At 62.3% G+C, this 57,671-nt stretch carries 48 protein-coding genes and 3 pseudogenes (2 of these 51 only partly in view); 31 read left to right on the plus strand and 20 right to left on the minus strand.

The genetic code is table 11. The features are described from left to right. Positions 1–917, minus strand: partial view of a sodium/proline symporter PutP gene (gene putP / locus AC07NR_RS14800; protein WP_495078849.1) — the 5' portion only. It extends 568 nt beyond the left edge of the window; 917 of the gene's 1,485 nt are visible here — the first part of the coding sequence; it begins with the start codon at positions 915–917; its stop codon lies beyond the left edge, outside the window. 459 nt (positions 918–1,376) lie between these two features. Here putP and putA point away from each other — a divergent pair, with 459 nt between their 5' ends. Both putA and AC07NR_RS14810 read left to right on the plus strand, forming a co-directional pair. After that, complete coding sequence (putA, locus tag AC07NR_RS14805) at positions 1,377–5,330, plus strand: trifunctional transcriptional regulator/proline dehydrogenase/L-glutamate gamma-semialdehyde dehydrogenase (RefSeq protein ID WP_495078850.1); 3,954 nt, start codon at positions 1,377–1,379, stop codon at positions 5,328–5,330. Between the two features lie 143 nt (positions 5,331–5,473). Further along, complete coding sequence (locus AC07NR_RS14810) at positions 5,474–7,276, plus strand: acyl-CoA dehydrogenase (RefSeq protein ID WP_495078851.1); 1,803 nt, start codon at positions 5,474–5,476, stop codon at positions 7,274–7,276. Between the two features lie 143 nt (positions 7,277–7,419). On the opposite strand, the gene AC07NR_RS14815 is transcribed toward AC07NR_RS14810, so the two are convergent. The 4 genes and pseudogenes from AC07NR_RS14815 to AC07NR_RS14830 form a co-directional block, all read right to left on the minus strand. Next, complete coding sequence (locus AC07NR_RS14815) at positions 7,420–8,265, minus strand: methyl-accepting chemotaxis protein (protein ID WP_427115172.1); 846 nt, start codon at positions 8,263–8,265, stop codon at positions 7,420–7,422. A 21-nt stretch (positions 8,266–8,286) separates the two neighbouring features. Beyond that, positions 8,287–9,357 (minus strand): annotated as a pseudogene (locus AC07NR_RS14820) (cache domain-containing protein); the annotation flags it as partial. A 100-nt stretch (positions 9,358–9,457) separates the two neighbouring features. Continuing rightward, complete coding sequence (locus AC07NR_RS14825; RefSeq protein ID WP_007952314.1) at positions 9,458–9,760, minus strand: cell division protein ZapA; 303 nt, start codon at positions 9,758–9,760, stop codon at positions 9,458–9,460. Then, positions 9,757–9,987: a hypothetical protein gene (locus AC07NR_RS14830; RefSeq protein WP_007952320.1), complete on the minus strand. Its 231-nt coding sequence runs from the start codon at positions 9,985–9,987 to the stop codon at positions 9,757–9,759. Before AC07NR_RS14830 ends, AC07NR_RS14825 begins: the two co-directional genes overlap by 4 nt. Positions 9,988–10,331: 344 nt before the next feature. On the opposite strand from AC07NR_RS14830, the pseudogene AC07NR_RS14835 reads away from it, so the two are divergent. The 6 genes and pseudogenes from AC07NR_RS14835 to trxC all read left to right on the plus strand — a co-directional run. After that, a pseudogene (locus AC07NR_RS14835) lies at positions 10,332–10,988 on the plus strand (MCP four helix bundle domain-containing protein); the annotation flags it as partial. Between the two features lie 303 nt (positions 10,989–11,291). Next, positions 11,292–11,891 (plus strand): annotated as a pseudogene (locus tag AC07NR_RS14840) (methyl-accepting chemotaxis protein); the annotation flags it as partial. A 157-nt stretch (positions 11,892–12,048) separates the two neighbouring features. Beyond that, on the plus strand, positions 12,049–13,791 hold the full coding sequence (locus AC07NR_RS14845; RefSeq protein WP_065259501.1) for a potassium/proton antiporter: 1,743 nt from the start codon (positions 12,049–12,051) through the stop codon (positions 13,789–13,791). Positions 13,792–13,825: 34 nt separating this feature from the next. Then, positions 13,826–17,179: a mechanosensitive channel MscK gene (mscK, locus tag AC07NR_RS14850; protein WP_495078852.1), complete on the plus strand. Its 3,354-nt coding sequence runs from the start codon at positions 13,826–13,828 to the stop codon at positions 17,177–17,179. 48 nt (positions 17,180–17,227) lie between these two features. Further along, complete coding sequence (gene selO, locus AC07NR_RS14855) at positions 17,228–18,691, plus strand: protein adenylyltransferase SelO (RefSeq protein WP_495078853.1); 1,464 nt, start codon at positions 17,228–17,230, stop codon at positions 18,689–18,691. Positions 18,692–18,772: 81 nt separating this feature from the next. Beyond that, a complete protein-coding gene (gene trxC, locus AC07NR_RS14860; protein ID WP_495078854.1) occupies positions 18,773–19,207 on the plus strand; it encodes a thioredoxin TrxC in 435 nt (144 codons plus the stop codon). A gap of 130 nt (positions 19,208–19,337) precedes the next feature. Here trxC and AC07NR_RS14865 read toward each other — a convergent pair whose 3' ends face one another. Continuing rightward, positions 19,338–20,108, minus strand: coding sequence for a ParA family protein (locus AC07NR_RS14865; protein ID WP_085711085.1), 771 nt, complete (start codon positions 20,106–20,108; stop codon positions 19,338–19,340). Positions 20,109–20,478: 370 nt separating this feature from the next. On the opposite strand from AC07NR_RS14865, the gene AC07NR_RS14870 reads away from it, so the two are divergent. The 21 genes from AC07NR_RS14870 to AC07NR_RS14970 are packed head-to-tail and all read left to right on the plus strand — an operon-like array spanning position 20,479 to position 38,914. Continuing rightward, complete coding sequence (locus AC07NR_RS14870) at positions 20,479–21,204, plus strand: beta-ketoacyl synthase chain length factor (protein ID WP_475274593.1); 726 nt, start codon at positions 20,479–20,481, stop codon at positions 21,202–21,204. After that, entirely contained in the window at positions 21,180–21,989 is an 810-nt protein-coding gene (locus tag AC07NR_RS14875) for a lysophospholipid acyltransferase family protein (RefSeq protein WP_305833254.1), read from the plus strand. The genes AC07NR_RS14870 and AC07NR_RS14875 overlap by 25 nt, the downstream gene beginning before the upstream one ends. Next, positions 21,970–22,230: a phosphopantetheine-binding protein gene (locus AC07NR_RS14880; protein ID WP_169428534.1), complete on the plus strand. Its 261-nt coding sequence runs from the start codon at positions 21,970–21,972 to the stop codon at positions 22,228–22,230. The genes AC07NR_RS14875 and AC07NR_RS14880 overlap by 20 nt, the downstream gene beginning before the upstream one ends. Before the next feature lie 9 nt (positions 22,231–22,239). Next, a complete protein-coding gene (locus AC07NR_RS14885; protein WP_007909503.1) occupies positions 22,240–22,494 on the plus strand; it encodes an acyl carrier protein in 255 nt (84 codons plus the stop codon). After that, positions 22,491–23,036: a COG4648 family protein gene (locus AC07NR_RS14890; protein WP_085711081.1), complete on the plus strand. Its 546-nt coding sequence runs from the start codon at positions 22,491–22,493 to the stop codon at positions 23,034–23,036. Before AC07NR_RS14885 ends, AC07NR_RS14890 begins: the two co-directional genes overlap by 4 nt. Beyond that, positions 23,033–24,712 carry an ApeI family dehydratase gene (locus tag AC07NR_RS14895; protein WP_495078855.1) on the plus strand — a complete coding sequence of 560 codons (1,680 nt, stop codon included), beginning with the start codon at positions 23,033–23,035 and terminating at the stop codon, positions 24,710–24,712. Before AC07NR_RS14890 ends, AC07NR_RS14895 begins: the two co-directional genes overlap by 4 nt. Then, the gene (locus AC07NR_RS14900; RefSeq protein WP_495078856.1) at positions 24,705–25,439 is read left to right on the plus strand and encodes a glycosyltransferase family 2 protein; all 735 of its coding nucleotides are present in this window, start codon (positions 24,705–24,707) and stop codon (positions 25,437–25,439) included. Before AC07NR_RS14895 ends, AC07NR_RS14900 begins: the two co-directional genes overlap by 8 nt. Then, the gene (locus AC07NR_RS14905; protein ID WP_114881147.1) at positions 25,436–26,383 is read left to right on the plus strand and encodes a lysophospholipid acyltransferase family protein; all 948 of its coding nucleotides are present in this window, start codon (positions 25,436–25,438) and stop codon (positions 26,381–26,383) included. The genes AC07NR_RS14900 and AC07NR_RS14905 overlap by 4 nt, the downstream gene beginning before the upstream one ends. After that, positions 26,364–27,908: an HAL/PAL/TAL family ammonia-lyase gene (locus AC07NR_RS14910; protein ID WP_423204748.1), complete on the plus strand. Its 1,545-nt coding sequence runs from the start codon at positions 26,364–26,366 to the stop codon at positions 27,906–27,908. The genes AC07NR_RS14905 and AC07NR_RS14910 overlap by 20 nt, the downstream gene beginning before the upstream one ends. After that, complete coding sequence (locus AC07NR_RS14915; protein WP_085685400.1) at positions 27,901–28,326, plus strand: acyl-CoA thioesterase; 426 nt, start codon at positions 27,901–27,903, stop codon at positions 28,324–28,326. The genes AC07NR_RS14910 and AC07NR_RS14915 overlap by 8 nt, the downstream gene beginning before the upstream one ends. After that, positions 28,323–28,925 carry an outer membrane lipoprotein carrier protein LolA gene (locus AC07NR_RS14920; protein WP_495078857.1) on the plus strand — a complete coding sequence of 201 codons (603 nt, stop codon included), beginning with the start codon at positions 28,323–28,325 and terminating at the stop codon, positions 28,923–28,925. The genes AC07NR_RS14915 and AC07NR_RS14920 overlap by 4 nt, the downstream gene beginning before the upstream one ends. Further along, entirely contained in the window at positions 28,909–31,248 is a 2,340-nt protein-coding gene (locus AC07NR_RS14925) for an MMPL family transporter (protein WP_495078858.1), read from the plus strand. The genes AC07NR_RS14920 and AC07NR_RS14925 overlap by 17 nt, the downstream gene beginning before the upstream one ends. Continuing rightward, entirely contained in the window at positions 31,245–32,405 is a 1,161-nt protein-coding gene (locus AC07NR_RS14930; protein WP_495078859.1) for a cation:proton antiporter, read from the plus strand. Before AC07NR_RS14925 ends, AC07NR_RS14930 begins: the two co-directional genes overlap by 4 nt. Further along, the gene (locus AC07NR_RS14935) at positions 32,392–33,639 is read left to right on the plus strand and encodes an NAD(P)/FAD-dependent oxidoreductase (RefSeq protein WP_495078860.1); all 1,248 of its coding nucleotides are present in this window, start codon (positions 32,392–32,394) and stop codon (positions 33,637–33,639) included. The genes AC07NR_RS14930 and AC07NR_RS14935 overlap by 14 nt, the downstream gene beginning before the upstream one ends. Then, positions 33,636–34,361, plus strand: a complete 726-nt coding sequence (locus AC07NR_RS14940; protein ID WP_495078861.1) for a class I SAM-dependent methyltransferase — start codon at positions 33,636–33,638, stop codon at positions 34,359–34,361. The genes AC07NR_RS14935 and AC07NR_RS14940 overlap by 4 nt, the downstream gene beginning before the upstream one ends. Further along, positions 34,361–34,843, plus strand: coding sequence for a hypothetical protein (locus AC07NR_RS14945; protein WP_495078862.1), 483 nt, complete (start codon positions 34,361–34,363; stop codon positions 34,841–34,843). Before AC07NR_RS14940 ends, AC07NR_RS14945 begins: the two co-directional genes overlap by 1 nt. After that, on the plus strand, positions 34,840–36,036 hold the full coding sequence (locus tag AC07NR_RS14950) for a beta-ketoacyl-[acyl-carrier-protein] synthase family protein (protein ID WP_495078863.1): 1,197 nt from the start codon (positions 34,840–34,842) through the stop codon (positions 36,034–36,036). The genes AC07NR_RS14945 and AC07NR_RS14950 overlap by 4 nt, the downstream gene beginning before the upstream one ends. After that, positions 36,033–36,497 (plus strand): hotdog family protein, encoded by a 465-nt coding sequence (locus tag AC07NR_RS14955; RefSeq protein WP_085732583.1) that lies wholly within the window; start codon positions 36,033–36,035, stop codon positions 36,495–36,497. The genes AC07NR_RS14950 and AC07NR_RS14955 overlap by 4 nt, the downstream gene beginning before the upstream one ends. Next, complete coding sequence (gene fabG, locus AC07NR_RS14960; protein WP_495078864.1) at positions 36,490–37,218, plus strand: 3-oxoacyl-ACP reductase FabG; 729 nt, start codon at positions 36,490–36,492, stop codon at positions 37,216–37,218. Before AC07NR_RS14955 ends, fabG begins: the two co-directional genes overlap by 8 nt. Further along, complete coding sequence (locus tag AC07NR_RS14965; RefSeq protein WP_085711068.1) at positions 37,218–38,453, plus strand: beta-ketoacyl-ACP synthase; 1,236 nt, start codon at positions 37,218–37,220, stop codon at positions 38,451–38,453. The genes fabG and AC07NR_RS14965 overlap by 1 nt, the downstream gene beginning before the upstream one ends. Positions 38,454–38,473: 20 nt before the next feature. Continuing rightward, positions 38,474–38,914 carry an excinuclease gene (locus AC07NR_RS14970; RefSeq protein WP_119429522.1) on the plus strand — a complete coding sequence of 147 codons (441 nt, stop codon included), beginning with the start codon at positions 38,474–38,476 and terminating at the stop codon, positions 38,912–38,914. Positions 38,915–38,962: 48 nt separating this feature from the next. On the opposite strand, the gene AC07NR_RS14975 is transcribed toward AC07NR_RS14970, so the two are convergent. Beyond that, positions 38,963–39,250, minus strand: coding sequence for an addiction module antidote protein (locus tag AC07NR_RS14975; RefSeq protein ID WP_011332089.1), 288 nt, complete (start codon positions 39,248–39,250; stop codon positions 38,963–38,965). Further along, a complete protein-coding gene (locus tag AC07NR_RS14980; protein ID WP_265812570.1) occupies positions 39,247–39,552 on the minus strand; it encodes a type II toxin-antitoxin system RelE/ParE family toxin in 306 nt (101 codons plus the stop codon). The genes AC07NR_RS14975 and AC07NR_RS14980 overlap by 4 nt, the downstream gene beginning before the upstream one ends. Positions 39,553–39,670: 118 nt before the next feature. On the opposite strand from AC07NR_RS14980, the gene AC07NR_RS14985 reads away from it, so the two are divergent. Then, positions 39,671–40,108 (plus strand): excinuclease, encoded by a 438-nt coding sequence (locus AC07NR_RS14985; protein ID WP_495078865.1) that lies wholly within the window; start codon positions 39,671–39,673, stop codon positions 40,106–40,108. On the opposite strand, the gene AC07NR_RS14990 is transcribed toward AC07NR_RS14985, so the two are convergent. After that, positions 40,109–41,005, minus strand: a complete 897-nt coding sequence (locus tag AC07NR_RS14990; protein ID WP_493157603.1) for a LysR family transcriptional regulator — start codon at positions 41,003–41,005, stop codon at positions 40,109–40,111. Between the two features lie 118 nt (positions 41,006–41,123). On the opposite strand from AC07NR_RS14990, the gene AC07NR_RS14995 reads away from it, so the two are divergent. Next, positions 41,124–42,398 carry an MFS transporter gene (locus tag AC07NR_RS14995; RefSeq protein WP_085711064.1) on the plus strand — a complete coding sequence of 425 codons (1,275 nt, stop codon included), beginning with the start codon at positions 41,124–41,126 and terminating at the stop codon, positions 42,396–42,398. Positions 42,399–42,454: 56 nt separating this feature from the next. Here AC07NR_RS14995 and hemE read toward each other — a convergent pair whose 3' ends face one another. From hemE to AC07NR_RS15050, 11 genes are all read right to left on the minus strand, one after another. Then, a complete protein-coding gene (gene hemE, locus AC07NR_RS15000; RefSeq protein ID WP_495078866.1) occupies positions 42,455–43,522 on the minus strand; it encodes a uroporphyrinogen decarboxylase in 1,068 nt (355 codons plus the stop codon). A gap of 190 nt (positions 43,523–43,712) precedes the next feature. After that, a complete protein-coding gene (locus AC07NR_RS15005; RefSeq protein WP_007909438.1) occupies positions 43,713–45,131 on the minus strand; it encodes an FAD-dependent oxidoreductase in 1,419 nt (472 codons plus the stop codon). Between the two features lie 33 nt (positions 45,132–45,164). Continuing rightward, positions 45,165–49,610: a glutamate synthase large subunit gene (gene gltB, locus AC07NR_RS15010; protein WP_495078867.1), complete on the minus strand. Its 4,446-nt coding sequence runs from the start codon at positions 49,608–49,610 to the stop codon at positions 45,165–45,167. Positions 49,611–49,960: 350 nt separating this feature from the next. After that, positions 49,961–51,559, minus strand: a complete 1,599-nt coding sequence (locus AC07NR_RS15015; protein ID WP_495078868.1) for an AAA family ATPase — start codon at positions 51,557–51,559, stop codon at positions 49,961–49,963. Positions 51,560–51,569: 10 nt separating this feature from the next. Further along, positions 51,570–52,670, minus strand: a complete 1,101-nt coding sequence (gene aroB / locus AC07NR_RS15020) for a 3-dehydroquinate synthase (RefSeq protein ID WP_495078869.1) — start codon at positions 52,668–52,670, stop codon at positions 51,570–51,572. 142 nt (positions 52,671–52,812) lie between these two features. Next, positions 52,813–53,331 (minus strand): shikimate kinase AroK, encoded by a 519-nt coding sequence (gene aroK, locus AC07NR_RS15025; protein WP_011332081.1) that lies wholly within the window; start codon positions 53,329–53,331, stop codon positions 52,813–52,815. Positions 53,332–53,335: 4 nt separating this feature from the next. Further along, a complete protein-coding gene (locus tag AC07NR_RS15030) occupies positions 53,336–55,414 on the minus strand; it encodes a type IV pilus secretin PilQ (protein ID WP_085711059.1) in 2,079 nt (692 codons plus the stop codon). Between the two features lie 13 nt (positions 55,415–55,427). Then, positions 55,428–55,952 (minus strand): pilus assembly protein PilP, encoded by a 525-nt coding sequence (locus tag AC07NR_RS15035; protein WP_114881131.1) that lies wholly within the window; start codon positions 55,950–55,952, stop codon positions 55,428–55,430. Continuing rightward, positions 55,949–56,572, minus strand: coding sequence for a type 4a pilus biogenesis protein PilO (gene pilO / locus AC07NR_RS15040; RefSeq protein ID WP_085711057.1), 624 nt, complete (start codon positions 56,570–56,572; stop codon positions 55,949–55,951). The genes AC07NR_RS15035 and pilO overlap by 4 nt, the downstream gene beginning before the upstream one ends. Further along, positions 56,569–57,135 (minus strand): PilN domain-containing protein, encoded by a 567-nt coding sequence (locus AC07NR_RS15045; protein WP_192552747.1) that lies wholly within the window; start codon positions 57,133–57,135, stop codon positions 56,569–56,571. The genes pilO and AC07NR_RS15045 overlap by 4 nt, the downstream gene beginning before the upstream one ends. Further along, positions 57,135–57,671 carry the 3' portion of a pilus assembly protein PilM gene (locus AC07NR_RS15050; RefSeq protein ID WP_248738596.1) on the minus strand. The gene runs 528 nt beyond the window's last position, so only the last 537 of its 1,065 coding nucleotides appear in the window; its start codon lies beyond the right edge, outside the window; its stop codon occupies positions 57,135–57,137. Before AC07NR_RS15050 ends, AC07NR_RS15045 begins: the two co-directional genes overlap by 1 nt.

A 57,671-nucleotide genomic window follows, 5' to 3' on the forward strand; every position in this document is an offset into this window, starting at 1 on the left:
ACGGGCATTGCCACGTCCGGGTTGGCCGAGAAGTAAGCGATACCGAAGAAGCCCACGGCCACGGTGCCGCCCAGGCACAGGATCATCCAGGTCATGGAGATGCGACGGGCGTTGGCGATGGATTTCACCGAGTCAGCGGCCATGAAGCGCGCCAGGATGTGCGGCTGGCCGAAGTAGCCCAGGCCCCAGCCCATCAGCGAGATAATGCCGATGAAAGTGGTGCCCTTGAGCATGTCAAAGTTGCTCGGATCATTGGCTTCGATGGCCAGGAACGTGGTGTCCACGCCACCGGTAGCCAGCAGAACGATAATCGGCGTCAGGATCAGGGCGAAAATCATCAGGGTGGCTTGTACGGTATCGGTCCAGCTCACCGCGAGGAAACCGCCGACGAAGGTGTAGGCAATCGTCGCCGCAGCACCGGCCCACAGCGCGGTCTCGTAGGACATGCCGAAAGTGCTTTCAAACAGACGGGCGCCGGCCACGATGCCGGAAGCGCAGTAGATGGTGAAGAACACCAGAATCACCACCGCCGAAATGATCCGCAGCAGGCCGCTTTTGTCTTCGAAACGGCTGGCGAAGTAGTCCGGCAGGGTCAGGGCATCGCCGTTGTGCTCGGTTTGAACACGCAGACGGCCGGCGACGAACAGCCAGTTCAGGTAGGCACCGACGATCAGGCCGATGGCGATCCAGCTTTCGGAAAGACCGGACATGTAGATGGCGCCCGGCAGGCCCATCAGCAACCAGCCGCTCATGTCGGAAGCGCCGGCGGACAATGCGGTCACCACGCTGCCCAGGCTGCGGCCGCCCAGAATGTAGTCGGAAAGGTTGTTGGTGGAGCGATAGGCCATGAAGCCGATCAGCACCATTGCTGCGATGTAGATCACGAACGTGATCAGGGTTGGATTGCTTGCGCTCATTACGTACGTGCCCTGGCTTTGTTTTTATGTAGCGGCGGCGGTTGCACCGTTTGCAGACTGACGTCTGACAGACGATTCGCACGGCCGCGCATTTATGACCAATGTTTCCCCAGGAAAGCCATTGGCCGGCACACCGGGTTATCCCGGTTGCACCTTGGGCGCGAATCCTATGCAACAAAGCAAAACAGGTGCAACCAGTTTCTTGAGAATTAGTTGCACCTACGTCGTTTTTTCGCCTGCAAACCGCCGATTTTGCACCATTGCGGCGCAGTCACACCCCGCCATCTGCCTTGAAAGCACCTATCTAGAGCGATCATCGCGAAGCAGAAATTTATTCCTGACAAGCTGCCGAATATTCCGACAAAAAAAGGGTTGCACCCGGTTGCACCTCTGCAAGCTCACGGCTAATCTTGCCGCCAGCTGTTGTCGCGCAACTGCGGCACCTATGAGGATAAAAATATGGCTACCACCACCCTTGGGGTCAAACTTGACGACCCGACCCGCGAGCGCCTGAAGGCCGCCGCAACCTCGATTGATCGCACGCCGCACTGGCTGATCAAGCAGGCAATTTTCAATTACCTGGAAAAACTCGAGGGTGGTGCAACCCTGACCGAGCTGAACGGTTTGACCGCCAAGGACGCCGACGACGCGGGCGAAGTCCACACCGATCACGCTCACCAATGTTTCCTTGAATTCGCCGAAAGCATCCTGCCGCAATCGGTGCTGCGCGCCTCAATCACCGCCGCTTACCGCCGCCCTGAGCCGGAAGTCGTGCCAATGCTGATCGAGCAGGCTCGCCTGCCGGCACCGATGGCCGAAGCCACCAACAAACTTGCCGCGTCCATCGCGGAAAAACTGCGTAACCAGAAGAGTGCCGGCGGTCGTGCAGGCATTGTTCAGGGCCTGCTGCAGGAATTTTCCCTGTCGTCCCAGGAAGGCGTGGCGCTGATGTGCCTGGCCGAAGCGCTGCTGCGCATCCCGGACAAGGGCACTCGCGATGCGCTGATCCGCGACAAGATCAGCACCGGCAACTGGCAGCCGCACTTGGGTAACAGCCCGTCGCTGTTCGTCAACGCGGCAACCTGGGGTCTGCTGCTGACCGGCAAACTGGTGTCGACCCACAACGAAGCCGGCCTGACTTCGTCCCTGAGCCGCATCATCGGCAAGAGCGGCGAGCCGATGATCCGCAAGGGCGTCGACATGGCCATGCGCCTGATGGGCGAGCAGTTCGTGACCGGCGAAACCATCGCCGAAGCCCTGGCCAACGCGAGCAAGTTCGAAGCCAAGGGCTTCCGTTATTCCTACGACATGCTCGGTGAAGCGGCACTGACCGAACACGACGCCCAGAAGTACCTGGCCTCGTACGAACAAGCCATTCACTCGATCGGCAAAGCGTCCCACGGCCGTGGGATTTATGAAGGCCCGGGCATCTCGATCAAGCTGTCGGCCCTGCACCCGCGTTACAGCCGCGCCCAGTACGAGCGCGTGATGGACGAGCTGTACCCGCGCCTGCTGTCGCTGACCCTGCTGGCCAAGCAATACGACATCGGCCTGAACATCGACGCCGAAGAAGCCGACCGCCTGGAGCTGTCGCTGGATCTGCTCGAGCGCCTGTGCTTCGAGCCGCAACTGACCGGCTGGAACGGCATCGGTTTCGTGATCCAGGCTTACCAGAAGCGTTGCCCGTACGTGATCGATTACGTGATCGACCTGGCTCGCCGCAGCCGTCATCGCCTGATGATCCGTCTGGTGAAAGGCGCGTACTGGGACAGCGAAATCAAGCGCGCCCAGGTCGAAGGCCTGGAAGGCTATCCGGTCTACACCCGCAAGGTGTACACCGACGTTTCCTACATCGCCTGCGCACGCAAACTGCTGTCGGTACCGGAAGTCATCTACCCGCAGTTCGCTACGCATAACGCCCACACCCTGTCGGCGATTTATCACATTGCCGGTCAGAACTATTACCCGGGCCAGTACGAATTCCAGTGCCTGCACGGCATGGGCGAACCGTTGTACGAGCAGGTTGTAGGCAAGGTTTCCGAAGGCAAGCTGAACCGTCCGTGCCGCGTGTACGCCCCGGTCGGCACCCACGAAACCCTGCTGGCGTACCTCGTGCGTCGTCTGCTGGAAAACGGCGCCAACACCTCGTTCGTCAACCGTATCGCCGACCAGTCGATTTCGATTCAGGAACTGGTGGCCGATCCCGTTGCGCAGATCGAGCAGATGGCAACCGTAGAAGGCGGTTTCGGCCTGCCGCACCCGCGCATTCCGCTGCCGCGTGACCTGTACGGTTCCGAGCGCGCCAACTCCAGCGGCATCGACATGGCCAACGAACATCGTCTGGCATCGCTGTCCTGCGCCCTGCTGGCGACCGCACACAACAACTGGAAAGCCGCGCCGATGCTCGGTTGCGCCTCCAGCAACGAAGCGCCGGCCCCAGTGCTGAATCCGTCGGACTTGCGAGACGTGGTCGGCCACGTGCAGGAAGCCACGGTTGAAGACGTCGACAACGCCATTCAATGCGCCCTGAACGCCGCCCCGATCTGGCAGGCCACCCCGCCAGCCGAGCGTGCCGCGATTCTGGAACGCGCCGCTGACTTGATGGAAGGCGAAATCCAGCCGCTGATGGGCCTGCTGGCCCGCGAAGCCGGCAAGACCTTCGCCAACGCCATCGCCGAAGTCCGCGAAGCCGTCGACTTCCTGCGTTATTACGCGGTGCAGGCACGCAACGATTTCAGCAACGACGCCCACCGCCCATTGGGCCCGGTGGTCTGCATCAGCCCGTGGAACTTCCCGCTGGCAATTTTCAGCGGTCAGGTTGCCGCCGCACTGGCCGCCGGTAACCCGGTGCTGGCCAAACCGGCCGAACAGACTCCACTGGTCGCCGCACAAGCCGTACGCCTGCTGCTCGAAGCCGGGATTCCGGAAGGCGTGCTGCAACTGCTGCCGGGTCGCGGTGAAACCGTTGGTGCCGGCCTGGTGGGTGATGAGCGCGTCAAAGGTGTGATGTTCACCGGTTCCACCGAAGTCGCGCGCCTGCTGCAACGTAACATCGCCGGTCGCCTCGACAACCAGGGCCGTCCGATTCCGCTGATCGCCGAAACCGGCGGCCAGAACGCGATGATCGTCGACTCTTCGGCACTGACCGAACAAGTGGTGATCGACGTGGTGTCGTCGGCGTTCGACAGCGCCGGTCAGCGTTGCTCGGCCCTGCGCGTTCTGTGCCTGCAGGAAGATTCCGCTGATCGCGTCATCGAAATGCTGAAAGGCGCGATGGCTGAAAGCCGTCTCGGCAATCCGGAGCGTCTGTCCGTGGACATCGGCCCGGTGATCGACGCCGAAGCCAAGGCTGGCATCGAGAAACACATCCAGGGCATGCGCGACAAAGGTCGCAACGTGTACCAGGTGGCCATCGCCGATGCCGAGGAAGTCAAACGCGGCACCTTCGTCATGCCGACCCTGATCGAACTGGAAAGCTTCGACGAGCTGCAACGCGAGATCTTCGGCCCGGTGCTGCACGTGGTGCGCTACAAGCGTAAAGAGATCGACCAGTTGATCGCCCAGATCAACGCCTCCGGTTACGGCCTGACCCTCGGCGTGCACACTCGCATCGACGAGACCATCGCCAAGGTGATCGACAACGTCAACGCCGGTAACGTCTACGTCAACCGCAACATTGTGGGTGCCGTGGTCGGCGTCCAGCCGTTCGGTGGCGAAGGCCTGTCGGGTACCGGTCCGAAGGCCGGTGGCCCGCTGTACCTGTACCGTCTGCTGTCGACCCGCCCTACTGACGCGATCGAACAATCCTTCGCTCGCGGTGATGCTGCCGTAGCACCGGACGTTCGTCTGCGCGATGCCCTGAGCAAACCGCTGGTCGCCCTGAAGGCCTGGGCCGACAGCAACAAGTTCGCCGACCTGAGCACCCTGTGTGTGCAGTATGCAGCCCAGTCGCAAAGCGGTATCACCCGCGTACTGGCCGGCCCGACCGGCGAGAAGAACAGCTACGCGATCCTGCCGCGTGAGCATGTGCTGTGCCTGGCGGACATCGAAGGTGATCTGCTGACCCAACTCGCAGCGGTACTGGCAGTGGGCGGTTCGGCGGTCTGGCCGGAATCCGACACCAGCAAGGCATTGTTCGCACGCCTGCCGAAGGAGATTCAGACGCGGATCAAACTGGTTTCCGACTGGAACAAGGACGATGTGGTGTTCGATGCGGTTCTGCATCACGGCCATTCCGACCAATTGCGTGCGGTCTGCCAGCAGATCGCCAAACGTGCCGGTGCCATCGTTGGGGTTCAGGGCCTGTCCCAGGGCGAGACCAACATTGCGCTGGAGCGCCTGGTGATCGAGCGCGCATTGAGCGTCAACACCGCAGCAGCGGGCGGTAACGCCAGCCTGATGACCATCGGTTAATCAGCGACTCTGCCAGCCACATAAAAATGGGCGCCCTCACCGGCGCCCATTTTTTTGGCCTCTCCATCACCGTTATCAATCTTCCTGTTCAGCCTTTATTCGTACGCCTAGACTCGGTCCATTCCAAAAAAAGGTAGGCCGCCATGTCCGAGACGCTGCTCAGTTCCCGCAATCTGGCTTTCGAGCTGTACGAAGTCCTCGATGCCGAGGGCCTGACCCGGCGCGAGCGGTTTGCCGAGCACAACCGCGAAACCTTCGATGCCGCCATCGGCACGGCGCGCAACATCGCCGAGAAGTACTTCGCACCGCACAACCGCAAGGGCGACGAGAACGAGCCGCGCTACGAGTACGGTCAGGCGATTCTGATTCCCGAGGTGAAACCGGCGGTGGATGCCTTCCTCGAAGCCGGATTCCTCAACGCCGCGCGCAGTTTCGACGCTGGCGGCATGCAACTTCCTACACTGCTGTCCCAGGCCTGCTTCGCCCACTTTCAGTCGGCCAACGCGGCGTCGACCTCGTACCCTTTCCTGACCATGGGCGCGGCCAACCTGATCGAAAGCTTCGGCACTGAAGAGCAGAAACAACGCTTCCTGCAACCGATGATCGACGGTCGCTTCTTCGGCACCATGGCCCTGACCGAACCCCATGCCGGTTCGTCGCTGTCGGATATTCGTACCCGCGCCGAGCCGGCGTCCGACGGCACTTATCGTCTCAAGGGCAACAAGATCTTCATCTCCGGCGGCGACCACCCGCTCTCGGAAAACATTGTGCACATGGTGCTGGCCAAGCTGCCGGACGCGCCGGCCGGGGTGAAGGGGATTTCGCTGTTTATCGTGCCAAAGTTTCTGGTCAACGATGACGGCAGTCTGGGCAAGCGCAACGACGTGCTGCTGGCCGGGCTGTTCCACAAGATGGGCTGGCGCGGCACGACGTCCACGGCGCTGAACTTCGGTGATAACGGTGAGTGCGTCGGCTATCTGGTAGGAAAGCCGCATCATGGCTTGAGCTACATGTTCCAGATGATGAACGAGGCACGGATCGGCGTCGGCATGGGCGCGGTGATGCTCGGTTACGCCGGTTACCTGTATTCACTGGAATACGCCCGCGAACGGCCACAGGGCCGGGTGCCGGACAGCAAGGACCCGACGACGGCGCCGGTGGCGATCATCCAGCACGCGGATGTCAGACGCATGCTGCTGACGCAGAAATCCTACGTTGAAGGGGCATTCGATCTGGGCCTGTATGCGGCGCGGCTCTTCGATGACACCACCACGCTGGAAACCGAAGCCGAGCGCAAACAGGCTCATGAACTGCTGGATTTGCTGACGCCGATCGTCAAATCCTGGCCATCGGAGTTCTGCCTCAAGGCCAACGAACTGGCGATCCAGATTCTCGGCGGCCACGGCTACACCCGCGAATACCCGGTGGAGCAGTACTACCGCGACAACCGCCTGAACCCGATCCACGAAGGCACCCACGGCATTCAATCGCTGGACTTGCTGGGACGCAAACTGGCGCAGAACGGTGGCGCCGGGCTCAAGCAGCTGATTCGCCTGATTGCCGACACCGCCGAACGCGCGGTGGCGTACGAATCGTTGACCGCACTGCGTGAGCCGCTGGAGAAACTGGTGGCGCGCCTGCAGAGCGTGACCATCGGTCTGCTGACCGATCTGGCTCAGGGCAAGGTCAACAGCAGCCTGGCGAATTCGGCGCTGTACCTGAAGGTGTTCGGGCACACGGTGATTGGCTGGCGCTGGCTGGAGCAGGCGATTCGGGCCGAGGAAGGGTTGGCCAAGGGGAATGCGGCGGATGCCGACTTCTATAAGGGCAAGTTGCAGGCGGCGCGGTATTTTCTGACGTGGGAAGTGCCGGGGTGTCAGCATGAGCTGGCGTTGCTGGAGGTGCGGGATGATACGTGTCTGGCAATGCAGGATGCGTGGTTCTGATCCGGATTATGTGTCGCTTCTGATGCCGTCTTCGCGGGCAAGCCCGCTCCCACAGGGTTCTGCGGTGTTCACACATTATGTGAATCCGCCGCAATACCTGTGGGAGCGGGCTTGCCCGCGAAAGGGCCGGAACTGACGACACATCAGCTCAACTTGAACCCCCCCATCTGCCGCGCCAGATCATCCGCCAACCGCTGTAACATCTGACAATCCTCACGACAGGCCCGAACCTCCCCCGCCGTCGCCCGGGCCAGATCGGAAATCCCCTGCACGTTGCGGTTGATCTCCTCGGTCACCGCCGACTGCTCTTCAGTCGCCGTCGCCACCTGATGGTTCATGTCGCTGATGCGCTCGACTTGCCCGGTAATCGCGGTCAAAGACGCACCCGTACGCTGGCTCGACTCTACGCCGGTGCCGGTTGCCGCCTGTCCCGTGCGCATTGAAGACACGGCATTCTCCGCCCCCTGCTTGAGGCTGCCGATCATCTGCTGGATCTCGTCGGTAGACGCCTGGGTCCGGCGCGCCAGCGTCCGCACTTCATCCGCCACTACCGCAAAACCACGCCCCATGTCGCCGGCCCGCGCTGCTTCGATGGCCGCATTCAGCGCCAACAGATTGGTCTGCTCGGACACCCCGCGAATCACCGCCAACACCTGATCGATCGACGCCACCTGATGCGCCAGCTCACCCACCGCGCCGGCCGCGACGCCGATTTCATCGGACATGCTTTCTATATGGCGAATCGAGCCGCCAACCACTTCCCGCGCCTGCATCGCTTCATCACGGGCAGTTTGCGAGGCGAGCGCAGCATTGCCGGCGTTCTGGGCGATTTCCTGCACGGTCAGGCCCATTTCGTGGACAGCGGTGGCGACCATGTCGGTCATTTCCTGCTGGCGGCCGGAGCGCTCGGCGGTGTTATCCACAACCCTGGCCACCTGGCCGACGGCGACACGCAGACGCTCGCTGGTGGTCAGCACTTCGCCGATCATCCCGCGCTGGCTGTCGAGGAAACGGTTGAAGCCCCGAGCGAGGTCGCCCAGTTCATCGGCGCGGCTGGAATCTAACCGATGGGTCAAATCTCCACCACCGCTACCGATTGCTACCAGTGCGGCTGTTACCTGACGAATCGGTCGCACCAACCCCTGGGCCAGCCAGATCACCAGCGCCAGGCAAACCAGCGCCACCGCCAGACCGATACCACTGCTCATCCACATCGCCCGCCGGGCTTCGGCGTAGATCTGCGACTGCGGCACTTCGGCCACCAGAGTCCAGCCAAGGTCGCGCAAAGGCAGACTGAAGGCGAGGAAGTCTTCGCCGTCGCGCTGGAAGCTGCTGTTGGTCGCCACTTTGTGGCCCATGACCGCTTGCGCCGCGTTGGCGCCGATCTGCTCCGCGAGGGTGCGCTTGCCGCTGAACTGTGCCTCGGGATGGACCTGGATCAGACCGTCGGAACGCACGAGATAGACCTTCCCGCGCTCACCGAAACTGAAGTTGTGGATCAGCTCCGACAGCTCTTTCATGCTCAATCCGAGCCCCGCAACGCCGACCACTTTGCCGGCCTGCTCGACCTTCAAATCGATGAACAGCGCCAGCTCTCCGGTGGCCCCGTCGTTGTCGATGTTCAGGGTTCGCGGCTGGTTGCTGTCGAGGAAAGAGTAGAACCAGGCATCGGCCGGTTTGGATCGGCTGAGGGTGCGATCCAGGCCTTTTTCGGTGATGTAGTGATTGGATTCGGTGCCGATGATCAGCGCCGTGAAAGCCTTGTGTTCGGCGCGGATGCCTTCCAGATACTGGGCAAAGCCCGCCGTTTTGCCGGAGTCTTCACCAGTGGCCAGCCAGTCGCGGACCATCGTATTGCTGGCGATGTCCTTGGCGGCAGTGAGGGGTTGAACGAGGATTCGTTCGATGTCGTTGCGCGTCGCTTCGATGCTCGACGGCAACGCCTGTTCGACCAGATAGCTCTGGGCGAGGCGGTTGACCACCAGGGTATAAATGCCAACCACAATCAGGATGCTGACCAGCAGAGCGGTGCCCATGCCGAGGATCAGCTGCCATTGAATACTGCGACGCCAGAACTGCATGGAGCACCCCCAAAGAATAAGAGGCTGAAACACTGCAACAGCCGTGCCGATTGTATACAACGCAATCGACAATCTTATTCTTTGGTTGTGCGCAACCCCATCAACCCTGATTGATGGTCTTGGCGATGGTCTCGACCGTGGCGCTGACTTGCTCTTGGTAACGCTCGAGTTCTTCCTGATGCTGCTTCTTCATTTCAATCTGCTGCGAGCACAGATTCATCGCCGCCAGCACCAGCAGGCGGTCACCGATCAGGGTCGGGTATTTGCGCTTGGTGTCGGCCAGCGCAGCCTTGAGCATCAATGCAGCGTCCAGCAGGGTCTGTTCTTCCCCGGCCGGTGCCTTGATCGAATAGTCCTCCCCCATGATGGAGATGACTTTTACCCCTGCTGTGCCGTGGTTCATGCGCTGACAGGACCTGCGTTGACGCGATCAACCAGGGCCTGGATGCGTGCGGCGGTGGCACCGTGCTTTTCTTCCTGTTCCATCAGGCTCAGTTGCAGGCTCTCGTTTTCATCCTTGGCCTGGGCCAGTTCCGTGGACAGGGTCTGGTTGGTTTCCGACAGGGTCTGGTTCTGTTGCACCAGGTCGCTGACGAGCTGTTCCAATTGGCTGAGGGATGCTTCCAACATTTTGATATTCCAGGGCTTTTTCAAAGGGCGCGTACGATAAAGAAAAGTCGTCGTGGATGCCAGGATTAAACCGGCGCAAAGCCTTGATTTTCCTGGCAGTCGACCATTCCTGCGAGTGTTAGAGACTGTGATCTGCCGATCTGGTTCCTGCACTTCGTCGCCCGACCCCTTATGCGACAAATACGCGCACCGCCTCAAGACTTTAGTCGTATGACCGATAAGTCATCCAACAGCAGTCTCAGCCCGCATGGATGCGGCCCTTCCCTGGTAATCGCACCATGTCCCTTCGCAATATGAATATCGCCCCCCGGGCGTTCACCGGTTTCGCCCTGATCGGCGGCCTGATGCTGATTCTCGGCGTGTTCGCCCTGAACCAGATGAGCAAGATCCGCGGCGCCGCCGAAAACATCACCACCACCAGCGTGCCGAGCATCAAGAACCTCGACGAGTTCACCCAGCTGACCCTGCGTCTGCGGGTGCTGTCGTACCGCTTGCTGGTGAACCGCGAGCCGGACGTCCAGCAGAAGACTGTCGAACTGCTGGAAATGCGCAACCAGCAGATCCGCAAGGCCCAGACCGATTACGAGCCATTGATCGGCAGCCCGGCCGAGCGTGCGGCCTATGACCAATACGTGCAGTTGCTGGGCCAGTACCGCCAGATCGAAGACCGGATGAAAACCCTGTCGCGCAACAATCAGGTGGATGAGCTGCGCAACCTGCTGAACACCGAATTGCTGAACAACTCCGAAGCAATGAACACCGTGCTCAACCGCCTGATGCAAATCAACGGCGAGCAGATCAGCCAGACCAACCAGCAAGCCGCCGAGCAGTTTTCTTCGGCCTTCAGTCTGGTGGTGACGCTGCTGGTGATCGCGACCGGCCTGACGTTCCTGTTCGCCTGGCTGCTGACCCTGAGCATCACCAAGCCGATTTCCAAAGCGCTGGACGCGGCGGAAACCATCGCCGAAGGCAACCTGACCCAGCCGATCCACGTCGACGGCACCGATGAAGCCGGGCGCCTGCTGGCGGCCATGGCCAAGATGCAATCGAAGCTGCGCGACACCCTGCAGCGAATTTCCGGCTCGGCTACGCAACTTGCATCTGCAGCCGAAGAGCTGAACAGCGTCACCGACGAAAGCGCCCGTGGCCTGACCCAGCAGAACAACGAAATCGAGCAGGCCGCCACCGCGGTCAACGAGATGACCAGCGCCGTGGAAGAAGTTGCACGCAACGCGGTCAGCACCTCGGAAGCCTCGAAGAACGCCACCACTTCCGCCGGCGACGGTCGTGATCTGGTGCAGGAAACCGTCAGCGCCATCGAACGCATGAGCGCCGACGTGCAGAGCACCGCGACCCTGATCGGTGATCTGGCCAACGAATCCCGTGACATCGGCAAGGTGCTGGACGTGATCCGTGGCCTGGCCGACCAGACCAACCTGCTGGCACTCAACGCCGCCATCGAAGCGGCCCGTGCCGGTGAAGCCGGTCGTGGCTTTGCCGTGGTGGCCGACGAAGTCCGTGCTTTGGCGCACCGCACCCAGCAGTCGACCAGCGAAATCGAGCGCATGATCGGCAGCATCCAGAGCGGCACCGAACACGCCGTGGATTCGATGCGCAACAGCACCGAGCGCGCCGAATCGACCCTGAACATCGCCCGTGGCGCCGGCCTGTCGCTGGACACCATCAATACCGCCATTGTCGAAATCAACGAGCGCAACCTGGTGATCGCCAGCGCTGCCGAAGAACAGGCGCAGGTTGCACGTGAAGTGGATCGCAACCTGGTGAACATCCGCGATCTGTCGGTGCAATCGGCGACCGGCGCGAATCAGACCAGTGCGGCGAGCAACGAGCTGTCGCGCCTGGCGCTGGATCTGAACAATATGGTTGGGCGGTTCAGCCTCTAACCCTGCGCAAGACTGATCGTTCCCACGCCCGTGGGGACGATCTTTCACCTCGCTGAAAAACCTTTTTGACAGCATCACATTTCAACAGGTTAGAATCGCTGGCACGCAGACTGCATGGTCAGTTTGTGCCCGTCTTTCCGCTTCTGGAGTACTGCCTTTGAATGCGACGACCATCAACAGCCTGTTCTTGATCGGCGCGTTGCTGGTAGGTGCGAGCATTCTTGTCAGCTCCCTTTCATCGCGTCTCGGCATCCCGATTCTGGTGATCATCCTCGCGGTCGGCATGACCGCCGGGGTCGATGGCGGCGGCATCATTTTCGATAACTACCCGACGGCCTATCTGGTCGGCAACCTTGCGTTGGCAGTGATCCTGCTCGACGGCGGTTTGCGCACCCGGGTGTCGAGTTTCCGCGTGGCCTTGTGGCCGGCCTTGTCGCTGGCCACGGTCGGTGTGCTGATAACAACCGGTCTCACCGGTATGGCCGCCGCGTGGCTGTTCGACCTGAATCTGATCCAGGGCCTGCTGATCGGCGCCATCGTCGGCTCCACGGACGCCGCGGCGGTGTTCTCGCTGCTGGGCGGCAAAGGCCTGAACGAGCGGGTGACCGCCAGTCTGGAAATCGAATCCGGCAGCAACGACCCGATGGCGGTGTTCCTCACCGTGACCCTGATCGACATGCTCGCCAGCGGCCAGACCGGCCTGCACTGGAGCCTGCTGACCCACCTGATCCGCGAGTTCGGCATCGGTGGCGTGATCGGCCTCGGCGGCGGCTGGCTGATGCTGCAACTGGTCAACCGGATCAACCTCGCCACCGGCCTCTATCCGATTCTGGTGATCGCCGGCGGTCTGGTGGTGTTTGCCCTGACCAACGCCCTGCACGGCAGCGGCTTCCTTGCCGTTTACCTGTGCGGCCTGGTGATCGGCAACCGCCCGGTGCGCAGCCGCCACGGCATCCTGCACATGCTCGACGGCATGGCGTGGCTGGCACAGATCGGCATGTTCCTGGTGCTGGGTTTGCTGGTCACTCCGCATGACTTGCTGCCGATTGCCCTGCCTGCTCTGGGCCTGGCGCTTTGGATGATTCTGTTCGCGCGACCGCTGTCGGTAGTGGTCGGACTGCTGCCGTTCAAGGCCTTCCATGGTCGCGAAAAGGCCTTCATTTCCTGGGTCGGCCTGCGTGGCGCGGTACCGATCATTCTGGCGGTGTTCCCGCTGATGGCCGGGCTGCCGAATGCGCAGCTGTACTTCAACCTGGCGTTCTTCATCGTGCTGGTGTCACTGCTGGTGCAGGGCACGAGCCTGCCGTGGGTGGCCAGACTGCTCAAGGTGACGGTGCCGCCGGAACCTGCGCCGATCTCACGCTCGGCCCTGGAAGTGCACATCACCAGCGAGTGGGAGCTGTTCGTGTACAAGCTCGGCGCGGAAAAATGGTGCATCGGTTCCCCCCTGCGCGAGCTGAAAATGCCCGAAGGCACCCGTATCGCTGCCCTGTTTCGCGGCCAGCAACTGCTCCATCCGTCGGGTAGTACGGTGCTGGAAGTCGATGATTTGCTGTGTGTTATCGGCCATGAACACAACTTGCCGGCCCTCGGAAAACTGTTCAGCCAGGCACCGCAACGGGGCCTCGATCTGCGCTTCTTCGGCGACTTCGTACTCGAAGGAGACGCCCAGCTCAAAGCGGTTGCGGCCCTTTACGGCCTGTCGGCCGACGGCATCGATCCGGACATGACCCTGGGCCACTTCATTGCCCAGAAAGTCGGCGGTGCACCGATCGTTGGCGACCAGGTGGAATGGAACAACACCCACTGGACGGTGGCGGTCATGGACGGGAACAAGATCGCCAAAGTGGGCGTCAGATTCCCCGAAGGAAGTCGCCCGGGCCCCGGGCTCTTCCTCTAAACTGCCTCCACTCTCACTTGCTTGACCGGTCTCTATGCCTACCCTGCGCTCCTTTTTCCTCGCGGCCCTGCTGGGCCTGAGTCTTACTGTCGGCCCGCTGCAGGCCGCAGAACCGCCGTCCAGCGAAGCCGTGCAGGCGAACCTGGACAAGCTCACCGACAGCAAACTGCCCGAGGCCGACAAAAAGGCCCTGCAAACGCTCCTGCAAAACACGCTGAACCAGCTCAACAACCGGCGTGACTACGATCAGAAACTGATCGACCTCAAGCAGCAACTGGCCACCGCGCCGAAACAGACCATCGAGAACACCCGCGAACTGGCACGCCTCAAGGCCACCGCCGTGGTACCGGTAGCGCAGCGCTTCACCAAAGAGAACATCCAGCAGCTGGAGCAGATCCTCACCGAGCGCTCGACCCAGCAGAGCGACCTGCAAAAAGCCCTGGCCGACGCCAACAGCCTGATCATCACCGCCCAGACCCGTCCGGAGCGCGCCCAGGCAGAAATCGCCAGCAGCCAGACCCGCATCCAGCAGATCAACAACATCCTCAAGACCGGCAAGGACAGCGGCAAGACCCTGAGTGCCGAACAACGCGACCTGCTCAACGCCGAGCTGGCAGCGCTCAATGCTCTGATCCCGTTGCGTCGCCAGGAACTGGCCGGCAACAACCAGTTGCAGGATCTGGGCAACAGCCAGCATGACCTGCTCACGGAAAAGTCCGACCGTCTGGACCACGAGATCCAGGAACTGCAGACCCTGATCAACCAGAAGCGTCTGACCCTGTCTCAGGAAACCGTGACGCAGCAATCGATAGAAGCCCAGAAGTCCGGCAGCAGCACCCTGCTCGCCACTGAAAGCGCGGCCAACCTCAAACTTTCCGACTACTTGCTCAAAAGCACTGACCGCCTCAACGAGCTGACCCAGCAGAACCTGCAGACCAAGCAGCAACTGGACAGCGTGACCCAGAGCGATTCGGCCCTCGACGAGCAGATCAACGTGCTCAAGGGCAGTCTGCTGCTGTCGAAGATTCTCTATAAGCAGAAGCAGGCGCTGCCACGACTCAAGGTCGACCGCGATCTGGCGGACCAGATCGCCGACATTCGCCTGTACCAGTTCGAAATCAACCAACAGCGCGAACAACTGAGCAATCCGGCGACTTACGTCGACACCCTGCTGTCCACCCAGCCGCCAGAGCAAGTCACACCGCAACTTCGCAAAAACCTGCTGGATCTGGCCAATACTCGCGTCGATCTGCTGGAACGGCTGAGTCGCGAACTGAGCGCGATGCTCAATGAATCGATCACCCTGCAACTGAACCAGAAACAACTGCTGAGCACCGCGCAAAGCCTGCGCGCGACCCTCGACGAGCAGATGTTCTGGATTCCCAGCAACAAGCCGCTGGACTCCGAGTGGCTGCGCGGTGTGCCGGAGCGCCTGAAACGCCAGATCGACACCTTGCCCCTGGCCTCCAGCCTCAGCGAACTGACCGACGGCCTGACCCAGCGCCCGCTGCTGTTCCTGCCGCTGGCGCTGCTGATCGGCGCCTTGCTGTGGCGGCGCAAGCAGCTGTATGCACGCCTGAACAAGGTTCACCAGGACATCGGCCACTTCAAGCGCGACAGCCAGTGGCACACGCCGCAGGCGATCCTGATCAACATCCTGCTGGCGATGCCGGTGGCGCTGGGCCTCGCGTTGTGTGGGCTGGCACTGCAAATCGACGCCCGTGGCCAGAACGCCAACATGGGCGCGGCCCTGCTGCAAATGGGTCAGGCGTGGCTGGTGTTCTACACCGCTTACCGGATCCTTGCGCCGGGCGGTGTGGCTGAACTGCACTTCCGCTGGGAGAAGCCGCAGGTCGAATTCCTGCAAGGCTGGGTGCGGCGTCTCGGCCTGGTGGTGATGGCGCTTGTGGCAGTGGTAGCGGTCGCCGAACTGCAGCCGGCGGCGCTGGCCGATGACGTCATCGGCATGCCGGTGGTGCTGACCTGCTACGCGCTGATGGCGTGGCTGCTCAGTCGCCTGCTGATCAGCAGCCCGACCCACGAAAACGCCTCGCTGTTCCGCAAGGCTGTGGGGATCATGTTCACCCTGCTGCCCATCGCGCTGTTCGTCGCGGTGTGCTTCGGCTACTACTACACCGCCTTGAAACTCAGCGACCGTTTGATCAATACCCTGTACCTGCTGATGTTCTGGCTAGTGATCGAAGCCACGTTCGTCCGTGGCCTCGCAGTCGCGGCTCGGCGCCTGGCCTACCAGCGCGCACTGGCCAAACGTCAGGCAGCGAAAGAAGCCGGCGACGGCGAAGCGGTGATCGAAGAACCGACCCTCGACATCGAGAAGGTCAACGAACAGTCCCTGCGCCTGATCCGCCTGGCCCTGCTCGGCGGTTTCATCGCCGCGCTGTACTGGGTCTGGGCCGACCTGATCACGGTGTTCTCGTACCTCGACAACATCACTCTCTACGAGTACACCAGCGGTACCGGCGCCAACATGAGCATGGTGCCGATCAGCATCGGCGACATGCTGGGCGCGCTGATCATCATCGGCATCACCTTTGCGCTCGCACGCAACTTGCCGGGCCTGCTGGAAGTGTTCGTGCTGTCGAAACTCAATCTGGCCCAGGGCAGTGCCTACGCGACCACGACGCTGCTGTCGTACGTGATCGCCGGGGTCGGCTTCGTCTCCACCCTGTCGACCCTCGGCGTGAGCTGGGACAAGCTGCAATGGCTGGTGGCGGCGCTGTCGGTCGGCCTCGGTTTCGGTATGCAGGAGATCTTCGCGAACTTCATCTCCGGCATCATGATCCTGTTCGAACGCCCGGTGCGGATCGGCGACACCATCACCATCGGCAACCTGTCGGGCACCGTGAGCAAGATCCGCATCCGCGCCACGACCATCACCGACTTCGACCGCAAGGACATCATCGTCCCGAACAAGACGTTCATCACCGGGCAACTGATCAACTGGTCGCTGACCGACACCATCACCCGGGTGACGCTGAAACTGGGCGTGGATTACGGTTCGGATCTGGATCTGGTCAAGGAACTGCTGCTCAAGGCCGCCCGGGAAAACCCGCGCGTATTGAAAGAACCCGAGCCGCACGTGTACTTCCTCAACTTCGGCGAAAGCACCCTCGACCACGAGCTGCGCATGCACGTGCGCGACCTCGGTGACCGTAACCCGGTCATCGACGAGGTCAACCGCTTCATCAACCGCGAGTTCAAGAAACAGCACATCAACATCTCGTTCCGGCAGATGGAGGTGTACCTGAAGAACCTCCACGGTCAGGAGTACAAACTGGTGCCGGTCGAAGACGACAGCAAAACCATCGTGCCTGTCAGCGGCGAGCAAAAACCGCTGCAAGAACCGCCGCCCGCCAAACTCGACTAACCGGGCTAATCCCAGCAGAATGCTCGGACATTCTGCTGGAGCCGGCCCTTGAAAGCCCTCGACGAACTGACCTTCGACAACCGCTTCGCCCGCCTGGGCGACGCGTTCTCGGCCCATGTGCTGCCCGAACCGATCGACAATCCGCGACTGGTGGTTGCCAGCCCGGCGGCCCTGGCGCTGCTGGATCTGGAACCGGCGACTGCGGACACCCAGGAATTTGCCGAACTGTTCGGCGGCCACAAGTTGTGGGCCGATGCCGAGCCACGAGCGATGGTCTATTCCGGGCATCAGTTCGGCGGGTATACGCCGCAACTGGGCGATGGTCGCGGGCTGTTGCTGGGTGAGGTCTACAACGAAGCCGGCGAACACTGGGACCTGCACCTCAAGGGTGCCGGGCAGACGCCGTTTTCGCGCATGGGCGATGGTCGTGCCGTGCTGCGTTCGTCGATCCGTGAATTTCTCGCGTCCGAAGCGCTGTATGCGCTGAACATCCCGTCCTCACGCGCCGCGTGCGTGATCGGTTCCGACACCCCGGTCTGGCGCGAGAAACAGGAACGCGCCGCGATGGTTCTGCGTCTGGCGCCAAGCCACGTGCGCTTCGGCCATTTCGAATATTTCTATTACACCAAGCGGCCCGAGCAGCAGAAGCAGCTCGGCGAGCACGTGCTGGCGATGCACTTCCCCGAGTGCCTGGAACAGCCGGAGCCGTATCTGGCGATGTTCCGCGAAATCGTCGAGCGCAACGCCGAACTGATCGCCAAGTGGCAGGCCTACGGTTTCTGCCACGGGGTGATGAACACCGACAACATGTCGATCCTCGGCATCACCTTCGACTTCGGCCCGTTCGCCTTCCTCGATGACTTCGACGCGAACTTCATCTGCAACCATTCCGATGATCAGGGCCGTTACTCGTTCAGCAATCAGGTGCCCGTCGGCCAGTGGAACCTCAGCGCTCTGGCCCAGGCCCTGACGCCATTCATCAGCGTCGAAGCCCTGCGCGAAACCCTTGGCTTGTACCTGCCGCTGTTCCAGGCCCACTACCTCGACCTGATGCGCCGCCGTTTGGGCCTCACCACGGCCGAGGACGAGGACCAGCAACTGCTGGAGCAACTGCTGCAATTGATGCAGAACAGTGGCGTCGACTACACGCTGTTCTTCCGTCGTTTGGGTGAGGAATCAGCGGATCAGGCTGTCGCTCGTTTACGCGATGACTTCGTCGATATCCGAGGCTTCGATGCCTGGGGCGAGCGTTACGTCGACCGTGTCGCACGAGATGGTGCTATCGATCAGGAACAACGTCGGGCGCGGATGCATGCGGTGAATCCGTTGTACATCCTGCGCAATTACCTGGCGCAGAAGGCGATTGATGCGGCGGAACAGGGTGATTACTCGGAGGTGCGTCGGCTGCATGCGGTGTTGAGCAATCCATTCGAGGAACAGCCTGGAATGGAAAGCTATGCGGAACGGCCGCCGGAGTGGGGCAAGCATCTGGAGATCAGTTGTTCGTCGTGAGTGCGACGACTTGAACCTTGATAATCGATCCGTACGGCTCCAGATCAGCCGTACGATCACACTCTTTTCATCGAGCCCGACATGACCGACCCACTCCTCATCCCCTGCCCCTCCTGCAACGGCCTCAACCGAATTCCCGCCGAACGCCTCGGCGACCACCCGAGATGCGGGCGCTGCAAGTCCGAGGTGCTGTTGAGCAAGCCGTTCGACCTCAAGCAAGGCGACTACGCCAGCCAGATCAAGGGCGATCTGCCGTTGCTGGTGGATGTGTGGGCGGACTGGTGCGGGCCGTGCAAGTCGTTTGCGCCGGTGTTCGAGCAGGCGGCGGCGCAACTGGCGGGCAAATACAGGCTGGCCAAGCTGGACAGCGAAGCCAATCAGCAGTTGTCGGCGCAGTTGGGGATCCGTTCGATTCCGAGCCTGATCCTGTTCAAAAATGGCCGGGAGGTGGCGCGGCAGAGTGGCGCATTTCCGCTGCCGCAACTGATGGCGTGGTTGCGTAGCCAAGGCATCTGATCGCGGCGCACATTCCCTGTGGGAGCGAGCCTGCTCGCGATGACGGTTGCTCATTCAACAAATGGTTTGAATGAAAGACCGCTATCGCGAGCAGGCTCGCTCCCACAGTTCTTTATGCCGGCTCAGACGGTCAGGCGTCTTCGAGCAGGTTGTGCAGTTCGACGAACTGCTGCGTCAGCTTGTGCCGCGGATCGAGATGGATCAGCGGCGTGCTGGCCTGGTGCGATTCGCGCATGCGCACTGAGCTGGCAAGGTAAACCGGCAGCACCGGCAACCCTTCGGCGATCAATTCGTCGAGCATCTGCTGCGGCAGGCTGGCCCGGGCCTGGAACTGGTTGACCACGATGCCTTCGACTTCCAGGCCTTCGTTGTGGTCATCCTTCAACTCTTCGATCTCCGACATCAGCCCGTATAGCGCCTGACGGGAGAAGCTGTCGCAGTCGAAAGGGATCAATACTCGATCAGCCGCGATCAGCGCCGAAACTGCATAGAAATTCAAGGCTGGCGGGGTATCGAGGTAGATGCGGTCGTATTCGCCGTCCAGCTCTTCCAGCAACTTACGCAGCTTGTTGATCTTGTGCTTGGCCTCAAGCTTGGGCTGCAAATCGGCCAGCTCCGCCGTGGCGGTGATGATGTGCAGGTTGTCGAACGGGGTTTCGTAGATATCGGCCTTGTTCTTCTTGGAGAACGGGCCCGAAGACAGGGTCTGCTTGAAGAAGTCGGCGATGCCCATCGGAATGTCATTACCGGTGAGTCCGGTCAGGTACTGAGTGGAGTTGGCCTGGGCATCAAGGTCCACCAACAGCGTGCGATAACCCTCGCTGGCGCTGACCGCCGCCAGATTGCAGGCGATGCTGGATTTGCCCACGCCACCTTTCTGATTGAACACCACGCGCCGCATGACAAAACCTCCGTGTATCAAAGAATGACCGAGTGTAGTGGTGCCCGGCCCCGCTTCGCTACCTTCGCGGACACGGACTACAGGGTCAGACGCAAATATCTCAATAGTCACGGCGCAAATGCTGCCTTCGACCGCCGATATGCCCGACAGACAATCCCTTCACAATCCGGATAATGGCCAAGTGATATTTTTTGCCATGTACCCTTCGGTCCATTTCAGAGCGCAAAATGTAACCAGCATTTGCTACACACTCGTCGCACCGGGATAATGCGCGCCACCCGGCGCCAAGCGCCACGCCACTTTCGGCAAGGTCAGCTCCTCTGTGGCTTTGGCAGAACCGCGTCAAAAACAGCCCGCAGGGGCGGGATGAATGTCCGTGATCAACTTCAACATCGCCCAATGGCGCGCCTGGGCTCCCGGGCTCGACAGCGTGGACGCCTGGCAAGCCTGGAGCCGACAGCCGGTCGTGCTCCCGAGCAGCGATGCCGCGCCCGATGTGTCGTTCCTTCCCGCCATGCAGCGCCGCCGTCTCAGCCGCCTGGCGCGAATGGCCTTCAGTGTCGGCTGGCCACTGGCCGACGGTCGGGAAAACCTGCCGCTGGTGTTCGTGTCCCGTCACGGCGAAACCCCGCGCACCTTCGACATCCTCAGCGACCTGGCCAACGAACAACCGCTGTCACCGACCCAGTTCAGTCTCTCCGTGCACAACGCGATCATCGGCCTGTGGTCGATCATGCGCGGCGAAACCAGCGAGATGACGGCCCTCGCCGCCGCTGGCGACGGACTCGAACACGGTGTGCTGGAAGCCGCCGCCCTGCTGGACGAAGGCGCCCCAGCGGTACTGCTGGTGATCACCGAAGAACAACCACCCCAGGCCTATTCGGCGTGGATCGATGATGTGCCGTTTCCGTACGCGGTGGGCTTGCTGCTGACCCCCGGTACCGACTGGCGGCTGACCCTGAACAGCGCCCCCGAAGCACTGTCCAAAGCGCAATGGCCCCATGCACTGAATCTGCTGCAAACCCTGCTCGGCCAGCAAACCCTTTGCCAACATGCCTGGAAAAATCGTGTATGGACCTGGCAACGCAACCCGTGACCGAAAAGCATCGTGACGCCTACTACTGGCGTCTGCTGGCCACCGCCCTCAGCTTCGCCCTCTTCGGGCTCGGTGGACTGTGCCTGCGTTTGCTGGTGTTTCCGCTGCTGGGCTGCCTGCCGGGCGACGCGAAAACCCATCGCGAGCGGGCGCGGCAGACCGTCAGTCGGCTGTTCTGGTTTTTCGTCCGGTTCATGGCCCGTACCGGCGTGCTGACCTATGACATTCAGGGCGCCGAACGCCTCGGCCGGCCGGGGCAGATGATCATCGCCAACCACCCGTCGCTGATCGATGTGGTGTTCCTGATCGGTCTGGTGCGCCACGCCAATTGCGTGGTGAAGAAAACGCTGTGGGAAAACCCTTTCACCCGTGGCCCGCTGCGCAGCACCGAATACATCAGCAACGACGGCAGCATGGACATGCTCGATGCCGCCGCCGGCGCCTTGCAGGATGGCCAGACCCTGATCATTTTCCCGGAAGGCACGCGCACCCAACCCGGTCAGGCCCCGGCCTTTCATCGGGGGGCAGCGGCCATCGCGCTGCGCGGTGCGAAAATCCTGACGCCGGTCATCATCAAGGTCAGCCCGACCACTTTGACCAAGGCCGAGCCGTGGTATCGCATCCCGAGCCGCCGTGTTCACTTCAGTTTTCGCGTCGGGGCCGATATAGACCCACAGACCTTTGCCGCACAAGGACCTGCACCGCAGGCCTCGCGCAAGCTCAACGACTTTCTGCACCATTTTTTTATCAAGGAGCTCGCCGAAGATGAGCGATCTGCACCGTGAGATAAAACTGCTGATCATCGATGCCCTGGGCCTCGAAGACATCAGCGTCGACGACATCGGCGACAACCAGACACTGTTTGGCGAAGGCCTGGGCCTGGATTCCGTCGACGCCCTGGAGCTTGGCCTGGCGATCCAGAAAAAGTACGGCATCAAGATCGACGCCGATGCCAAGGACACCCGCAACCATTTCACCAACGTGGCGAGCCTCGCGGCGTTCGTCACGGCAAAACAGGCAGCTTGAGACCGGACCATGCAAACTCGTGACGACATCTTCAACACCCTGCGCGATGCCCTGGTCGAGCTGTTCGAACTGGACCCGGCCCGTGTGAGCCTGGAATCGAACCTGTATCAGGACCTGGAAATCGACAGCATCGACGCCGTCGACCTGATCGACCACATCAAACGCCAGACCGGCAAGAAAATCGCCGCCGAGGAGTTCAAGTCGGTGCGTACCGTCGGCGACGTGGTCGAGGCGGTCTACCGTCTGGTTCAACCGGCCGCATGAGCCGATTGATCGGCCTCGGCCTGCTGCTGGCGGGCCTGTTGTATCCCTTTGCGGTGTATTTCGGCATGGAGCACTTTGCGCCGTGGCAGTTCGGCCTGCTGCTGGGCAGCCTGTGGCTGGCCCGCGCGCTGACCGGCGAGCGCAAGCCCGGCAGTCTGTGGATGGCCTGCGTGGCCATCGTGTTCTGCCTGCTGCTGGCGCTGTTCGACAGCCCGCTGTTGCTGCGCTGGTATCCGGTGCTGATCAGCGGCTTCATGCTGGTGCTGTTCAGCCTGAGCCTGAAATACGGCCCGCCGATGGTCGAACGTCTGGCGCGCATTCGCGAGCCGCAATTGCCGCCCGAAGCGATCCGCTACACCCGTCAGGTCACCGTGGCCTGGAGCGTGTTTTTTTTCTGTAACGGCTTGTGCGCGGCCCTGCTGACCCTTTGGGCACCGCTGCACTGGTGGATGTTGTACACCGGCCTGATCTCCTACGGATTGATCGGCCTGATGTTTGCCATTGAATGGCTGATACGACAACGGGTAAGAGGTCGCCCATGAACTGGATAAAACTTGAGCAGCTGCTGCTCAAGGATCTGCCGCAGCGCGACGTCACCGTCGCGCCGGCACTCGATCACGCACACCTGCGCGAACAGGCCCTGAGCCTGGCCGCCGGCCTGCAAGCCAGGGGCGTGCGACGTCTGGCCGTGCACCTGGAAGATGCCGCAGAACTGGCCATCGCCCTGCTCGGTGCCTGGCGCGCCGGCGTCAGCGTCTTGCTGCCTGCGGATCTGCAAGCGCAGACCCGCCAGCGCTGGTCGAACGAAGTCGACCTGTGGCTGACCGATCATGCAGACGACGCGCACCTGAGCGATTTGCAGCACACCGCACTGACAGGTACCGAACTGGATCTCGACCAGTGCCGCCTGAGCCTGTGCACGTCCGGCTCCAGCGGCGAGCCCAAACGCATCGACAAGTCCCTGCGGCAACTGGCCAACGAAGTCGAAGCCCTCGAGCAACTGTGGGGTGCGGATCTCGGCGAGGCCTGCATCATCGGCAGCGTCGCCACCCAACACATTTACGGTCTGTTGTTCCGTGTTTTGTGGCCGCTGTGTGCCGGCCGCCCGTTCCTGCGCAAACAACTGGCCTTTCCTGAAGACATGCAGCGCGCCAGCCGCGAACACCCGGCCTTCGCCTGGGTCGCCAGCCCGGCGTTGCTCAAGCGCATGGGCGACAACCTCGACTGGCCGGCCCTGAGCGCCGTGCGCCGGGTGTTTTCCTCCGGCGGTGCGTTGCCGGCGGATGCCGCGCGAAGCCTGCACCAACGCCTGCAACAGTGGCCGACGGAAATCCTCGGCAGCTCGGAGACCGGCGGCATCGCCTGGCGTCAGGGCCAACACTTGTGGCAGCCATTCGCCGGTGTCGAGCTGAGCCAGGATGGCGACGGCGCCCTGTTGATCGCCTCGCCGTACCTTCCCGCCGGGCATGTCGAACACACCGCCGATGCCGCACGCATCGAAGCCGATGGTCGCTTCGAACTGCTCGGGCGACTGGACCGGATCGTCAAACTGGAAGAAAAACGCATCTCCCTGCCGATGCTGGAGCAGGCCCTGGTCGCCCACGATTGGGTCGCCGAAGCGCGCTTGGGCGTGGTGCAGGAAAACCGCGCCTCCCTCGGCGCCTTGCTGGTGCTCAGCGAATCCGGCCTGTTTGCCCTGCGTGAGCACGGCCGCCGCAGCCTCACCGAAACCCTGCGCCGTCACCTCGGCGAGCACTGCGAAGCCCTCGCCCTGCCCCGGCGCTGGCGCTTGCTGCGACAACTGCCGCTGAACCCTCAGGGCAAGTTGCCTCAGGCCGACGTCGAAGCGCTGCTGCTGGCACCCCGTCCTAAGGCACCGGAGGTTCTGGAACAGACCGAAACCGATGGCGAGTGGAGCCTGCAACTGAGTGTACCGCCAGACCTTGCCTACTTCAGTGGCCACTTCCCCAAGGCCCCGGTGTTGCCCGGCGTGGTGCAGGTCGAATGGGCACTGAACCTTGGTCGCCAACTCTTGAACCTGTCCGGCGCGTTCGCCGGCATGGAAGTGCTGAAGTTCCAGCAACTGGTGCGCCCCGGCGATGAAATCCAGCTGCACCTGCGCTTCGACCCTGAACGCGGCAAGCTGTATTTCGCCTACCGCAACGACACCGCCACCTGTTCCAGCGGGCGGATTCTGCTGGGGACTGACAATGCATAATCCTTGCGCGGTCATCCCGGTCTACAACCACGAAACTGCGATCGCCACCGTGGTCGATGCCCTGCTCGCCCAAGGCTTGCCGTGCATTCTCGTGGACGACGCCAGCAGCAAATCCTGCGCAGCCGTGCTGGATGTTCTGGCCGAACGCGAGCGAGTGTACCTGGTGCGCCTCACCACCAATCAGGGCAAGGGCGGCGCGGTGATGACCGGCCTGCGTGAAGCGGCGCGACTGGGCTTCAGCCACGCCTTGCAGGTCGATGCCGACGGTCAGCACGACTTGCAGGATGTCGCGCGCTTTGTCGAAGAATCCCGCGCCCATCCGCGAGCGCTGATCTGCGGTTATCCGCTGTACGACGCCAGCGTCCCCAAGGGTCGCCTGTACGCCCGTTACCTGACGCACGTGATGGTGTGGATCAACACCCTGTCGCTACAGATCCGCGATTCGATGTGCGGTTTCCGGGTGTATCCGCTGGAGCCGACACTGGCGCTGATCGACTCGGCGCGGATCGGCAAGCGCATGGATTTCGACTCGGACATCCTCGTGCGTCTGTCCTGGCGCAACCAGCCGATGCGCTGGCTGCAAACCAGCGTGCACTACCCGCTGGACGGCGTGTCGCACTTTCGGATGTTCCACGACAACGTGCTGATTTCGAGCATGCACACACGCCTGTTCTTCGGCATGTTGCTGCGCTCGCCCGCGATCCTCTGGCGACGGTGGCGCGCATGACGGTCGAAACCGACAAAAAGCACTGGGCCGACCGCGAAGAGCGTGGCAGTTTCCTGCTGATGAAATTCACCGCGTTCGCCGCCAAGGTTCTTGGCCGACGCCTGCTGAGCCCGCTGCTGTACGGCATCGTCCTGTACTTCTTCCTGTTCGGCCGCACGGCCCGGCGCAGTGCCTGGCAGTATCAGCAGCGTCTCGCCGACTGGAGCGGTCGCCACGAATTGCGCCCGAGCCTGTGGCGCGTGTTCGGGCAGTTCATGGCGTTCGCCGATTCGCTGCTCGACAAGCTCGACGTGTGGAACCGCAAGCTGAGCATCGAGCAGATCGAAATCATCGACCCGGCGCTGCTGCGCAATCAGTTGCGCGGCAGTCGCGGGCAAATGCTGGTGGGCGCGCACCTGGGCAACCTCGAAGTGTGCCGGGCGCTGGCGGAGATCGGCGAAAAGGTCACCATGAACGTGCTGGTGCACACCAAGCACGCCGAACAGTTCAATCGTCTGCTGGGCGAAGCCGGGGCGACCAATCTGCGGCTGATCCAGGTCAGCGAGCTAGACCCGGGGGTCATGCTGCAGCTGAACGAACGCCTGGAGCGCGGCGAATGGCTGGCGATTGCCGGTGATCGCGTACCGCTGCATGGCGGCCGCAGCGTGACCGTGGATTTCCTCGGTCATCCAGCGCGATTCCCGCAAGGTCCGTGGCTGCTGGCCGGCCTGCTGAAATGCCCGGTCAATCTGCTGATGTGCCTCAAGCAACCTGACGGCCACTATCGCCTGACCCTGGAGCCGTTCACCGAGGCCGTGACCTGGACCCGCCGCGACCGCGAACAGGTCATTCATCAGTGGGCGACCCGCTACGCCGAACGCCTGAGTCACTATTGCCTCGAAGCCCCCAGGCAATGGTTCAACTTTTACCCTTTCTGGAAGACCGATGACGACGCCAACCCATGAGCCGGTAACCTTCGGCGAACGCCCTTTGCGCATCGAAGACGTGCTGGCCCTGGCCAACCGTCAGGCGCCCGTGCAGTTGCAGAGCGACGCCGATTACCGTGAACGCATCGCCAAAGGTGCGCGGTTCCTCGATTCGCTGCTGGACAAGGAAGGCGTGATCTACGGCGTGACCACCGGTTACGGCGACTCCTGCGTGGTCGCGGTGCCGCTGCATCACGTCGAAGCGCTGCCGCAGCATCTCTACACCTTCCACGGTTGCGGACTGGGCAAACTGCTCGACGCCCAGGCCACCCGCGCGGTGCTGGCGGCGCGTTTGCAGTCGCTGTGCCACGGCGTGTCCGGAGTGCGCATCGAGCTGTTGGAACGCCTGCATGCCTTCCTTGAACACGACATCCTGCCGCTGATCCCCGAAGAGGGGTCGGTGGGCGCCAGCGGCGATCTGACGCCGCTGTCCTACGTCGCCGCGACCCTGTCCGGCGAGCGTGAAGTGATGTTCCGTGGCGAGCGCCGCCAGGCTGCCGATGTGCATCGCGAACTGGGCTGGACTCCGCTGGTGCTGCGCCCGAAAGAAGCGCTGGCACTGATGAACGGCACCGCCGTGATGACCGGCCTCGCCTGCCTGGCTTACGCCCGCGCCGATTACCTGCTGCAACTGGCCACTCGCATCACCGCTTTGAACGTGGTGGCGCTGCAAGGCAATCCGGAACACTTCGACGAGCGTCTGTTCGCCGCCAAACCGCATCCGGGGCAAATGCAGGTTGCCGCGTGGCTGCGCAAGGATCTGGCGATCGACGCGCCGACCGCGCCGCTGCATCGCCTGCAGGATCGCTACTCGCTGCGCTGCGCACCGCACGTGCTCGGCGTATTGGCCGACAGCCTGAACTGGCTGCGTTCGTTCATCGAGACCGAACTCAACAGCGCCAACGACAACCCGATCATCGACGCCGAAGCTGAGCGCGTGCTGCACGGCGGGCACTTCTACGGCGGACATATCGCGTTCGCCATGGACAGCCTGAAAAACCTCGTGGCCAACGTCGCCGACCTGCTCGACCGACAACTCGCCTTGCTGGTGGACGAGCGTTACAACCACGGTTTGCCGAGCAATCTGTCCGGCGCCAGCGCCGACCGGGCGATGCTCAACCACGGCTTCAAGGCTGTGCAGATCGGCGCCAGCGCCTGGACCGCCGAAGCGTTGAAAAACACCATGCCGGCCAGCGTCTTCTCGCGCTCCACCGAGTGCCACAACCAGGACAAGGTGAGCATGGGCACCATCGCCGCCCGCGACGCCATTCGCGTGCTGGAGCTGACCGAACAGGTGGCCGCCGCCACGCTGCTCGCCGCCAACCAAGGTGTGTGGCTGCGTGGCCGTGATGAAGACGCACGGCCACTGCCTCCGTCGCTGGCCGCGATGCACGAAGCGCTGGCCCAGGACTTCCCGCCGGTGATCGAAGACCGCGCCCTGGAAGGCGAACTGCGCCTGTGTCTGCAACGCATCGCCGAGCAACACTGGAGGCTGCATGCGTAGTGCCGGAGTGCTTCACGCCGATACGGAAATCCTCGTGCCGTTCTTTGACGTCGACACCATGCACGTCGTCTGGCACGGCCATTACGTAAAATACCTGGAAGTGGCGCGCTGCGCGTTGCTCGACAAGATCGGCCACAACTACAACCAGATGGTCGACTCGGGCTACGCCTGGCCGGTAATCGACCTGCAACTGCGCTACGTGCGCGGCGCGGTGTTCGGTCAGCGGCTGAACGTGCGCGCCAGCCTGGTGGAGTGGGAAAACCGCCTGAAGATTCACTACCTGATCACCGACGCCGAGACCGGCGAACGCCTGACCCGCGCCAGTTCGGTGCAGGTCGCCGTCGAGGTGAGCAGCCGCGAGATGCAACTGGCGTCGCCGAAAGTCTTCACCGATGCCGTGGAAAGGATGCTGCGATGAATGTGTTTGTGAAATCCCTTGGGGCCCTTGCGCTGCTGACGCTGTCGTCGCTGGCCAATGCCTTCGACCTGCAACAGCTGAGCGATCAACTGGCGAAACCGGACGTGATCCACGGCCAGTTCATCCAGGAAAAGCACCTGCGTGCCCTGCCCCAGCCGCTGATCAGCAAGGGCAACTTTGTCCTCGCCAAGCATTACGGTCTGCTCTGGCTGCTGAAAACCCCGCTGCAGCAGGACTACCGCATCAACGCCAAAGGCATCGCCCGTCGTGACGTCAGCGGTTGGCAACTGTTGCCCGGCAAGAGCGCCGGCGCCGAACAGAACCGTCTGTTCCTCGCCGTGCTGCAAGGCGACAGCAGCGGCCTGCAACGGGATTTCGAACTGACCCTGAGCGGCGACGCGCAGCAATGGCAACTGACCCTGACCCCGCGCTCGGTGCTGCTCAAGCAGGTTTTCAATCAGATCAACATCACCGGTGGCACGCTGGTGAATACCATCGAACTGCTGGAAACCCAGGGCGACAGCACTGTGCTGCGCATGCAGGACAGCACCGCCGGCCAACCGTTGAGCGACGCGGAGCAACATGACTTTGCCGAGTGAACGCAGGCTGCCCTGGCTGTTCCTGATCCTGCTGATGGCCGTCGTCGCACTGGGCGCCTGGCAGTGGCGCGACGGCGCACCGTTGTCGGCGAACCTGATGGAGCTGGTGCCCGGCACGCATCCGGACGCGGTCGAGCAGCGTGCCGAACAACGCATGCAGGAACCGCTCAACCGGGAAATGCTGGTCCTGGTCGGGCATACCGATCGCCAGCAAGCCGTCGCCATGGCCCAGACTCTGGGCGAGCAATGGCAGGCCAGCGGGCTGTTCGAAAAAGTGCAGTGGAACCTGCAAGCCGATCTGCCCGCCCTGCGCACGCAATTGCTGCAAGGGCGACTGGCGATGCTCTCGGCGGATGATCGGCAACTGCTGATCGAACACCCGGACGCCTTCATCCAGCAACGGGTGCAGGCGCTGTTCGATCCGTTCACCGGTTTCAGTCTGGTGCCGAGCCAGGACGACTGGCTGGGCCTGACCGGACGCATCCAGAACAGCCAGCCGCAGCACGGCGCGGTGCAACTGGATATCGGCAGCGGAGCGTTGATCGCCGATGCCGACGGCAAGCGCTGGGTGCTGCTGCGGGCACGCACCACCGGCAACGCCTTCGACATGAATTTGCCGCTGCAAGTCGCCGCACTGCTGCAACACAGCCGCGAGCAAGCGGCGAAATCCGATGTGCAACTGCTGGCCGCCAGCGGTTTGCTCTACGCGGCCAACGGTCAGCAGCAAGCGACCCGGGAAATTTCCTGGGTCGGCGGCGGCGCCACGCTCGGTATTCTGTTGCTGCTGTTGCTCGCTTTCCGTCGCTGGCGGGTGTTGCTGGCCTTCATTCCGGTGCTGGTGGGCATGCTGTTCGGTGCGGTGGCCTGCGTGGCGCTGTTCGGGCATCTGCATGTCATGACGTTGGTACTCGGCTCTAGCCTGATCGGTGTAGCGGTGGATTACCCGCTGCACTATCTGTCCAAAAGCTGGAGCCTCAAACCGTGGCGCAGCTGGCCGGCGCTGCGCCTGACCGTCTCGGGCCTGACCCTGAGCCTGATCACCAGTGCCATCGGTTATCTGGCGCTGGCCTGGACGCCGTTCCCGGCCTTGACCCAGATCGCCGTGTTCTCCGCGGCCGGTCTGCTCGGCGCCTACCTGTCGGCGGTGTGCCTGCTGCCGGCGCTGTTGAGCAGCGTCGAATTGCGCCCGGCGCAGTGGCCGTTGCGGCTGGCCGAACGCATGGTCAGCCTTCGGGAAACCCTGCTGGAACACGTACGCACACCGATTCTGTTTGCCCTGCTGGTCGCGTTCTGCGCCGGCGGTCTGGTGCAACTGCAAAGCAAAAACGACATCCGCCAGTGGGTCGGCGCACCGCAGCATCTGACCGATGAAGCGCAGGCCATCGCCCGCATCACCGGTTATCAACCGACCAGCCAGTTCTTCCTGGTGCGCGCGGAAAACCAGGAGCAACTGCTGGAGCGTCAGGCCGCGTTGAGTGAGCGCCTGGAGCAATTGGTCAACCTCGACAAGTTGCAGGGTTTTCTGGCGCTCAACCAACTGGTCAGCCCGCCGAGCCAGCAACAGCAGGTTCGCGAAGCGCTGAACAAATTGCCGCAGTTCTGGCAGCCGCTGCTTGAAGTCGGCGTACCACTGACAGCGCTGCAAACCGAATTGACGCAGTTGCAGTCCCTTCCCGCCGAAGACATCGACACCGCGCTCAGCGGTCCGCTCGGCGAGCCCTACCGCACCTTGTGGCTCGGCCCGGTCGAGGGTGGTGTGGCGGCGATGGTCAGCCTGCAAGGACTGAACAACCCCGCACTACTGCGTGTGCAGGCGCTGGACCTGCCCGGCGTGGAGCTGGTGGATCGCCTCGGTGACTTGAACCGGGTGTTTGCCGAAACCCAGATCAGCGCCGCCGAACTGAAACTCGCCTCCTGCGTGCTGATCGTGCTGGTGCTGATCCTGCCGTTCGGTCTCGGTGGCGCGTTGCGCATCGTTTCCCTGCCGCTGCTCGCGGCGCTGTGCAGTCTGGCCAGCCTCGGCTGGCTCGGTCAGCCGCTGACCCTGTTCAGCCTGTTCGGCCTGCTGCTGGTGACGGCGATCAGCGTCGATTACGCGATCCTGATGCGCGAGCAGGTTGGCGGCGCGGCGGTCAGTCTGCTCGGCACCTTGCTGGCGGCGCTGACGACCTGGCTGTCGTTCGGCCTGCTGGCGGTGTCGAGTACACCGGCGGTGAGCAACTTCGGTCTGTCAGTAAGCCTCGGGTTGGCCTTCAGCTTCATGCTGGCGCCGTGGGCCGGGCGACATGCCCACACCGCGACAGTCGCGGAGCCGGCAGCATGATGGTCGTGGTCTTCTGGCTGATGGCATTGGCATTGTTCGCCGTGGCCACCCGCGTCGGCCGGCATTTCGGGTTGATTCCGATTGTCAGCCAGTTGCTGCTGGCCAGCTTCGCCCTGCCGCTGTTGATGTATTTCTGGATCGAACCGGGCTGGCAGCTCAGTGGCGCCGATCTGATTGCGCCGGACTGGCTGAAAAACCTCTACAGCCTGAGTTTTGCACTGTTGCTCGGGCACATTCTCAGCGATGTGATCGACCTGCGCCTGGATCGCCAGAGCGTGAAAATCGCCCTGCCGAGTTTCGCCGTGCCGTTCGCCTGCGGGCTGGCGACGGCGTACTGGCTGCTGCCGGCGCAACCGTGGATCAACTCGCTGGCCATCGGTCTGGTGTTCGCCATCACCGCGATCCCGGTGCTGTATCTGTACCTGCGCCACATCGACTACCCGCCCGCCGCGACCCGGCGTCTGGTGCAGACCGCGATCCTGATCGACCTGGCCTGCTGGACCCTGTTCGGCCTCGCCCAGGGCAGTCTGCACCTGAGCAGTCTGTTGCTGCCGCTAGGGCTGGCCTGCGTGCCGTTGCTGTTGCGAGTGTTCGGCATCCGCCGGCCGCTGACTTACAGCCTGGGTTTCTTTGCGCTGCTGGTGCTGGCCGAACACTACAAGCTCAATGCGCTGATTTTCGGCATCGGCTACCTGCTGTGCATGGCCGCGTTGAAGGTGCCATTGGTGCTGCCGCTGCCGGCGCGCTGGATGAACCGTTTGCAGACGTGGATCGCGATTCCGCTGATCCTCACTTTCGGCATCGTGCAGATCGATGTGCACAGCGCCCTCGCCAGCCTCGGCGCTGTGCAATGGGCAGCGCTGCTGCTGTTGCCGGTCGCCAGCAAAATCGTGGGCAACTGGCTGGGCCTCGGCTGGGCCGGTGCCTCGTTCGAAGGCGCCAGCCGCTGGCGCGAAAGCGTGCTGCTGAATATTCGCGGCCTGAGTGAAATCGTCTTTCTCAACCTGCTGTTGCAACAACAACTCATCAGCCCGGCGCTGTACTTTGCGCTGATGCTGATGGGGCTGATCGCGACGCTGTTGCCGGCCTTCATCGGCCTGCACCGTGCGTCACTGAACCCTATTGCCGTACCCAGGAGCTCGCGTGCCAATCGTTGAAATGGAATCCCGTCAGGTCGTGATCATCGGCGCCGGTCCCTCCGGCGCCATCGCCGCTGCGTTGCTCAAGCGCAAGGGGCACGACGTGCTGGTGATCGAGCGCCAGCATTTCCCGCGGTTTTCCATCGGCGAAAGCCTGCTCAGTCATTGCCTGGACTTCGTCGAAGAAGCGGGCATGCTTGAAGCGGTGAACGCCGCCGGATACCAGCGCAAGACCGGCGCGGCATTCGCCTGGGGCGAGCGCTATAGCGCGTTCGATTTCGGCGATACGTTCACCGGCGGCAAACCGACCACGTTCCAGGTGCAACGCGCCGACTTCGACAAACTGCTGGCCGATCAAGCCGCGCTGCAAGGTGTGGAAATCCGTTATGGCGATGCCATCGTCAGCGTCGATTTCAACCGCCCGCGTCCGCAACTCGATGTGCGTCGCGAAGACAGCAGCGAGTACCGTGTCGAGGCCGGCTTTGTCCTCGATGCCAGCGGCTACGGCCGCGTGCTGTCTCGCTTGCTCGATCTGGAAGCACCGTCGAATTTCCCGGTGCGTCAGGCCGTGTTCACCCACGTCGAAGATCACATCGACCACCCGGCCTTCGACCGCGAAAAGATCCTCGTCACCACCCATCCGCAGCATCGCGACATCTGGTTCTGGACGATTCCGTTCAGCAATGGTCGCTGCTCGGTGGGCGTGGTGGCCGCTGCTGAACATTTCAATGGTCGCGACGCCGATCTCGATGCCTGCCTGCGCGGTTTCATCGCTGAAACCCCGAGCCTGGCGAAGGTGCTGAACAACGCCGTGTGGGACACCCCGGCGCGCACCCTCGGCGGCTATGCGGCCAACGTCAAAACCCTGCACGGCCCGGGCTTTGCTTTGTTGGGCAACGCCGCCGAGTTTCTCGATCCGGTGTTCTCTTCCGGCGTGACCATCGCCATGCGCTCGGCGAGCATGGCCGCCGGTGTATTGCACCGACAGTTGCAGGGCGAAACCGTGGACTGGCAAAGCGAGTTCGCCGAACCCTTGAAACGCGGTGTCGACACCTTCCGCGCCTACGTCGAGGGCTGGTACGCCGGCACCTTCCAGGACGTGATTTTCCATGAGCAGGCTTCCCCGGACATCCGTCGCATGATCTGTTCGATTCTCGCCGGTTACGCCTGGGACGAACGCAACCCGTTTGTCAGCGAGGCACGCCGCCGACTGAAGACGATTTCCGAACTCTGTGCAAAGGACGCCCCATGAATTACTTGAGCGACAGCTACGTCGAGGAAACCCGTTTCGGCTTCTGGTTCCTGCGCAGCCACACCTGGCAGCACCATGTGCTGCGCGTGGCGATCAACGATTTGCGCGGCTTGTTCAGCGAAGCGCTGCCGGCCAACCCGGTGCTGCTGGATGCAGGCTGCGGCCAGGGCAAATCCTTCGGCCACCTACGCCAGACCTTCGCCCCACAGCGTTTGATCGGCGTCGATGCCGACCCCCACAGCCTGGAGCTGAGTGCCGCAGAGGCCGCGCGCCAGGGTTTCACCGTCGAGCTGATCGGCAGCGACTGCGCGACGCTCAATGTCCCGGATGCGAGCGTCGATCTGCTGTTCTGTCACCAGACCTTCCATCATCTGGTGGAACAGGAAAAGGCCCTGGCCGAGTTCTACCGGGTGCTCAAGCCGGGCGGTTATCTGCTGTTCGCCGAGTCCACCGAGGCTTACATTGATACGTGGGTCATCCGCTGGCTGTTCCGCCATCCGATGCACGTGCAGAAGAGTGCGGCGCAGTATCTGGAAATGATCCGCCAGCAGGGCTTCGAGTTCGGCGAACGGAATGTTTCCTACCCGTACCTGTGGTGGAGCCGGGCGAAGGATTTCGGCCTGCTGGAACGTTTTGGCCTGCGCAAGCCGAAACCGTTTGGCCAGCGTGAAGAAACCCTGGTCAACGTCGTGGCGCGCAAACCGCTGGAAGAGGCTGTCTGATGCTGCGTGTTCTGCTGCTCGCCTGCGTCCTGCTGCTGACCGCTTGCGCCAGCCAGGCGCCGCTGCCTGTGGATAACCCGACGCTGCCCTTGCCGCTGCAACTGCACATCGAGCGCCAGCAAGCCGGACAGCGTCAGGACTGGTTGCTGGTGATCCAGCGCGAGGGCCCGGGCATCCGCTGGTCGATGATGGATCCGCTGGGCATTCCCCAGGCCCGTCAGCAACTGATCGACGGACGCTGGCAGGCCGACGGCCTGCTGCCGCCGAATCCGGAAGCCCGGGAGTTGTTCGCCGCGCTGCTGTTCGCCCTGACGCCTGCCGGCGAACTGGCGCGCAATTACCCCACCGCGTTGCAACACGGCGGCCAACGTTCCTTGCCGGCACGCTGGGACGTCCGCTATTCACAGCCGTCGAGCTTCGAATTGAATCTGCCCCAAGGCCCGCACTATCGCGTGTCTCCCTTAGGTGAATCGACGCCATGACCGCCTACCTCAACGCACTCGGCGTGATCTGCGCCCTGGGCCGTGACAAGCAAGAAGTCGCCCGCCACCTGTTCGCCGGCGATTGCTCGGGCATGCGCCGCGAGGCTGGCTGGGTGCCGGAACGCGAGTTGCCGGTGGCCGCCGTGCGCGGTGATCTGGCGCCCGTTCCGCCGCAGATGGCGGCGCACAAGAGCCGCAACAATCAGTTGCTGCTGGAAGCCGCGTTGCAGATTCGCGAAGACATCGACGCTGCCATTCAGGCCTACGGCCCTGAGCGTATCGGTGTGGTGCTCGGCACCAGCACCTCGGGTATCGACGAGGCCAGCCAGGGGCTGGCGCATTACATTCGCAACCAACAGTTCCCGGCCGATTACGACTACCGGCAACAGGAACTCGGCGCCCCGGCGACCTTCCTCGCCGACTGGCTGCAACTGAGCGGCCCGACCTACGTGATTTCCACGGCGTGCACCTCCAGCGCCCGGGCCCTGATGAGCGCCCGGCGCCTGCTGGATCTGGGGCTGTGCGACGCGGTGCTGTGCGGCGGTGTCGACAGCCTGTGCAAGCTGACCCTGAATGGTTTCTCGTCGCTGGAAGCGGTGTCCGACAAGCGCTGCAATCCGTTCTCGGCCAACCGCAACGGCATCAACATCGGCGAGGCAGCGGTGCTGTTCGTGATGAGCAAACAGCGCGGCGACGGCCCGGCCATTGCCCTGCTGGGCGCTGGCGCCAGCTCCGATGCGCACCACATTTCTGCACCGGAACCGTCCGGCCGGGGCGCGTTGCAAGCGATGCAACAGGCGCTGGATCGCGCCCGACTGCAAGCCGCGCAAATCAGCTACCTGAACCTGCATGGCACCGCCACCCAGCACAACGACGCGATGGAAAGCCTGGCCGTTTCCACGCTGTTCCCGCAGGGTGTGGCGTGTTCCTCGACCAAGCCGATGACCGGCCACACCCTCGGTGCTGCCGGTGCACTGGAAGCCGCGTTCTGCTGGCTGAGCCTGAGCACCGACAACCCCGACCACGCCTTGCCGCCGCACGTCTGGGACGGCCAGGCCGATCCGGACCTGCCAGCGCTGAAGTGGGTGACCGCAAGCGAACGCCTGGCGTCCATTGCACCCCGCTACCTGATGAGCAACTCGTTTGCCTTCGGTGGCAATAACGTCAGCCTGATTATCGGAGACGCCCCATGAATGACTGGCCGCTCGCCGAATTGCTGCCCCACGCTGGCGACATGATTCTGATCGACCGGATCCTGAGCTTCGACGATGAGCAGATCCACACTACCCTCACGGTCAAGCCCGATGGCCTGTTCAACCTGCCCGACGGCAGCCTGCCAGCATGGGTCGGCGTCGAGCTGATGGCGCAGAGCGTCGCTGCATTCGCCGGCTGCCATGCACGACAGAAAGGCAATGCGGTGGAGCTGGGCTTTCTGCTCGGCACCCGCAAATTCGAATGCAATGTCGAGGCGTTTCCGGTCGGCTGCGAACTGACCATCCATGGCATCCGCTCGCTGGAAGATGACAACGGCATGGGCGTGTTCGAATGCCATATCAATGCGCCCGGCATCGAAGCCAGCGCCCGGCTGAACGTGTTCCGCCCGCCGCACGCGGCGCAATATCTTGAACAATTGAAGGAGTCGAACGATGACTGAATTCGTACTGGTCACCGGCTCCAGCCGTGGCATCGGCCGCGCCATTGCACTGCGCCTGGCCAAGGCCGGCCACGATATCGTCCTGCATTGCCGCAGTGGCGTGGCCGAGGCGCAAGGGGTGAAAACCGAAATCGAAGCGCTGGGTCGCAATGCGCGCATCCTGCAATTCGACGTGGCTGACCGCGAAACCTGCAAAGCCATCCTCGAAGCAGACGTTGAAGCCCACGGCGCCTATTACGGCGTGGTGCTCAATGCCGGACTGACCCGCGATGGCGCGTTTCCGGCCCTCAGTGATGACGACTGGGACGTGGTGTTGCGCACCAACCTCGACGGTTTCTACAACGTCCTGCACCCGGTGATGATGCCGATGATCCGTCGTCGCGCCGCCGGTCGCATCGTTTGCATTACCTCGGTCTCGGGGCTGATCGGCAACCGTGGCCAGGTCAACTACAGCGCTTCCAAGGCCGGCGTGATCGGTGCCGCAAAGGCGTTGGCGATCGAACTGGCCAAGCGCAAAATTACAGTCAACTGTGTCGCGCCGGGCCTGATCGACACGGCCATGCTCGACGAGAACGTGCCGGTGGAAGAACTGATGAAAATGATCCCGGCACAACGCATGGGCACCCCTGAAGAGGTGGCCGGTGCGGTGAATTTCCTGATGTCGGCGGAAGCGTCGTACATCACCCGCCAAGTCCTGGCGGTCAACGGAGGCTTGTGCTGATGAAGCGCGTTGTCGTCACCGGCATGGCCGGCATCACCTCGCTGGGCAGCGACTGGGACACCATCGCCGGCAATTTCGCGGCCAACCGCAGCGGCATCCGCCGGATGGACGAGTGGGATCGCTTCAGCGAGCTGAACACCCGACTGGCCGGGCCGATCGATGATTTCCTGGTGCCGGCGCACTGGACCCGCAAGCAACTGCGCAGCATGGGCCGGGTCTCGCGGCTGGCCGTCGGCGCGGCGGAAAAAGCACTGGCCGATGCCGGCCTGCTGGGCGACGAATCGATCAAGGACGGGCGCATGGGCGTGGCCTGCGGCTCGTCCACCGGCAGCACCGACGAGATCAAGGCGTTCGGCAACATGCTGCTGAATTCGGTGGCCGAAGGTCTGAACGCCAACTCCTACGTGCGGATGATGCCGCACACCACGGCGGCGAACATCAGCATCTTCTTCGGCCTCACCGGTCGCCTGATCCCGACCTCCAGCGCCTGCACCAGCGGCAGCCAGGGCATCGGCTACGCCTACGAGGCGATCAAGTTCGGCCGCCTGCCGCTGATGCTCGCCGGCGGCGCCGAAGAGCTGTGCCCGACCGAAGCCATGGTGTTCGACGCGCTGTACGCCACCAGCCTGAAAAACGATGCGCCGCAAACCTCGCCACGCCCGTATGACAAGGGCCGCGACGGCCTGGTGATCGGTGAAGGCGGCGGCATGCTGGTGCTCGAAGAACTGGAACACGCCCTCGCTCGCGGTGCGCACATTCACGCCGAAATCGTCGGCTTCGGCAGCAACGCCGATGGCCAGCACACGACCCGCCCGGAACAGGTCACCATGCGCCGTGCGATGGAGCTGGCACTGGAAGACGCCGGCCTCACGCCTGACGCCATCGGTTACGTGAACGGTCACGGCACGGCCACCGAGCAGGGCGATATCGCCGAGACCCTGGCCACCAGCAGCTTGTTCGGCGAACACATGCCGATCAGCTCGCAGAAGAGCTTCCTCGGCCACACTTTGGGTGCCTGCGGCGCGCTGGAGTCGTGGTTCAGCATCGAAATGCTCAACCGCGACCTGTACGTGCACACGCTCAACCTCGACGAAGTCGATCCGCACTGCGGCAAGCTCGACTACCTGCGCGGAGAATTCCGCCAGATGCACCACGACTACGTGATGAACAACAACTTCGCGTTCGGCGGGGTCAACACCTCGCTGATTTTCCGCCGCTGGACGCAACCGAATTAATCCAGGTCAAGGAGACCTCCATGCGCTTCAACCAACTCGCTGCCGCCCTGCTCATCTGTGCCTTGCCGGCCGTCAGCCAGGCCCGTGACACGGCGGTCTATCTGCCATTCGACAAAGCGGTCGCAGAGGCAACCCGCACCGGCAAGATCGACGGCAGCGTGAAATTCTATCTGGCGGGCAACGCCCCGGCCGGCAAAGTCAGCGTCGTCAGCCCTGGCGCGGTGACCAACAAGAAGACCAACGCCTTCAACAAGTCCGACCAGGAAGCCTGCGAGTGGGTCGTGCAATCGGCGATCATCAGCCTGCACCAGGCGGCGAAAAACGCCGGCGCCAATGCCGTGACCAACATCGTCAGCTTCTACAAGAGCAACGAGCGCAAGGATGCGAAAAACTATGAATGCCACGCGGGCGCGATCATGGCCGGCGTTGCGTTGAAGGGTGATCTGGCGACGGTTCAGTAACCGCCGGAAACGACAAAGGGCGCCTTTCGGCGCCCTTTTCAGTTCAGATCATGTGCTGGCATGCAGCTTCAGTCCCAGCGCTTTCATGACTTTGAGGATCGTTCCAAACTCGGGATTTACCTCACCTGACAGTGCGCGATAAAGACTTTCCCGTGACAGCCCTGCATCGCGCGCAACCTGGGTCATGCCACGCGCCCGAGCGATAGTGCCAAGTGCCTTGGCAATAAAAGCCGGGTCGTCACCCGCCTCCTCCATACAGGCGTCCAGATAGTTGGCCATGTCCTCTTCTGTCTTGAGGTACTCGGCTGAGTCCCAACGAGTGAATTGTTCGGTCATGGGTATTGCTCCTGCCAGGATTCCGCGATGAGCCTGGCTTGCTTGATGTCTCGAGATTGACTGCTCTTGTCTCCACCACAAAGGAGGATAACCAGCTGACGACCTTGCTGCATGAAATAGACCCGATATCCCGGGCCATAGTCAATTCGAGCTTCGCTGATCCCTTCGCCAATGGCTTTGACATCACCGAAGTTTCCCTCAGCCATACGATCAATTCGCACCTGAATACGCATCCTGGCGCGACTATCAGCCAGCTTCACAAGCCAGCTCGAGAATGTGGAGCTTCGAAGTATCTCAGTCATGCTCGCAAGTGTAGCCGTTGAGCTACACGCACTCTACATGGACTTCTCTCTGTCCGATATACGGCGTCTACACTCGTCATACCCGTAATTTGCTGCGCGTTACGTCAAGGAGATGACCATGCAAGCGAAAGCCCTGATCGCCGCCGCCCTCTTCAGCCTGCTTCCCGGCGCCAGCCACGCCACCAATTTGATGTACATGCCGTTCGAAACCGTGCTGTCGGATGCGATTCGGGCCGGGCGGCTGGATGGCAGTGTGAAGTTTTACCTGATCGGCAATGGACCTCAGGGGACTCAGCGGATGTTGCAGCGCGGCGTGGTCAGCGATCTGAAGACCAACGGCTTCAACAAGAGCGATCACGACTCCTGCGAGTGGGTGCTGCAGTCGAACCTGATTGCCCTGCAGGCCCAGGCCAAGCGCGTCGGGGCCAACGCGGTGACCAATATCGTCAGCTACTACGACCAGCATGTGCGCAAGGATCTGAACACATACGAATGTCGCGCCGGGGTGTTTGTGACGCGGGTGGCGTTGAAGGGTGATCTGGTGCGGCTGCGTTGATCAGCCGGCTTCGACCTTGCGCGTGAGCAATTCGACAAACGCCTTGGCCATCGGTGATTTCTGGTCCTTGCGCTGCACCAGCCACACGGCCGTCACGGCCTCGGAATCCAGCAGCGGTCGATAGACCACGCCGTCGATGCGCATCCGCTGATACGAGGCCGGCATGACCGACACGCCCAGACCTGCCGCCACCAGTCCGATGATGGTCATCGCCTCCCCCGCTTCCTGAGCGAAGTGCGGGCTGAAACCGGCGTCACGGGCCAGGCTGATCAGTTGCGAGTACAAACCACTGCCGTAGCTGCGGGGGAAGAACACGAACGGTTCGAGGGCCAGCGCCGAGAGGAACAGCCCCTCTTCAGAGCCCTGCGCCAGCGGATGTTTGGAGCTGAGCACGGCCACCAGCGGCTCACGCATGAGTTCGACCACGCTCAACGAATCCGGCAAACCCAGCGGCCGCATGATGCCGACCTCGATCGACTCGTCCACCAGTGCGTCGGCCACCATGGTGCTGCTCATCTCCCGCAGGTTCAGGTGCACGGCCGGGAAACGCTGGCGGAAGGAAAAAATCGCCTGGGGAATGGTCGAGTTGAACGGCGCCGAGGAGGTGAAGCCGATTTTCAATTCACCCAATTCACCGAGTTGCGCGCGGCGGGCCACGTCCGCCGCTTTGTCGACCTGGGCCAGCACCAGCCGCGCCTCTTCCAGAAACAACCGCCCGGCCTCGCTGAGCTCGACCCGACGATTGGTACGCTCGAACAGCCGTGCGCCGACTTCCTGTTCCAGCGCCTGAATCTGCTGGCTCAGCGGTGGCTGGGAGATGCCCAGCACCTGTGCGGCGCGGCCGAAGTGCAGTTCTTCGGCGACGGCGATGAAGTAGCGCAGATGACGCAATTCCATGGACACCCCATTAGGTCGTAAAAGCTATCAAACAGGTCGAACAATATATTGGATAGAAACATTAGCCAGCTATATGATTTTTTCATTGCTTGCCTGTCCGCGCCCTCCGAGGTCTGATGTGAAAACCGCCGTCGCTCCACTGGCCCATGAAGTCCCGCCCGCTGCGGCGGACGATGTACTGACCGAACTGCAAGAGATCTACATCGAGAAAGGCACGCCCGCGTTCATGCGCACAGTGCTGGCATTGTTCAGCGGCGGCTTCGCGACCTTCGCCCTGCTGTACTGCGTGCAGCCGATGATGCCGCTGCTGTCTCACGAATATTCGATCAACGCGGCGCAGAGCAGCCTGATCCTGTCGGTGGCTACCGGCATGCTGGCCTTCGGTCTGCTGATCACCGGCCCGATTTCCGATCGGGTCGGGCGCAAACCGGTGATGGTCGCCGCGCTGTTTGCCGCCGCACTGTGCACCATCGCCAGTTCGATGATGCCGAGCTGGCACGGCGTGCTGATCATGCGTGCGCTGATCGGGTTGTCGCTGAGCGGACTGGCGGCGGTCGCAATGACGTACCTGAGCGAGGAAATCCATCCGCAGCACATCGGTCTGGCGATGGGCCTGTACATCGGCGGCAACGCGATTGGCGGGATGAGCGGGCGTCTGATCACTGGCGTATTGATCGACTTCGTCAGCTGGCACACGGCGATGATGGTGATTGGTGGCCTGGCGCTGATTGCGGCGGCGGTGTTCTGGAAGATCCTGCCGGAGTCGCGCAACTTCCGCTCCCGCTCGCTGCACCCGCGCAGTCTGCTCGACGGCTTCACCATGCACTTTCGCGATGCCGGCCTGCCGCTGCTGTTTCTTGAGGCGTTCGTGCTGATGGGCGCGTTCGTCACGTTGTTCAACTACATCGGCTATCGCCTGCTGGCCGAGCCGTATCATCTGGACCAGGTGTTTGTGGGGCTGTTGTCGGTGGTCTATCTGTCGGGCATCTACAGCTCGGCGAAGATCGGTTCGCTGGCCGACAAACTGGGCCGCCGCAAAGTCCTCTGGGCCACCATCGCCCTGATGTTCGCCGGCCTGGCCCTGACGATGTTCACACCGCTGCCACTGGTGATCATCGGCATGCTGATCTTCACCTTCGGCTTCTTCGGCGCCCACTCGGTGGCCAGCAGCTGGATCGGCCGCCGGGCGCTCAAGGCCAAGGGCCAGGCGTCGTCGTTGTACCTGTTCAGTTACTACGCCGGGTCGAGCATCGCCGGGACGGCGGGCGGGGTGTTCTGGCACATGGCGGGATGGAACGGGATTGGCCTGTTCATTGGCGCGTTGCTGCTGGTGGCGCTGTTGGTGGCGTTGAAGCTTGCGAAGTTGCCGCCGCTGGGTGGCGTCAAAGCCTGATTCACGCCCACAAAAAAACGCCCGGCATAAGCCGGGCGTTTTTTATTGAAACATGATCACTCGTGATACTGCGCCGACAACTCGTGCACCGCACGCAGGAACGCGCCGGCATGTTCCGGATCGACTTCCGGGGTGATGCCGTGGCCGAGGTTGAACACGTGACCACTGCCCTTGCCGTAGCTGGCGAGGATGCGGCCCACTTCAGTGCGGATCGCTTCGGGTTTGGCGTAGAGCACGGTCGGGTCCATGTTGCCTTGCAGCGCGACCTTGTCACCAACGCGGGTGCGGGCGTTGCCGATGTCGCAGGTCCAGTCCAGGCCCAGTGCGTCGGCGCCAGCGTCGGCGATGCTTTCCAGCCACAGGCCGCCGTTCTTGGTGAACAGGATCACCGGCACCTTGCGACCGTCGTGCTCGCGGATCAGGCCGCTGACGATTTTCTTCATGTAGGCCAGGGAGAATTCCTGATACGCCGCCGCCGACAGGTTGCCGCCCCAGGTATCGAAGATCTGCACCGCTTGCGCACCGGCCTGGATCTGGCCGTTGAGGTACGAGGTCACCGACTGCGCCAGCTTGTCCAGCAGCAGGTGCATGGCTTGCGGGTTGTCGTAGAGCATCGCCTTGGTCTTGCGGAAGTCTTTCGACGAGCCGCCTTCGACCATGTAGGTGGCGAGGGTCCACGGGCTGCCGGAGAAACCGATCAGCGGCACACGGCCGTTCAGTTCGCGGCGGATGGTGCTGACCGCGTCCATTACGTAGCCGAGGTCTTTGTGTGGATCGGGGATCGGCAGGGCTTCGATGTCGGCCAGGGTGCTGACGACTTTCTTGAAGCGCGGACCTTCACCGGTCTCGAAGTACAGGCCCTGGCCCATGGCATCGGGAATGGTGAGGATGTCGGAGAACAGGATCGCCGCGTCCAGTTGCGGATAGCGGTCGAGAGGTTGCAGCGTGACTTCGCAGGCGAATTCCGGATTCATGCACAGGCTCATGAAATCACCGGCCTGGGCGCGGCTGGCGCGGTATTCCGGCAGGTAGCGGCCGGCCTGGCGCATCATCCACACAGGGGTGACGTCTACGGGTTGCTTGAGCAGGGCGCGGAGGAAACGGTCGTTCTTCAGGGCAGTCATGTCGGCATCCGGAAAAAAAGTGCGGGCATTTTCTCAGAGCGCGACGCAAAAGGCACGGTTGCAGGTCAGCCTTTTGTCTATCGGGTCAATTTGTCGCAATGATTTCGCGGATTTCAGCAACACCCTGAAAACAATGTGGGAGCTGGCAAGCCAGCTCCCACAGGTATTGCGGTGCAGTTTCGAACCGGGTTTAGACGCCCAGGTAATCCAGGATCCCCTCAGCCGCATTGCGGCCTTCGAAGATCGCCGTCACCACCAGGTCGGAACCGCGCACCATGTCGCCACCGGCGAAGATTTTCGGGTTGCTGGTCTGGTGCTTGTACTGACCTTGCTCAGGCGCAACGACGCGGCCCTGGCTGTCGGTCTGGATTTCGAACTGCTCGAACCACGGCGCCGGACTCGGACGGAAACCGAACGCGATGACCACGGCGTCGGCCGGGATGATCTCTTCGGAGCCCGGGATCGGCTCGGGGCTGCGACGGCCACGGGCGTCCGGTTCGCCGAGACGGGTCTCGACCACTTTCACGCCTTCGACCTTGTCTTCGCCGACGATCGCGATCGGCTGACGGTTGTAGAGGAATTTCACGCCTTCTTCCTTGGCGTTCTTCACCTCTTTGCGCGAGCCGGGCATGTTCGCTTCGTCACGACGATAGGCGCAGGTCACCGACTTGGCGCCCTGGCGGATCGAGGTACGGTTGCAGTCCATCGCCGTGTCGCCGCCGCCCAGCACCACGACCTTCTTGCCTTTCATGTCGACGAAATCTTCCGGCGACTTTTCAAAGCCCAGGTTGCGGTTGACGTTGGCGATCAGGAAGTCCAGCGCGTCGTAGACACCCGGCAGATCCTCACCGGCAAAACCGCCCTTCATGTAGGTGTAGGTGCCCATGCCCATGAACACGGCATCGTATTCGGCGAGCAGTTGCTCCATGGTCACGTCCTTGCCGACCTCGGTGTTGAGGCGGAATTCGATGCCCATGCCGGTGAAGACTTCGCGACGATTGCTCAGCACGGTCTTCTCAAGCTTGAACTCGGGGATGCCGAAGGTCAGCAGACCGCCGATTTCCGGGTTCTTGTCGAACACCACCGGAGTCACGCCGCCGCGCACCAGCACGTCCGCACAACCGAGGCCCGCCGGGCCTGCACCGATGATCGCGACACGCTTGCCGGTCGGTTTGACCTTGGACATGTCCGGGCGCCAGCCCATGGCGAACGCGGTGTCGGTGATGTACTTCTCGACCGAACCGATGGTCACCGCGCCGAAGCCGTCGTTGAGGGTGCACGCACCCTCGCACAGACGATCCTGCGGGCATACCCGGCCGCAGACTTCCGGCAGGGTGTTGGTCTGGTGCGACAGCTCGGCGGCCTGGAGGATGTTGCCCTCGGCCACCAGCTTAAGCCAGTTCGGAATGAAGTTGTGCACCGGGCACTTCCATTCGCAGTACGGGTTGCCGCAACCCAGGCAGCGGTGGGCCTGGTCGGCCGACTGCTGGGGTTTGAACGGTTCGTAGATTTCCACGAACTCTTTCTTGCGTTGACGCAACAGTTTCTTCTTCGGATCCTTGCGCCCGACATCGATGAACTGGAAGTCGTTATTCAGACGTTCAGCCATTGTTAAAACCTCATCAAACTCTTCAGGCGCATATCACTGCGGGTTGGCACGGGTGCTGGAAAGCAACGACTTCAGGTTGGCAGCCTTCGGCTTGACCAGCCAGAAACGACGCAGGTAGTCATCGAGGTTCTCGGCGAGTTCACGACCCCACTCGCTGTCGGTTTCCGCGACGTACTCGTTCAGCACGTTCTGCAGGTGGCTGCGATAGGCTTCCATCGCCTCGCCGCTGATCCGCTGGATTTCCACCAGTTCGTGGTTGACCCGGTCAACGAAGGTGTTGTCCTGGTCGAGCACGTAGGCGAAACCGCCGGTCATGCCAGAGCCGAAGTTGTAACCGGTCTTGCCCAGGACGCAGACAAAACCACCGGTCATGTACTCGCAGCAGTGATCGCCGGTGCCTTCCACGACGGTGTGGGCACCGGAGTTACGCACGGCGAAACGCTCGCCCGCAGTGCCGGCGGCGAACAGCTTGCCGCCGGTGGCGCCGTACAGGCAGGTGTTGCCGATGATGGCGCTGTTTTGAGTCTGATAAACGCTGCCCTTTGGCGGCACGATGACCAGTTTGCCGCCGGTCATGCCTTTGCCGACGTAGTCGTTGGCGTCGCCTTCCAGGTACAGGTTCAGACCGCCGGCGTTCCACACGCCGAAGCTCTGACCCGCAGTGCCCTTGAAGCGGAAGGTGATCGGCGCCTTGGCCATGCCCTGGTTGCCGTGCTTGCGCGCGATTTCGCCGGAGATCCGCGCGCCGATCGAACGGTCGCAGTTGCAGATGTCCAGATCGAACTCGGCACCGCTGAGGTCGTTGATCGCCGACGTCGCCATCTCGACCATTTTCTCGGCCAGCAGGCCCTGGTCGAACGGCGGGTTGCGCTCGACGCCGCAGAATTGAGGCTTGTCCGCCGGGATGTGGTCGCTGCCCAGCAGCGGAGTCAGATCGAGGTGATGTTGCTTGGCAGTCTGGCCTTCGAGGATTTCCAGCAGATCGGTGCGGCCGATCAGCTCTTCGAGGGAGCGCACGCCGAGCTTGGCCAGCCACTCACGGGTTTCTTCGGCGACGTAGGTGAAGAAGTTCACCACCATGTCGACGGTGCCGATGTAGTGATCCTTGCGCAGCTTCTCGTTCTGGGTCGCAACGCCGGTGGCGCAGTTGTTCAGGTGACAGATACGCAGGTATTTGCAGCCCAGGGCGATCATCGGTGCAGTACCGAAGCCGAAGCTTTCGGCGCCGAGGATCGCTGCCTTGATCACGTCGAGGCCGGTTTTCAGGCCGCCGTCGGTCTGCACCCGGACCTTGCCGCGCAGGTCGTTGCCGCGCAGGGTCTGGTGGGTTTCGGCGAGGCCGAGTTCCCACGGTGCGCCGGCGTACTTGATCGAGGTCAGCGGCGAAGCACCGGTGCCACCGTCGTAGCCGGAGATAGTGATCAAGTCCGCATAGGCCTTGGCCACACCGGCGGCGATGGTGCCGACGCCTGCTTCAGCCACGAGCTTCACCGAAACCAGCGCCTTCGGGTTGACTTGTTTCAGGTCAAAGATCAGCTGCGACAAGTCTTCGATGGAATAGATGTCGTGGTGCGGCGGTGGCGAAATCAGGGTCACGCCCGGTACTGCGTAACGCAGCTTGGCGATCAGCCCGTTCACTTTACCGCCCGGCAGTTGACCGCCCTCGCCCGGTTTGGCGCCCTGGGCGACCTTGATCTGCAGCACTTCGGCGTTGACCAGGTATTCCGGGGTCACACCGAAACGGCCGGTCGCGACCTGTTTGATTTTCGAGCTCTTGATGGTGCCGTAGCGCGCCGGGTCTTCGCCGCCTTCGCCGGAGTTGGAACGCGCACCGAGGCGGTTCATGGCTTCGGCCAGGGCTTCGTGAGCCTCCGGCGACAGGGCGCCCAGCGAGATACCGGCGGAGTCGAAGCGCTTGAGCACCGATTCCAGCGGCTCGACTTCACTGATGTCCAGCGGCATTTCGAGGGTCTTGACCTTGAACAGGTCGCGGATCATCGACACCGGACGGTTGTCCACCAGCGAGGTGTATTCCTTGAACTTGGCGTAGTCGCCCTGTTGCACGGCAGCTTGCAGGGTGTTGACCACGTCCGGGTTGTACGCGTGGTATTCGCCACCGTGGACGAACTTCAGCAGACCGCCCTGCTGGATCGGCTTGCGCGGACTCCAGGCTTCGGTGGCCAGTGCTTTCTGCTCGGCTTCGATGTCGACGAAACGCGCACCCTTGATGCGGCTCGGCACGCCACGGAAGCTCAGATTGCAGACTTCTTCGGACAGACCGATGGCTTCGAACAACTGAGCACCACGGTACGACGCGATGGTCGAGATGCCCATCTTAGACAGGATCTTCAACAGGCCCTTGGTGATGCCTTTGCGGTAGTTCTTGAACACCTCGTAGAGGTCGCCCAGGACTTCACCGGTACGGATCAGGTCGCCCAGCACTTCGTAGGCCAGGAACGGATAGACCGCCGACGCACCGAAGCCGATCAGCACCGCGAAGTGGTGAGGATCGCGTGCGGTGGCGGTTTCCACCAGGATGTTGGAGTCGCAGCGCAGGCCTTTTTCGGTCAGGCGATGGTGCACCGCGCCGGTGGCCATCGAGGCGTGGATCGGCAGTTTGCCCGGCGCGATATGGCGGTCGCTCAGGACGATCTGGGTACGACCGGCACGCACGGCTTCTTCAGCCTGATCGGCGACGTTGCGGATCGCCGCTTCGAGGCCGACGCTTTCGTCGTAATTGAGGTCGATGATCTGCCGCTCGAAACCCGGGCGGTCGAGGTTCATCAGCGAACGCCACTTGGCCGGGGAAATGACCGGCGAGCTGAGGATCACGCGCGAGGCGTGTTCCGGCGATTCCTGGAAGATGTTGCGCTCGGCACCGAGGCAGATTTCCAGCGACATCACGATCGCTTCACGCAGCGGATCGATCGGCGGGTTGGTCACCTGGGCGAACTGTTGACGGAAATAGTCGTACGGCGTGCGCACGCGCTGGGACAGCACGGCCATCGGCGTGTCGTCGCCCATCGAGCCAACGGCTTCGTAGCCTTGCTCGCCGAGCGGACGCAGTACCTGATCGCGCTCTTCGAACGTGACCTGATACATCTTCATGTATTGCTTGAGCTGATCGACGTCGTAGAAAGCCGAACCGTGATCGTTGTCTTCCATGGTCGCCTGGATGCGCAGGGCATTCTTGCGCAGCCATTGCTTGTACGGATGACGGGATTTCAGGCGGTTGTCGATCGCGTCGGTGTCGAGGATCTGACCGGTTTCGGTGTCCACGGCGAGGATCTGGCCAGGACCGACACGGCCCTTGGCGATCACGTCCTGCGGCTGGTAGTTCCAGACGCCGATTTCCGAGGCGACGGTGATGAAACCGTTGGTGGTGGTGACCCAGCGCGCCGGGCGCAGACCGTTACGGTCGAGCAGGCACACCGCGTAACGACCATCGGTCATTACCACGCCGGCCGGGCCGTCCCACGGTTCCATGTGCATCGAGTTGTACTCGTAGAACGCACGCAGATCCGGGTCCATGGTTTCGACGTTCTGCCACGCTGGCGGAATGATCATCCGCACGCCACGGAACAGGTCGATGCCACCGGTGACCATCAGTTCGAGCATGTTGTCCATGCTCGAAGAGTCGGAACCGACACGGTTCACCAGCGGGCCGAGTTCTTCCAGATCCATCAGATCGTTGGTGAACTTGGTGCGACGGGCCTGGGCCCAGTTGCGGTTGCCGGTGATGGTGTTGATCTCGCCGTTGTGGGCGAGGAAGCGGAATGGCTGGGCCAACGGCCATTTCGGCAGGGTGTTGGTGGAGAAGCGCTGGTGGAACACGCAGATCGCGGTTTGCAGGCGATGGTCACCCAGATCCGGATAGAACGCGGCCAGGTCGGCCGGCATCATCAGGCCTTTATAGATGATGGTCTTGTGGGAAAAGCTGCAGATGTAATGGTCGGTGTCGGCGGCGTTGGCCACCGACGAACGACGACGGGCGCTGAACAGCTTGACCGCCATGTCCTGATCGCTCAGGCCTTCGCCACCGATGTACACCTGCTCGATCTGCGGCAGGCGCTCAAGGGCGAGGCGGCCGAGGACGCTGGTGTCGATGGGCACTTTGCGCCAGCCGATCAGTTGCAGGCCTTCGGCCAGGATCTCGCGGTTCATGTTCTCGCGAGCGGCTTCGGCCTTGGCCGGATCCTGATTGAAGAAGACCATGCCCACGGCATATTGCTTGGGCAACTCGACGCTGAAGGTTTCCTGGGCAATGGCGCGCAGGAAGGCGTCGGGTTTTTGAATCAGCAGACCGCAACCGTCACCGGTCTTGCCGTCGGCATTAATCCCACCGCGGTGGGTCATGCAGGTCAGGGCCTCGATGGCCGTTTGCAATAGGGTATGACTGGGTTCGCCCTGCATATGGGCTATCAGGCCGAAACCGCAGTTATCCTTGAATTCATCTGGTTGGTACAGACCTGCTTTCATAGACACTTTCTCACCAGGCTGCCTCTTTTCGAGGCAAATTTCTTTTCAATTCAACCACTTGCATCTCGCGCCGAACGTACGCCGGCTTTGCGGGGGCAAAAGGGTGGTCATTGTACACAGCGACACAGACGCTCACAAATTTGACGACGAAATGTCGCAAATCTATGTCGCATTTGTGAAAGGTTTAAAGCGATCTGCTGTGCTAGTCAAAACTTTTTTAATTTTGACCGCAACGACTCAAAGACTACTGTGACGCAGACACCACAAGGCACGCGGCCCGTAAGGGCGGCGCGCACTTGTAGAAATTTTGAGGTGCTTGGAGAGGCGGCCTGGGTAAGGCCGCCGAATCTTCAGCGAGTTGTTGCCAGTTCCTGTTGGACGCTGGCGACAGTGCGAGGCCAAGGTTTACCAGCCTGAACCTTCGCTGGCAAGGCCTTGATGGCAGAAACGGCCGCATCACGATTGGCAAAGCTGCCATAGGTGATCACGTAGAGCGGCTTGCCGTTGAGGACTTTCTTGAAATAGCGGTACTCGCCGCCCTGCTCCTTGACGAAGCTTTGCGCAGCGGCTTCGGAGCTGGTGCCGAGGATCTGCACCACGTAGTTGCCCGGGGCTTGACCTGCGTACCAGCTGCCACCGGCGGCCTTGGCGACGGCGACCGGCTTCTCGGCGGCTTTCTCGGCCGGTTTGGCCGCTGCTACAGGCTTGGCAGGCGTTGGAGCAGGCTTGGCGACTGGCGCAGCCGGAACAGGCGCTGGCTTGGCCGTGGCAACCTGGGTCGGTGCCGGCGTCGGTTTGGCCGCAGGGACCGGAACCGGAGTCGGTGCAGGACCGGCAGGTACGCCAGCCGGTGGCGCGGTGGTGGTCACGGTCGGCGGTGTATTGCTCGAGCCTTCCAGCGGTACGCCGTCGTCACCTTCGGTGATCCCGCCGGCCGCTTCGGCCAATGGCTTGCGCATGACCGGTTGCGAATTGCCGACCAGCGGCAACGGCATCGGCTGGGTGTTACCGGCGAACTCCACGTTCGGCGCACCACCCTGGCCCAATGGCAGCTGAGCCTGTTCATTGGCCGGCGCGCCGGTGGTCGGCGCCTTGTTGCGACCGGGCATCAGCCAGGCGGCAGCGACCGCCACCACGACGACGGCGGAAATCGCCAATACGTGTTTCTTCGGCATGTTGAACCCCATACTTGGACGCTTCACCGCAGAGCGGCTGGCAATCATGACTTCGATCAGTGCATCGCGAGCGACCTGGTTGATGTTGCCGGGCCAACCCTCCGAGCTTTCGTGAATATCAGAGATCTGATCCGCGGTGAAAAGTTCGACACCACGGCCGGCACCTTCGAGCCGCTGGTCGAGATACTCGCGGGTTTCTTCTTCGGTGTACGGCTGCAATTCGATGACGTGGAAGCGCTCCTCCTCGAGGTGCAGGGCCTCAAGCTGGGCGATCAGCGACGACTCACCGAACAGGAACACATGCGGACGGCCTTCCGGCGCACCGGCACCCAAAGCCATCAGGGCTTCGAGGGCGGACTCGTCGAGCTGCTCGGCGTCATCCACCAGCAGGTAGACTTCCTGGCCGGTCAGCGCCAGTTGCACCACTTGATCGAGGATCGCCCCGACTTCGGCCTGCGCCACATTCAGCGCCTGGGCGACCTGACGCAGCACACCGGCTGCATCGCCGGCGCCACGGGCCGAGACGACAACACTCTGAACCGACTGCTTGTTGGTGCTGGCCACCAGCGCCTGGCGCAGCAACGTCTTGCCGCTGCCCTGAGGGCCGGTGACCACCAGCAGCAACTGGCTGTAACGCGCCAGGTGATGCAGTTGACCCAGCACCGGTTTGCGCTGGGCCGGGAAGAATTTGAAGCCCGGGACCCGTGGAGCGAAAGGGTCATGACTTAACTGGAAATGGCCGAGGAACGCCTCGTCGGCATGCAAACTAGTCATCGGAATCTTATTAACCTTTAAGCTGAGCCAGAGCGCGGTAATCCGCTCCCAGCGTGGCCTGTAGAACCTCTTTCGGATAATCGTCGGTCACTACCGCTTCGCCCATCCGGCGCAGCAGCACCAGGCGCAGACGACCGTCGATCACTTTTTTGTCAATTGCCATATGTTCGAGAAAATCGGCTTCGGTCATTTCTTCCGGCGGAACCACCGGCAAGCCGGCACGCTGGAACAGACGAATACCGCGATCACGCTCCTGCTCGCTGATCCAGCCGAGGCGCGCGGACATTTCCATCGCCATTACCGTGCCAGCAGCAACTGCTTCACCGTGCAACCAGACACCATAGCCCATGTGGGTTTCGATGGCGTGGCCGAAGGTGTGGCCGAGGTTGAGCGTGGCGCGTACACCGGTTTCCTTCTCATCGGCGCCGACCACCGCAGCCTTGGCGGCGCAGGAACGCTCGATGGCATAGGTCAGGGCTTTCTGGTCCAGTGAACGCAGGGCGTCGACGTTATCTTCGAGCCAGGTCAGGAACGGCTCGTCGCAGATCAGGCCGTACTTGATGACTTCCGCCAGGCCTGCCGAGAGCTCGCGCGCTGGCAGGGTTTTCAGGGACGCCGTATCGATCAGCACCACGTTCGGCTGATAGAAGGCACCGACCATGTTTTTGCCCAACGGGTGGTTGATGCCGGTCTTGCCGCCCACCGACGAATCGACCTGGGACAGCAGCGTGGTAGGAATCTGGATGAAATCGACGCCGCGCTGGTAGCAGGCGGCTGCAAAACCGGCCATGTCGCCGATCACACCGCCACCGAGGGCGATCACCGTGGTGCGGCGGTCATGACGGGCGGTCAGCAGACCGTCAAAGATCAGTTGCAGGGTTTCCCAGTTCTTGAAGGCTTCGCCGTCCGGCAACACCACGGAAACCACCGAGAACTGCGACAGACTGCGGGTCAGACGCTCGAGATAGAGCGGCGCAACGGTCTCGTTGGAGATGATTGCCACTTGCCGCCCATGGATGTGCGGCACCAGCAATTCAGGCTGATCCAACAGTCCTTCGCCAATATGAATCGGGTAGCTGCGCTCGCCTAGATCGACCTTGAGTGTCTGCATGTGTCCCCACAGTGAAGATGGAAGCAGGCGTCCTGCCTTGAATAATCGGATGTCCCCGGTCTTGAGAGGTGTGACGCCGCTTGCGTGCGATCCGCCACAACCCTCGACAGGACGCCGAGGATAGCGCATTTCGGGCGGCGCTTTAACGGGGTGGAAGTTGCGCCAGACGGTCAAGAATGTCGAGCACCACCATGCGTGGCGGCCGCTCGTCGGTTTCCACCACCAGATCGGCGATTTCCCGATAAAGCGGATCGCGGATGGCCAGCAGGTCGCGCAGGGTTTTCTCGGGATTGGCCGTGCGCAGCAGCGGGCGATTGCGGTCGCGGGAGGTGCGGCCAACCTGCTGTTCGACGGAGGCGTGCAGATACACCACCCGCCCGCCCTCGTGCAGGGCCTTGCGGTTGGCATCGCGCATCACCGCGCCGCCGCCCGTCGCCAGCACTACGCCGTCGAACGCGCACAGCTCGGCGATCATCGCCTGCTCACGATCACGAAAACCGGGCTCGCCTTCCTTGTCGAAGATCCACGGGATATTGGCGCCCGTACGCAGTTCAATTTCCTTGTCGGAATCCTTGAACGGCAGGCGCAGCTCTTTGGCCAGTAATCGGCCGATGGTGCTTTTTCCAGCGCCCATCGGTCCTACAAGAATCAAATTTCGCACAGAATCAACGACTCACAGCAATCGCCTGGTTATTCATGATACGCGGAGTGAGGAATACCAGCAGCTCGGATTTTTTCTCCGAAACCACATCACGCCGGAAAAGGCGGCCAAGATACGGCACATCGCCAAGAAATGGCACCTTATCTACGACCTTGCTTTGAGTATTTGAGAAAACCCCGCCAATCACGATGGTCTCGCCGTCGTTCACCAGCACCTTGGCGTTGACCTCGTTTTTCTTGATCGGCGGTACATCCTGCACTTTGTTCAGGTAGTCCGGCTCATCCTTGGTGACCTTCACCTCCATGATGATGCGGTTGTCCGGGGTGATCTGCGGCGTGACCTCCAGCGACAGCGAGGCCTCCTTGAACGACACCGACGTAGCGCCGCTGGAGCTGGCTTCCTGATACGGAATCTCGGTGCCCTTGAGGATTTTCGCGGTCTCCTTGTCGGAAGTGACCACCTTGGGTTGCGAGACGATTTCGCCGTTGCCGGTCTTCTCCATCGCCGTCAGCTCAAGGTCCAGCAAGACGTTGTCGGTGATGAACGCAATGCCGATCCCGGAGGTGTTGTTGACCGTACCCATGTCGACGAACGGCGAGTTGGTGCTGGTGCTGCCCGGCGTGCCGATGGTGGTCGACGAGCCATTGCTGACCCCGGAAGTGTTCCAGTTGCCCTTGTTCTGGATCGACCCGCCCCAGCGCACGCCCAGGCTCTTGTCGTAATCGACGTTGGCCTCGACGATCCGCGCTTCGATCATCACCTGGCGCACCGGAATATCCAGTTGCGCCACGATGCGCCGCAGTTCGTCGAGGCGATCCTGGGTCTGGTAGGCGATGATGTTGTTGGTGCGCTCATCGACGGTGATCGAACCCCGTTCATCGACCTTGGCCTCGGCGCTGGTGACCGACTGGAACAGCTTGGCGATGTCTGCCGCCTTGGCGTAGTTCACTTGCAGCAGTTCACGGCGCAGTGGCGCCAGTTCGGCGATCTGCTTCTGCGACTCCAGTTCCTGCCGTTCGCGGGCGGCGATTTCATCCGCCGGCGCCACCAGCAACACGTTGCCGACCTTGCGTTTGTCCAGGCCTTTGGTCTTGAGCACCAGATCCAGCGCCTGATCCCACGGTACGTTTTGCAGGCGCAAGGTGATCCCGCCCTGCACCGTATCGCTGGCCACCAGGTTGAGATTGGTGAAGTCCGCGATCAGTTGCAGCACCGAACGCACGTCGATGTCCTGGAAATTCAACGAAAGCTTTTCACCGCTGTAGCTGTTGCGGTCGGCGTTGCGCTTTTGCAGGTCGTCGATGGTCAGCGGACGGATACTCACCGTCAGCTTGTTGTCGGTCTGGTAGGTGGAATAGTCGAACGTGCCGCCGGGCTCGACGGTGATGGTCGCCCGATCGCCGCTGACGCCGGCATTGACGAACTGCACCGGGGTGGCGAAGTCCTTGACGTCGAGACGCACCCGCAGCGGTTCGGGCAACTGGGTGCGGGCGAAGTTGAGGATGATCTTGCCGTCGTGCTCCTGGATGTCCGGCGCGATGGTCGGGTCGGACAGGTCGATCACGACATTGCCCTCACCCGCCGTGCCACGCTGGAAGTCAACGCCACGAATGGCTCTGGCGACGGGTGCGTAAGTCCGCGCCGGGGCTGCCACCGGCGTGGCACGCGGTGTCTTCGCGACAGGTCGCGGTGCGCTGGCCTTGGTGCCCTGCCCGACCACCACGAACAGTGTGTTGCCCTCGACCCGGGCGTCATACGGCGCCAATTGCGTCAGGTTGATGATCAACCGGGTACGGTCATTGGCCTCGACCACCGTGGCAGAGCGCGCATTGCCGCTACCGAGATCGCGGGTCTTGGTCGCGAGCTGGCTGGCCACTCCCGGCAGGTCGAGGGCGATCCGCGCCGGCGAATCGGTGGTGTAACCCTTGGGCTGCGGCGGCGGACCGTCGAACGACAGTTTCAGCTCGACGCGATCACCCGGCAGCGCCGCCACGTCCAGCGTCTTCAGGTTGGCCGCGTGAACCATCGGTGAAAGCAGCGCTATCCATAGCGAAAAACCGAGGGTGGAGAAAATCCTGTTCATTGTTCGACTTCCACTATGAGTGCTCTTTCAAAGGAATGGTGCGCGGCCGCTCCAGCCAGGCGCCTTCGCCGTCGGGAACGATTTCGACCACATCGACCTGGGAGGCGCTGATCGCGACGATGCGTCCGTCGTTGCGCCCCAGGTAATCGCCGACCTTCAGCCGGTGCACCCCGCCCGCCCCGCGCAGCAGCGCAAAGGAACCGGAGGCATTGGAAATCGTGCCGACCATCTCGAACTGCTCGATGTTGAAACCTTCGAGGTATTGCTTGACCCGGTTCGGGTCCGGCTTGACGTTGCGCGAGCCGTGCTGCTGCCCGGCCAGATCGACCCGCACCTGACGCGAGAAAGGACTGCGCAGATTGGACGCGCTGTAGGTGAACGTCGGGTAGGAACGAAAGGTCGGCGTCGGCTCGATCTTGCCCGGCGGCCGCAGACGCACTTCATTCATGTACGCATCGAGATCGCCGAAGTCGTTGCCGCCGCAACCGCTCAGCCCCAGCATCAATGCCGACAACAGAAGAAAACGGATCGGGCTCATTTTTGCAGCCCCTTGTCGTTGTAGCGGTACGTCTTGGCGAGGATGCTCATGCGCAACTTGGTCCCGCCTTCCGGGTTGGCCGGCGCCAGCTCGAAGTCGTGCAGCGTGACGATCCGCGGCAGTCCGGCCACGCCGCTGACGAAGGTGGCAAGGTCGTGATAGGCGCCCGTGACGGTGATCTGGATCGGCAATTCGATGTAGAACTGCTGCGTCACCTCCGGCAACAGCTTGATTTCCTCGAACTCAAGACCGCTGCCCAGACCGGTGCGGGTGATGTCCTCCAGCAATCCCGGCACTTCGGTGTCACTGGGCAATTGCCGCAACAGCACGCCGAACGAATTCTCCATCTCCTTCATCTGCTGGGTGTACAGCTCCAGATTGGCCGCCATGTGCGCCTTGCTGGAGAACTGCTCCTTGAGCGTGGCTTCTTCCGTGCGTTTGGTTTCGAGCTCGCTCTCCATGTCACTGACGAAAAAGTTGTAGCCCAGGGCCAGCACCAGAATCATCAGCAGCGCCCCGGCCAGGCCTTTCACCGCCGGCGGCCAGGAGCCAATGTTGCTGGTATCCAGGTCGTTGAAGTCAATATTGCGCAGGCTGGCCAGCCATTCGGACGGTTTCATTGGTCGTCCTCCAGGTTTTTCGGCCGGGTCTGATGGACAGTCAACTGGAACACGTTGGCCTGATCCAGTTGCCCCGCCGTGGTTGCCTTGACCTCGTTCAGGGTCGGCGCATCGAACCAGTCGGACGCCTCAAGATTGCGCATCAGGTCGGAGACCCGGTTGTTCGATTCCGCCGCACCGCTGATCGACAGGGTCTTGCCGACCATCTTCACGCTGGTGAAATAGACGCCATCGGGCAGGGTGCGCGCCAGTTGATCGAAGATCCTCCCGCTGACCTGCCGGTTGCCCTGCAGGTCCTGGATGATGCGCATGCGCTCCAACAGTTGCTGGCGACGCGCCTTGAGTTCGCTGATCTGCTTGATCCGCTCATCGACCACGGCAATCTGCTTGCCGATGTAATCGTTGCGCGCCTGCTGATGTTCTATGGCCGTGCTGAATATCTGAGCGGCAATGAATACCGCGCCGACCGAACCGACCACCACGCCGGTCAGGGTCAGCAGAAAGCGTTTGCGCCGTTCTTCGCGGCGCTCCTCGCGCCAGGGGAGAAGGTTGATCCGCGCCATCAGTCGAAACTCCTGAGCGCGAGCCCGCAGGCAATCATCAGGGCCGGCGCATCACTGGCCAGGGCCCCGGCGTTGACCTTGCTGCTCAAGGCCATGTCGGAAAACGGATTGGCGACCTGGGTCGGGGTGTCGAGGCGCTCTTCGATCAACCGGTCCAGCCCCGGCACCGAGGCCGTGCCGCCGGCCAGCAGAATGTGATCGACCGCGTTGTACTGGCCGGAAGCAAAGAAAAACTGCAGGGAACGCGACACCTGTTGCACCAGCGCCTCGCGAAACGGCTGCAGGACCTCACCGACATAATCGTCCGGCAGACCGCCCTGCTTCTTGGCCAGCCCGGCCTGCTCGAGGGTCAGGCCATAGCGGCGCTGGATTTCCTCGGTCAGCTGGCGCCCGCCGAACAGTTGCTCGCGAGTGTAGATAATCCGCCCGTTGTGCAGGACGCTGAGGGTGGTCATGGTCGCGCCGATGTCGACCACCGCAACGGTCAGGCGCTCCTGCGAGGCTGCCAGTTGCGTGGCCAGCAGGCCGAACGAGCG

Source organism: Pseudomonas sp. GW821-FHT09C09, assembly GCF_059418105.1.

What these genes read in the sequence shown, in the direction of transcription:
- putA (WP_495078850.1), top strand. Translation starts at nt 1,377, where the DNA reads ATGGCTACCACCACCCTTGGGGTCAAACTTGACGACCCGACCCGCGAG.
- AC07NR_RS14810 (WP_495078851.1), top strand. Translation starts at nt 5,474, where the DNA reads ATGTCCGAGACGCTGCTCAGTTCCCGCAATCTGGCTTTCGAGCTGTAC.
- AC07NR_RS14815 (WP_427115172.1), bottom strand. Translation starts at nt 8,265, where the DNA reads ATGATCGGCGAAGTGCTGACCACCAGCGAGCGTCTGCGTGTCGCCGTC.
- AC07NR_RS14825 (WP_007952314.1), bottom strand. Translation starts at nt 9,760, where the DNA reads ATGAACCACGGCACAGCAGGGGTAAAAGTCATCTCCATCATGGGGGAG.
- AC07NR_RS14830 (WP_007952320.1), bottom strand. Translation starts at nt 9,987, where the DNA reads ATGTTGGAAGCATCCCTCAGCCAATTGGAACAGCTCGTCAGCGACCTG.
- mscK (WP_495078852.1), top strand. Translation starts at nt 13,826, where the DNA reads ATGCCTACCCTGCGCTCCTTTTTCCTCGCGGCCCTGCTGGGCCTGAGT.
- trxC (WP_495078854.1), top strand. Translation starts at nt 18,773, where the DNA reads ATGACCGACCCACTCCTCATCCCCTGCCCCTCCTGCAACGGCCTCAAC.
- AC07NR_RS14865 (WP_085711085.1), bottom strand. Translation starts at nt 20,108, where the DNA reads ATGCGGCGCGTGGTGTTCAATCAGAAAGGTGGCGTGGGCAAATCCAGC.
- AC07NR_RS14870 (WP_475274593.1), top strand. Translation starts at nt 20,479, where the DNA reads ATGTCCGTGATCAACTTCAACATCGCCCAATGGCGCGCCTGGGCTCCC.
- AC07NR_RS14875 (WP_305833254.1), top strand. Translation starts at nt 21,180, where the DNA reads ATGGACCTGGCAACGCAACCCGTGACCGAAAAGCATCGTGACGCCTAC.
- AC07NR_RS14880 (WP_169428534.1), top strand. Translation starts at nt 21,970, where the DNA reads ATGAGCGATCTGCACCGTGAGATAAAACTGCTGATCATCGATGCCCTG.
- AC07NR_RS14885 (WP_007909503.1), top strand. Translation starts at nt 22,240, where the DNA reads ATGCAAACTCGTGACGACATCTTCAACACCCTGCGCGATGCCCTGGTC.
- AC07NR_RS14890 (WP_085711081.1), top strand. Translation starts at nt 22,491, where the DNA reads ATGAGCCGATTGATCGGCCTCGGCCTGCTGCTGGCGGGCCTGTTGTAT.
- AC07NR_RS14895 (WP_495078855.1), top strand. Translation starts at nt 23,033, where the DNA reads ATGAACTGGATAAAACTTGAGCAGCTGCTGCTCAAGGATCTGCCGCAG.
- AC07NR_RS14900 (WP_495078856.1), top strand. Translation starts at nt 24,705, where the DNA reads ATGCATAATCCTTGCGCGGTCATCCCGGTCTACAACCACGAAACTGCG.
- AC07NR_RS14905 (WP_114881147.1), top strand. Translation starts at nt 25,436, where the DNA reads ATGACGGTCGAAACCGACAAAAAGCACTGGGCCGACCGCGAAGAGCGT.
- AC07NR_RS14910 (WP_423204748.1), top strand. Translation starts at nt 26,364, where the DNA reads ATGACGACGCCAACCCATGAGCCGGTAACCTTCGGCGAACGCCCTTTG.
- AC07NR_RS14915 (WP_085685400.1), top strand. Translation starts at nt 27,901, where the DNA reads ATGCGTAGTGCCGGAGTGCTTCACGCCGATACGGAAATCCTCGTGCCG.
- AC07NR_RS14920 (WP_495078857.1), top strand. Translation starts at nt 28,323, where the DNA reads ATGAATGTGTTTGTGAAATCCCTTGGGGCCCTTGCGCTGCTGACGCTG.
- AC07NR_RS14925 (WP_495078858.1), top strand. Translation starts at nt 28,909, where the DNA reads ATGACTTTGCCGAGTGAACGCAGGCTGCCCTGGCTGTTCCTGATCCTG.
- AC07NR_RS14930 (WP_495078859.1), top strand. Translation starts at nt 31,245, where the DNA reads ATGATGGTCGTGGTCTTCTGGCTGATGGCATTGGCATTGTTCGCCGTG.
- AC07NR_RS14940 (WP_495078861.1), top strand. Translation starts at nt 33,636, where the DNA reads ATGAATTACTTGAGCGACAGCTACGTCGAGGAAACCCGTTTCGGCTTC.
- AC07NR_RS14945 (WP_495078862.1), top strand. Translation starts at nt 34,361, where the DNA reads ATGCTGCGTGTTCTGCTGCTCGCCTGCGTCCTGCTGCTGACCGCTTGC.
- AC07NR_RS14950 (WP_495078863.1), top strand. Translation starts at nt 34,840, where the DNA reads ATGACCGCCTACCTCAACGCACTCGGCGTGATCTGCGCCCTGGGCCGT.
- AC07NR_RS14955 (WP_085732583.1), top strand. Translation starts at nt 36,033, where the DNA reads ATGAATGACTGGCCGCTCGCCGAATTGCTGCCCCACGCTGGCGACATG.
- fabG (WP_495078864.1), top strand. Translation starts at nt 36,490, where the DNA reads ATGACTGAATTCGTACTGGTCACCGGCTCCAGCCGTGGCATCGGCCGC.
- AC07NR_RS14965 (WP_085711068.1), top strand. Translation starts at nt 37,218, where the DNA reads ATGAAGCGCGTTGTCGTCACCGGCATGGCCGGCATCACCTCGCTGGGC.
- AC07NR_RS14970 (WP_119429522.1), top strand. Translation starts at nt 38,474, where the DNA reads ATGCGCTTCAACCAACTCGCTGCCGCCCTGCTCATCTGTGCCTTGCCG.
- AC07NR_RS14975 (WP_011332089.1), bottom strand. Translation starts at nt 39,250, where the DNA reads ATGACCGAACAATTCACTCGTTGGGACTCAGCCGAGTACCTCAAGACA.
- AC07NR_RS14980 (WP_265812570.1), bottom strand. Translation starts at nt 39,552, where the DNA reads ATGACTGAGATACTTCGAAGCTCCACATTCTCGAGCTGGCTTGTGAAG.
- AC07NR_RS14985 (WP_495078865.1), top strand. Translation starts at nt 39,671, where the DNA reads ATGCAAGCGAAAGCCCTGATCGCCGCCGCCCTCTTCAGCCTGCTTCCC.
- AC07NR_RS14990 (WP_493157603.1), bottom strand. Translation starts at nt 41,005, where the DNA reads ATGGAATTGCGTCATCTGCGCTACTTCATCGCCGTCGCCGAAGAACTG.
- hemE (WP_495078866.1), bottom strand. Translation starts at nt 43,522, where the DNA reads ATGACTGCCCTGAAGAACGACCGTTTCCTCCGCGCCCTGCTCAAGCAA.
- AC07NR_RS15005 (WP_007909438.1), bottom strand. Translation starts at nt 45,131, where the DNA reads ATGGCTGAACGTCTGAATAACGACTTCCAGTTCATCGATGTCGGGCGC.
- gltB (WP_495078867.1), bottom strand. Translation starts at nt 49,610, where the DNA reads ATGAAAGCAGGTCTGTACCAACCAGATGAATTCAAGGATAACTGCGGT.
- AC07NR_RS15015 (WP_495078868.1), bottom strand. Translation starts at nt 51,559, where the DNA reads ATGACTAGTTTGCATGCCGACGAGGCGTTCCTCGGCCATTTCCAGTTA.
- aroB (WP_495078869.1), bottom strand. Translation starts at nt 52,670, where the DNA reads ATGCAGACACTCAAGGTCGATCTAGGCGAGCGCAGCTACCCGATTCAT.
- AC07NR_RS15030 (WP_085711059.1), bottom strand. Translation starts at nt 55,414, where the DNA reads ATGAACAGGATTTTCTCCACCCTCGGTTTTTCGCTATGGATAGCGCTG.
- AC07NR_RS15035 (WP_114881131.1), bottom strand. Translation starts at nt 55,952, where the DNA reads ATGAGCCCGATCCGTTTTCTTCTGTTGTCGGCATTGATGCTGGGGCTG.
- pilO (WP_085711057.1), bottom strand. Translation starts at nt 56,572, where the DNA reads ATGAAACCGTCCGAATGGCTGGCCAGCCTGCGCAATATTGACTTCAAC.
- AC07NR_RS15045 (WP_192552747.1), bottom strand. Translation starts at nt 57,135, where the DNA reads ATGGCGCGGATCAACCTTCTCCCCTGGCGCGAGGAGCGCCGCGAAGAA.